Source organism: Dactylosporangium darangshiense (genome assembly GCF_039537565.1).
GTDB lineage: Bacteria > Actinomycetota > Actinomycetes > Mycobacteriales > Micromonosporaceae > Dactylosporangium > Dactylosporangium darangshiense.
The window spans coordinates 55986-111325 of record NZ_BAABAT010000027.1 but is presented as its reverse complement, the minus strand read 5'-3'; the positions used below and the strand labels follow the sequence as shown (position 1 = coordinate 111325).

Annotated in this window: 58 protein-coding genes and 2 pseudogenes (2 of these 60 cut by a window edge); 34 read left to right on the top strand and 26 right to left on the bottom strand. The window is 72.4% G+C overall.

Going from position 1 to position 55340, the window contains the following annotated elements; all coding sequences use genetic code 11:
* The 4 genes in view from ABD901_RS37200 to ABD901_RS37185 are tightly spaced (at most 10 nt apart) and all read left to right on the top strand, a layout consistent with a single transcriptional unit that may run on beyond the window.
* A protein-coding gene (locus tag ABD901_RS37200; RefSeq protein WP_345134449.1) for a DUF6986 family protein crosses the window boundary here: on the top strand, nt 1–285 show its 3' portion. The gene continues 864 nt to the left of window position 1, outside the view; the window shows 285 of its 1149 coding nt (coding positions 865–1149); the start codon falls outside the window, past its left edge; its stop codon occupies nt 283–285.
* Complete coding sequence (allB, locus tag ABD901_RS37195; RefSeq protein ID WP_345134447.1) at nt 282–1589, top strand: allantoinase AllB; 1308 nt, start codon at nt 282–284, stop codon at nt 1587–1589. Before ABD901_RS37200 ends, allB begins: the two co-directional genes overlap by 4 nt.
* Nucleotides 1586–2554 (top strand): allantoicase, encoded by a 969-nt coding sequence (alc, locus tag ABD901_RS37190; RefSeq protein WP_345134445.1) that lies wholly within the window; start codon nt 1586–1588, stop codon nt 2552–2554. Before allB ends, alc begins: the two co-directional genes overlap by 4 nt.
* 10 nt (nt 2555–2564) lie before the next feature.
* Complete coding sequence (locus ABD901_RS37185; RefSeq protein WP_345134443.1) at nt 2565–3080, top strand: flavin reductase family protein; 516 nt, start codon at nt 2565–2567, stop codon at nt 3078–3080.
* Here ABD901_RS37185 and ABD901_RS37180 read toward each other — a convergent pair.
* Genes ABD901_RS37180 through ABD901_RS37170 form a run of 3 tightly spaced genes read right to left on the bottom strand, consistent with a single transcriptional unit; the run spans nt 3053 to nt 5005 of the window.
* The gene (locus ABD901_RS37180; RefSeq protein WP_345134441.1) at nt 3053–3460 is read right to left on the bottom strand and encodes an SgcJ/EcaC family oxidoreductase; all 408 of its coding nucleotides are present in this window, start codon (nt 3458–3460) and stop codon (nt 3053–3055) included. The genes ABD901_RS37185 and ABD901_RS37180 overlap by 28 nt on opposite strands.
* Before the next feature lie 49 nt (nt 3461–3509).
* Nucleotides 3510–4490, bottom strand: a complete 981-nt coding sequence (locus ABD901_RS37175; RefSeq protein ID WP_345134439.1) for a sigma-70 family RNA polymerase sigma factor — start codon at nt 4488–4490, stop codon at nt 3510–3512.
* Nucleotides 4487–5005, bottom strand: coding sequence for a GNAT family N-acetyltransferase (locus ABD901_RS37170; RefSeq protein WP_345134437.1), 519 nt, complete (start codon nt 5003–5005; stop codon nt 4487–4489). The genes ABD901_RS37175 and ABD901_RS37170 overlap by 4 nt, the downstream gene beginning before the upstream one ends.
* A 78-nt stretch (nt 5006–5083) precedes the next feature.
* On the opposite strand from ABD901_RS37170, the gene ABD901_RS37165 reads away from it, so the two are divergent.
* From ABD901_RS37165 to ABD901_RS37150, 4 genes are read left to right on the top strand one after another with little or no spacing between them, the layout of a single operon-like run.
* Nucleotides 5084–5428, top strand: a complete 345-nt coding sequence (locus tag ABD901_RS37165; RefSeq protein ID WP_345134435.1) for a YciI family protein — start codon at nt 5084–5086, stop codon at nt 5426–5428.
* Entirely contained in the window at nt 5425–6696 is a 1272-nt protein-coding gene (locus ABD901_RS37160) for an RNA polymerase sigma factor (RefSeq protein WP_345134433.1), read from the top strand. Before ABD901_RS37165 ends, ABD901_RS37160 begins: the two co-directional genes overlap by 4 nt.
* Before the next feature lie 29 nt (nt 6697–6725).
* Complete coding sequence (locus ABD901_RS37155; RefSeq protein WP_345134431.1) at nt 6726–7112, top strand: SgcJ/EcaC family oxidoreductase; 387 nt, start codon at nt 6726–6728, stop codon at nt 7110–7112.
* Nucleotides 7109–7849 (top strand): SDR family NAD(P)-dependent oxidoreductase, encoded by a 741-nt coding sequence (locus ABD901_RS37150; RefSeq protein ID WP_345134429.1) that lies wholly within the window; start codon nt 7109–7111, stop codon nt 7847–7849. Before ABD901_RS37155 ends, ABD901_RS37150 begins: the two co-directional genes overlap by 4 nt.
* A gap of 23 nt (nt 7850–7872) precedes the next feature.
* On the opposite strand, the pseudogene ABD901_RS37145 reads toward ABD901_RS37150, so the two are convergent.
* From ABD901_RS37145 to secA2, 3 genes and pseudogenes are all read right to left on the bottom strand, one after another.
* A pseudogene (locus ABD901_RS37145) lies at nt 7873–8235 on the bottom strand (ATP-binding cassette domain-containing protein); the annotation flags it as partial.
* A 322-nt stretch (nt 8236–8557) separates the two neighbouring features.
* Nucleotides 8558–9619, bottom strand: a complete 1062-nt coding sequence (locus ABD901_RS37140) for a methyltransferase domain-containing protein (protein ID WP_345134427.1) — start codon at nt 9617–9619, stop codon at nt 8558–8560.
* A 111-nt stretch (nt 9620–9730) separates the two neighbouring features.
* Complete coding sequence (gene secA2 / locus ABD901_RS37135) at nt 9731–12058, bottom strand: accessory Sec system translocase SecA2 (protein WP_345134425.1); 2328 nt, start codon at nt 12056–12058, stop codon at nt 9731–9733.
* A gap of 409 nt (nt 12059–12467) precedes the next feature.
* Between secA2 and ABD901_RS37130 the strand changes: the two genes are divergently transcribed.
* Nucleotides 12468–13298 carry an NAD-dependent protein deacetylase gene (locus ABD901_RS37130; protein ID WP_345134523.1) on the top strand — a complete coding sequence of 277 codons (831 nt, stop codon included), beginning with the start codon at nt 12468–12470 and terminating at the stop codon, nt 13296–13298.
* Here ABD901_RS37130 and ABD901_RS37125 read toward each other — a convergent pair.
* Entirely contained in the window at nt 13290–14057 is a 768-nt protein-coding gene (locus tag ABD901_RS37125) for a 3-keto-5-aminohexanoate cleavage protein (RefSeq protein ID WP_345134423.1), read from the bottom strand. The two genes, ABD901_RS37130 and ABD901_RS37125, sit on opposite strands and share 9 nt — an antisense overlap.
* A 76-nt stretch (nt 14058–14133) precedes the next feature.
* A complete protein-coding gene (locus ABD901_RS37120) occupies nt 14134–14421 on the bottom strand; it encodes a DUF3040 domain-containing protein (protein ID WP_345134521.1) in 288 nt (95 codons plus the stop codon).
* 280 nt (nt 14422–14701) lie between these two features.
* Here ABD901_RS37120 and ABD901_RS37115 point away from each other — a divergent pair, with 280 nt between their 5' ends.
* The 3 genes from ABD901_RS37115 (at nt 14702) to ABD901_RS37105 (ending at nt 17422) form a co-directional block, all read left to right on the top strand.
* Nucleotides 14702–15616: a hypothetical protein gene (locus ABD901_RS37115; RefSeq protein WP_345134421.1), complete on the top strand. Its 915-nt coding sequence runs from the start codon at nt 14702–14704 to the stop codon at nt 15614–15616.
* 69 nt (nt 15617–15685) lie between these two features.
* Complete coding sequence (locus ABD901_RS37110; protein ID WP_345134419.1) at nt 15686–16975, top strand: AI-2E family transporter; 1290 nt, start codon at nt 15686–15688, stop codon at nt 16973–16975.
* Between the two features lie 9 nt (nt 16976–16984).
* The gene (locus tag ABD901_RS37105; protein ID WP_345134416.1) at nt 16985–17422 is read left to right on the top strand and encodes a nitroreductase family deazaflavin-dependent oxidoreductase; all 438 of its coding nucleotides are present in this window, start codon (nt 16985–16987) and stop codon (nt 17420–17422) included.
* A 67-nt stretch (nt 17423–17489) separates the two neighbouring features.
* On the opposite strand, the gene ABD901_RS37100 is transcribed toward ABD901_RS37105, so the two are convergent.
* Nucleotides 17490–17960, bottom strand: a complete 471-nt coding sequence (locus ABD901_RS37100) for a MarR family winged helix-turn-helix transcriptional regulator (RefSeq protein ID WP_345134414.1) — start codon at nt 17958–17960, stop codon at nt 17490–17492.
* Nucleotides 17961–18043: 83 nt separating this feature from the next.
* Between ABD901_RS37100 and ABD901_RS37095 the strand changes: the two genes are divergently transcribed.
* Genes ABD901_RS37095 through ABD901_RS37085 form a run of 3 tightly spaced genes read left to right on the top strand, consistent with a single transcriptional unit; the run spans nt 18044 to nt 19539 of the window.
* Nucleotides 18044–18874, top strand: a complete 831-nt coding sequence (locus ABD901_RS37095) for an NAD(P)H-binding protein (RefSeq protein WP_345134413.1) — start codon at nt 18044–18046, stop codon at nt 18872–18874.
* 1 nt (nt 18875) lies between these two features.
* Complete coding sequence (locus tag ABD901_RS37090; RefSeq protein WP_345134411.1) at nt 18876–19226, top strand: DoxX family protein; 351 nt, start codon at nt 18876–18878, stop codon at nt 19224–19226.
* 31 nt (nt 19227–19257) lie between these two features.
* Nucleotides 19258–19539, top strand: coding sequence for a hypothetical protein (locus tag ABD901_RS37085; protein WP_345134409.1), 282 nt, complete (start codon nt 19258–19260; stop codon nt 19537–19539).
* Nucleotides 19540–19821: 282 nt separating this feature from the next.
* Here ABD901_RS37085 and ABD901_RS37080 read toward each other — a convergent pair whose 3' ends face one another.
* Nucleotides 19822–20058: a hypothetical protein gene (locus tag ABD901_RS37080; RefSeq protein ID WP_345134407.1), complete on the bottom strand. Its 237-nt coding sequence runs from the start codon at nt 20056–20058 to the stop codon at nt 19822–19824.
* 678 nt (nt 20059–20736) lie between these two features.
* Nucleotides 20737–22449, bottom strand: coding sequence for an ABC transporter ATP-binding protein (locus ABD901_RS37075; RefSeq protein WP_380139718.1), 1713 nt, complete (start codon nt 22447–22449; stop codon nt 20737–20739).
* Nucleotides 22450–22604: 155 nt separating this feature from the next.
* Between ABD901_RS37075 and ABD901_RS37070 the strand changes: the two genes are divergently transcribed.
* The 5 genes and pseudogenes from ABD901_RS37070 to ABD901_RS37050 all read left to right on the top strand — a co-directional run bounded on the left by ABD901_RS37070 (nt 22605) and on the right by ABD901_RS37050 (nt 27496).
* The gene (locus ABD901_RS37070) at nt 22605–23024 is read left to right on the top strand and encodes a MarR family winged helix-turn-helix transcriptional regulator (protein WP_345134403.1); all 420 of its coding nucleotides are present in this window, start codon (nt 22605–22607) and stop codon (nt 23022–23024) included.
* Nucleotides 23021–24181, top strand: a pseudogene (locus ABD901_RS37065) (right-handed parallel beta-helix repeat-containing protein); the annotation flags it as partial. The gene ABD901_RS37070 and the pseudogene ABD901_RS37065, both read left to right, overlap by 4 nt.
* A gap of 212 nt (nt 24182–24393) precedes the next feature.
* Nucleotides 24394–25284 (top strand): serine/threonine-protein kinase, encoded by an 891-nt coding sequence (locus ABD901_RS37060; RefSeq protein WP_345134400.1) that lies wholly within the window; start codon nt 24394–24396, stop codon nt 25282–25284.
* 104 nt (nt 25285–25388) lie between these two features.
* A complete protein-coding gene (locus tag ABD901_RS37055) occupies nt 25389–26219 on the top strand; it encodes a class I SAM-dependent methyltransferase (RefSeq protein ID WP_345134399.1) in 831 nt (276 codons plus the stop codon).
* A gap of 14 nt (nt 26220–26233) precedes the next feature.
* The gene (locus tag ABD901_RS37050) at nt 26234–27496 is read left to right on the top strand and encodes an aldehyde dehydrogenase family protein (RefSeq protein WP_345134398.1); all 1263 of its coding nucleotides are present in this window, start codon (nt 26234–26236) and stop codon (nt 27494–27496) included.
* Here ABD901_RS37050 and ABD901_RS37045 read toward each other — a convergent pair.
* On the bottom strand, nt 27493–28878 hold the full coding sequence (locus ABD901_RS37045; RefSeq protein WP_345134396.1) for a short-chain fatty acyl-CoA regulator family protein: 1386 nt from the start codon (nt 28876–28878) through the stop codon (nt 27493–27495). The two genes, ABD901_RS37050 and ABD901_RS37045, sit on opposite strands and share 4 nt — an antisense overlap.
* Before the next feature lie 153 nt (nt 28879–29031).
* Between ABD901_RS37045 and aceA the strand changes: the two genes are divergently transcribed.
* The 4 genes from aceA to ABD901_RS37025 all read left to right on the top strand — a co-directional run bounded on the left by aceA (nt 29032) and on the right by ABD901_RS37025 (nt 32661).
* Nucleotides 29032–30300, top strand: coding sequence for an isocitrate lyase (aceA, locus tag ABD901_RS37040; RefSeq protein ID WP_345134394.1), 1269 nt, complete (start codon nt 29032–29034; stop codon nt 30298–30300).
* On the top strand, nt 30297–31895 hold the full coding sequence (aceB, locus tag ABD901_RS37035; RefSeq protein ID WP_345134393.1) for a malate synthase A: 1599 nt from the start codon (nt 30297–30299) through the stop codon (nt 31893–31895). Before aceA ends, aceB begins: the two co-directional genes overlap by 4 nt.
* A 72-nt stretch (nt 31896–31967) precedes the next feature.
* Nucleotides 31968–32291: an STAS domain-containing protein gene (locus ABD901_RS37030; protein ID WP_345134391.1), complete on the top strand. Its 324-nt coding sequence runs from the start codon at nt 31968–31970 to the stop codon at nt 32289–32291.
* 142 nt (nt 32292–32433) lie between these two features.
* Complete coding sequence (locus ABD901_RS37025; protein WP_345134390.1) at nt 32434–32661, top strand: DivIVA domain-containing protein; 228 nt, start codon at nt 32434–32436, stop codon at nt 32659–32661.
* Nucleotides 32662–32695: 34 nt separating this feature from the next.
* Here ABD901_RS37025 and ABD901_RS37020 read toward each other — a convergent pair whose 3' ends face one another.
* Complete coding sequence (locus ABD901_RS37020) at nt 32696–33112, bottom strand: ester cyclase (RefSeq protein ID WP_345134388.1); 417 nt, start codon at nt 33110–33112, stop codon at nt 32696–32698.
* Nucleotides 33099–33506 carry a hypothetical protein gene (locus tag ABD901_RS37015; RefSeq protein ID WP_345134386.1) on the bottom strand — a complete coding sequence of 136 codons (408 nt, stop codon included), beginning with the start codon at nt 33504–33506 and terminating at the stop codon, nt 33099–33101. Before ABD901_RS37015 ends, ABD901_RS37020 begins: the two co-directional genes overlap by 14 nt.
* 80 nt (nt 33507–33586) lie before the next feature.
* Here ABD901_RS37015 and ABD901_RS37010 point away from each other — a divergent pair, with 80 nt between their 5' ends.
* From ABD901_RS37010 to ABD901_RS37000, 3 genes are all read left to right on the top strand, one after another.
* The gene (locus ABD901_RS37010) at nt 33587–34222 is read left to right on the top strand and encodes a TetR/AcrR family transcriptional regulator (RefSeq protein WP_345134384.1); all 636 of its coding nucleotides are present in this window, start codon (nt 33587–33589) and stop codon (nt 34220–34222) included.
* A gap of 290 nt (nt 34223–34512) precedes the next feature.
* A complete protein-coding gene (locus tag ABD901_RS37005) occupies nt 34513–35340 on the top strand; it encodes a HEAT repeat domain-containing protein (protein ID WP_345134382.1) in 828 nt (275 codons plus the stop codon).
* Nucleotides 35341–35707: 367 nt separating this feature from the next.
* Nucleotides 35708–40294 carry a galactose-binding domain-containing protein gene (locus ABD901_RS37000; protein WP_345134380.1) on the top strand — a complete coding sequence of 1529 codons (4587 nt, stop codon included), beginning with the start codon at nt 35708–35710 and terminating at the stop codon, nt 40292–40294.
* Between the two features lie 74 nt (nt 40295–40368).
* On the opposite strand, the gene ABD901_RS36995 is transcribed toward ABD901_RS37000, so the two are convergent.
* The 8 genes from ABD901_RS36995 to ABD901_RS36960 form a co-directional block, all read right to left on the bottom strand.
* On the bottom strand, nt 40369–40926 hold the full coding sequence (locus ABD901_RS36995; RefSeq protein ID WP_345134520.1) for a DUF1349 domain-containing protein: 558 nt from the start codon (nt 40924–40926) through the stop codon (nt 40369–40371).
* 21 nt (nt 40927–40947) lie between these two features.
* Nucleotides 40948–41619 (bottom strand): FadR/GntR family transcriptional regulator, encoded by a 672-nt coding sequence (locus ABD901_RS36990; protein WP_345134378.1) that lies wholly within the window; start codon nt 41617–41619, stop codon nt 40948–40950.
* The gene (locus tag ABD901_RS36985; RefSeq protein WP_345134518.1) at nt 41619–42485 is read right to left on the bottom strand and encodes an amidohydrolase family protein; all 867 of its coding nucleotides are present in this window, start codon (nt 42483–42485) and stop codon (nt 41619–41621) included. The genes ABD901_RS36990 and ABD901_RS36985 overlap by 1 nt, the downstream gene beginning before the upstream one ends.
* Nucleotides 42485–43408, bottom strand: a complete 924-nt coding sequence (locus tag ABD901_RS36980) for an aldo/keto reductase (RefSeq protein WP_345134376.1) — start codon at nt 43406–43408, stop codon at nt 42485–42487. The genes ABD901_RS36985 and ABD901_RS36980 overlap by 1 nt, the downstream gene beginning before the upstream one ends.
* Nucleotides 43405–44160 (bottom strand): SDR family NAD(P)-dependent oxidoreductase, encoded by a 756-nt coding sequence (locus ABD901_RS36975; RefSeq protein WP_345134374.1) that lies wholly within the window; start codon nt 44158–44160, stop codon nt 43405–43407. Before ABD901_RS36975 ends, ABD901_RS36980 begins: the two co-directional genes overlap by 4 nt.
* A gap of 67 nt (nt 44161–44227) precedes the next feature.
* On the bottom strand, nt 44228–45118 hold the full coding sequence (locus tag ABD901_RS36970; protein ID WP_345134372.1) for a glycosyltransferase 87 family protein: 891 nt from the start codon (nt 45116–45118) through the stop codon (nt 44228–44230).
* Nucleotides 45119–45207: 89 nt separating this feature from the next.
* On the bottom strand, nt 45208–45903 hold the full coding sequence (locus ABD901_RS36965) for a siderophore-interacting protein (RefSeq protein ID WP_345134370.1): 696 nt from the start codon (nt 45901–45903) through the stop codon (nt 45208–45210).
* Between the two features lie 81 nt (nt 45904–45984).
* Nucleotides 45985–46188, bottom strand: coding sequence for a hypothetical protein (locus ABD901_RS36960; protein ID WP_345134368.1), 204 nt, complete (start codon nt 46186–46188; stop codon nt 45985–45987).
* 203 nt (nt 46189–46391) lie between these two features.
* Between ABD901_RS36960 and ABD901_RS36955 the strand changes: the two genes are divergently transcribed.
* The 6 genes from ABD901_RS36955 (at nt 46392) to ABD901_RS36930 (ending at nt 52743) form a co-directional block, all read left to right on the top strand.
* Nucleotides 46392–47246, top strand: coding sequence for an aldo/keto reductase (locus ABD901_RS36955; RefSeq protein ID WP_345134366.1), 855 nt, complete (start codon nt 46392–46394; stop codon nt 47244–47246).
* A gap of 96 nt (nt 47247–47342) precedes the next feature.
* Nucleotides 47343–47711, top strand: coding sequence for a YciI family protein (locus ABD901_RS36950; RefSeq protein ID WP_345134363.1), 369 nt, complete (start codon nt 47343–47345; stop codon nt 47709–47711).
* 61 nt (nt 47712–47772) lie between these two features.
* Nucleotides 47773–49011: an RNA polymerase sigma factor gene (locus tag ABD901_RS36945; RefSeq protein ID WP_425556771.1), complete on the top strand. Its 1239-nt coding sequence runs from the start codon at nt 47773–47775 to the stop codon at nt 49009–49011.
* Nucleotides 49012–49235: 224 nt separating this feature from the next.
* Nucleotides 49236–50147, top strand: coding sequence for a hypothetical protein (locus tag ABD901_RS36940; RefSeq protein ID WP_345134359.1), 912 nt, complete (start codon nt 49236–49238; stop codon nt 50145–50147).
* 26 nt (nt 50148–50173) lie between these two features.
* Nucleotides 50174–50692: a PadR family transcriptional regulator gene (locus tag ABD901_RS36935; protein ID WP_345134357.1), complete on the top strand. Its 519-nt coding sequence runs from the start codon at nt 50174–50176 to the stop codon at nt 50690–50692.
* Nucleotides 50692–52743, top strand: coding sequence for an FtsX-like permease family protein (locus tag ABD901_RS36930; protein ID WP_345134355.1), 2052 nt, complete (start codon nt 50692–50694; stop codon nt 52741–52743). The genes ABD901_RS36935 and ABD901_RS36930 overlap by 1 nt, the downstream gene beginning before the upstream one ends.
* Nucleotides 52744–52774: 31 nt before the next feature.
* Here ABD901_RS36930 and ABD901_RS36925 read toward each other — a convergent pair whose 3' ends face one another.
* The 3 genes from ABD901_RS36925 to ABD901_RS36915 all read right to left on the bottom strand — a co-directional run bounded on the left by ABD901_RS36925 (nt 52775) and on the right by ABD901_RS36915 (nt 54309).
* The gene (locus ABD901_RS36925; RefSeq protein ID WP_345134353.1) at nt 52775–53410 is read right to left on the bottom strand and encodes a hypothetical protein; all 636 of its coding nucleotides are present in this window, start codon (nt 53408–53410) and stop codon (nt 52775–52777) included.
* Complete coding sequence (locus tag ABD901_RS36920; RefSeq protein WP_345134351.1) at nt 53403–53681, bottom strand: PadR family transcriptional regulator; 279 nt, start codon at nt 53679–53681, stop codon at nt 53403–53405. The genes ABD901_RS36925 and ABD901_RS36920 overlap by 8 nt, the downstream gene beginning before the upstream one ends.
* A 91-nt stretch (nt 53682–53772) precedes the next feature.
* Nucleotides 53773–54309, bottom strand: coding sequence for a dihydrofolate reductase family protein (locus ABD901_RS36915; RefSeq protein WP_345134350.1), 537 nt, complete (start codon nt 54307–54309; stop codon nt 53773–53775).
* 79 nt (nt 54310–54388) lie between these two features.
* On the opposite strand from ABD901_RS36915, the gene ABD901_RS36910 reads away from it, so the two are divergent.
* The gene (locus ABD901_RS36910; protein ID WP_345134349.1) at nt 54389–54826 is read left to right on the top strand and encodes a DUF4259 domain-containing protein; all 438 of its coding nucleotides are present in this window, start codon (nt 54389–54391) and stop codon (nt 54824–54826) included.
* On the opposite strand, the gene ABD901_RS36905 is transcribed toward ABD901_RS36910, so the two are convergent.
* Nucleotides 54823–55340: the 3' portion of a TetR/AcrR family transcriptional regulator gene (locus tag ABD901_RS36905; protein ID WP_345134348.1), read on the bottom strand. The gene runs 49 nt beyond the window's last position; 518 of the gene's 567 nt are visible here — the last part of the coding sequence; its start codon lies off the right edge, out of view — the gene reads right to left on this strand; it ends in the stop codon at nt 54823–54825. The two genes, ABD901_RS36910 and ABD901_RS36905, sit on opposite strands and share 4 nt — an antisense overlap.

Genomic DNA, 55340 nt, shown 5'->3' with positions numbered 1-55340 from the left:
GCCCGCCTGGTGCGCCGCAGCCTGGAGCGCGGCATCTACCAGGGCTGGGACCTGCACCCCGGGCACCTGGTGACCCGCTGGGGCGCGACGTTCGAGTTCTACCGCGACGGCGTGGAGGCGGCAACGCTCCGCCTCGGGCACTACCTCGGCCGGCGGGTCCGCGGGCACCTCGACGAGCCGGCCACCGCGCGGGCCATGGCCGCCTTCCTGCTGCGCGGCCTGTACTGCGGCGCGCTGCAGCCCGGCGACGTCCGCCACCCGATCGAGGTCCTGGAGGCGCTGTGACGTTCTCGCTGCGCTCGCGGCAGGTGTACCTGCCCGGCGGCCCGCGCCCCGCGACCGTCACCGTGGACGGCGGCCGCATCGCCGCCGTGTCCGACCACGACGCCCCGGTTGCGGGCCCGGTCACCGACCTCGGACCGCTCAGCCTGCTGCCGGGCCTCGTCGACACGCACGTGCACGTCAACGAGCCCGGTCGTACCGAATGGGAGGGCTTCGCCACGGCCACCCGCGCGGCGGCCGCCGGCGGTGTCACGTCCATTGTGGACATGCCGCTGAACTCGCTTCCCCCGACCACGAGCGTCGCCGCCCTGCGCGAGAAGCAGGCCGCCGCCCGCGGCCAGTGCCACGTCGACGTCGGCTTCTGGGGCGGCGCCGTGCCCGGTAACGCCGCCGAACTACCGGCCCTGCACGAGGCCGGCGTGTTCGGCTTCAAGAGCTTCCTCGTCGACTCCGGCGTGCCCGAGTTCCCGCCCCTGGACCGCGCCGGCCTGGCCGAGGCGTTCGCCGCCGTCGACGCCCTGTTCATCGTCCACGCCGAGGACCCGGCCCGCCTCGGCGCGCTGAGCGCGTCGCGGGCCTACGCCGAGTTCCTGGCCTCCCGCCCGCCCGCCGCCGAGGTGTCGGCCGTCGACACCGCGCTGGCCGTCGCCCGCGAGAGCGGCACCCGCCTGCACATCCTGCACCTGTCGGCCGCCGACGCCCTGCCGGCGTTGCGCCGCGCCCGCGCCGACGGCATGCGCGTCACCGCCGAGACCTGCCCGCATTACCTGGTGCTGGACGCCGCCGCCGTCCCGGACGGCGCGACGGAGTTCAAGTGTTGCCCGCCGATCCGCGACGCCGGCAACCAGGACCGCCTGTGGGGCGGCCTCGCCGACGGCACCATCGCGATCGTCGTGTCCGACCACTCGCCGTCGACCCCGCAGCTCAAGCGCCGCGACATCGGCGACTTCGCTGCCGCCTGGGGCGGCATCGCCTCCCTGCAGCTGGGCCTGCCGGCCGTGTGGACCGCCGCCCGCGAGCGCGGCTTCACCCTCGCCGACGTGGTGCGCTGGATGTCGACGGGCCCGGCCCATCTGGTCGGCCTGCACCGCAAGGGCCGCATCGCCCCCGGCGCCGACGCCGACCTGGTCGCCTTCGCGCCCGACGAAACGTTCGTCGTCGACCCGGCGGCCCTGCACCACCGCCACCCCGTCACCCCGTACGCCGCCCGCGAGCTGTCGGGTGTGGTCCACACCACCTGGTTGCGCGGCACCGTCGTCGCGGACGAGCCGACGGGTGAGCTCCTGCTGCGCGAGGATGTGCTGTGACCTTCACCGACCTGCCGGACCTGGCCTCGCGCGCCCTGGGCGGCGGCGTCGTCGACGCCAACGACGAGTTCTTCGCCGCCCGCGACAACCTCGTCAACCCGGAGCCTTCCCAGTTCGAGACGTGGACCTACGGCCCCAAGGGCAAGGTGTACGACGGATGGGAGACCCGCCGCCGTCGCACGCCCGGCCACGACTGGGCGGTGGTCCGCCTGGGCGCCCCCGGCATCGTGCGCGGCGTGGTCGTCGACACCGCGCACTTCACGGGCAACTACCCGCCGTTCGTCTCCGTCGAGGGGTGCGCGGTCGACGGGCACCCGGACCCGTCGGAGCTCGGCGAGTGGGCCGAACTGGTGCCGAAGTCCGCGGTACAGGGCGACACCCGCACCGCCTTCGAGGTCACCCACCCGTCCCGGGTGACCCACGTGCGGCTGAACATCTTCCCCGACGGCGGCGTCGCCCGCCTGCGCGTGCACGGCACCGTCGCACCCGACCCCGCGCTGCTGTACGGCCTCACGGCGGACCTCGCCGCCATGGAGCTCGGCGCGACGGTGGTCGACTGCAGCGACATGTTCTACGGCTCACCCGGCAACCTCCTCCTGCCCGACCGCGCCCGCCAGATGAGCGAGGGCTGGGAGACGGCGCGCCGCCGCCGGGAGGGCAACGAGTGGGTGCTGATCCGCCTGGCCGCCCCCGGCCGCGTCGTGCTGGCCGAGCTGGACACCACCCACTTCAAGGGCAACGCTCCTGGCGCCGCCTCCCTGCGCGCCACGACCGACGACCCGGCGTCGCCGTCCGCGGCGTGGTTCGACCTGCTCCCGCACACCCGCCTGCAGCCCGACACGCGACACCGCTTCCGCCTGGACTCTCCCGCCGAGGCCGCGTACGTCCGCCTGGACATCTACCCCGACGGCGGCATGTCCCGCCTACGCCTCTTCGGCGAGGCCACCCCGCATACCCGCGGGTAGCGTGGTTCCGGTGACCCTAGCCGCCATAGATTCGGGCCTGTTCCGCCGAGTCCTCCGCCGGCACGCCGCCGCCGTGGTGGTCGTCACCGCACCCGGCCCGGCCGGTTTCACGGCAACGTCGTTCACATCGGTCTCGCTGGACCCGCCGCTGGTCTCCTTCTGCGTCTCCCGCACCGGCTCGGCCTGGCCCGCCGTCAGCGCCGCCCCGCTGGTCGCGGTGCACGTCCTGACGGCAGACCAGGAGCCCGTGGCCCGCATCTTCGCGACCCCGGGCATCGACCGGTTCGCCGCCCATGAGCCGCTGGGCACCTGGCACGAGTCACCCGACGGCGTCCCCCTGCTGGACGGCGCACTGGCGATCCTGATCTGCCGGGTGGAGAACCAGTTCGAGGCCGGCGACCACACGATCGTCGTCGCCTCCCCGATCGACGCGGCCCATCACGACGACGCCGAGGCAACTCCCCTCGTCTACCACGACGGCGAGTACGTGGCCCTGGGTCAGGGCGCCAGCACCGGGCTGTTGTGATAGGCGGCGATCAGCCACCGCCCGTCCCGCTTCTCGAACACCCAGGTCGCGTTGACCTTGCGCCGGTCGTCCGGGACCTCGGTCTCCCCGGCGAACAGGATGGCCGACTCGCTGATGACGATCGCGGCGTCGCGCCCGACGAAGCGGATGCCGAGCTGCTTGTTGTAGGTCGAGCTGCCCTTGAGCGGCCCCTCGAAGCCCAGAGCCATGCTCTGGCGGATCACGTCACGGCTGTCGCGGAGCGAGCCGGTCATGATGGCGGTCGCATCCTCGGTGTAGTCGGCGACCATGCCGTCGGCGTCGCCGGCCTCCCACGCCTTGTAGGAATCGACCAGCACGGCCTGGATCGCGGCCTCGTCCTGCGCACGACTGTGCGACATCGGATCTCCCTTGTGAGCGGCTCGCCGGGGTGTTCCGGCGAGCTCGCCACTACATACCGGCGGCGGGGCCGGAACTCATCGCGGCCGCCAGAGCGAAGTTCGCGAAGACCTCGGCATCCTGGAACACCGAGTTGCGGCTGATGCCCTCGGCCGTGACGGTGAAGATCTGCAGCGTGTGCAGCTCGTACGCGTCACCGACGCGCCGATAGGCGGCGAACCCGGGCTGGCCGCCGTTGGCCGCGACCTGCTCGAGCCGCCAGTCCGTCCCGGCCGCCCCGAAGACCCAGTCCATGAACAGGCCGTAGTTGCCGCGGCCGGCGAACCAGTTGACCATCGGCGGCATCTCCATGATGACGTCCTCGGTGAGCAGCCGCTTGAGGCCCTCGACGTCGGCGAGCTCGAACGCGTTCATGTAGCGCTCGACCCAGGCGCGCTGCTCGGCCGCGGACGGCTCGCTGACCCGATCCTGGCGGACCCCGGCCTCCTGCATGCGGGCGCGCGCCCGCTGCAGGGAACTGTTCACCGACACGACGGTGGTGCCGAGGATCTCCGCCGTCTCGGACGCGGAGAAGCTGAGCACGTCACGCAGGATCAGCGCACCGCGCTGACGCGCCGACAGGTGCTGCAGGGCGGAGACGAACGCCAGGCGCAGGCTGCTGCGGTCGATCACGACCCCGGCCGGGTCGCCCGCGTCCAGCAACGAGTCCGGCAAGGGCTGGAGCCAGGCGTGCTCCGCCCGGACGAGCGGACCGAGCGGATCCGACGCGGCGACCAGCCCCGACGGCAGCGGGCGGCGGCCGCGGACCTCCAGGGCGCTCAGGCAGGCGTTGGCCGCGATCCGGTAGAGCCAGGTGCGCACCGAGCTGCGGGCGTCGTCGTACTGCTCCCGCGCCCGCCACGCCCTCAGGTAGGTCTCCTGGACCAGGTCCTCCGCGTCGTGAGCCGAGCCGAGCATCCGGTAGCAGTACGCCAAAAGCTCCGCGCGGAACGGTTCGAGCAGGCGATCGAAGCCCTCTGCCTTCGTCGTCACACCCCACGCCCCTGCTCCGCGGCCGCCGGCACCGCCAGGTCCATCACCGGTCCGGCGTGCAGCGTGAACCCGAGCCGCTCGTACAGCGGCAGCCCGTCCGAGGAGGCACGCAGCGTGACGCGCGGCACACCTTGCTCGCCGAACCAGCCGAGCAGCGCGGTGAGGCACGCCCTGGAGTAGCCGCGCCGCCGGCAGTCCGGGTCGGTCGCCACGTTGAAAACGTACCCGAAGAGCCCGCCGGGATTGCCCGGCGACCCGAGCCGCTCCTCGACGACGCCGGTCGCGCACGCGGCGAGCCCCGCCCCGCCGGGCCGGTCGACCACGAACGCCGCGATGGCGGCGTCGGGGCCGGTCAGCCGGCGGCGCAGCGACTCGATCGCCCGCTCGGACCACGCCCCGGGCTCCACCGGCGCGCCGTCCATCGCCGCGAGCATCACGATCCGCAGCCGCACCAGCTCCTCGGCGTCGTCCGGTCCGGCCCGCCGCGCCGTCGTGCCTCCGAAGTCGATCGTCACGGCCGCGAACGTACCGGCCGGCCCGGGGATCGGCACGTGGATTTGTCCAAACGCCGCGACCTCGTGCGTCATAGAGATATGGACTACATGCTGCTGCTGTACGCCCCCGAGACCGACGAAGCCGGCGAGCGGGAGCGCTGGGGCGAGATGCCGCTGTGGCTGGAGGTGACGGAGAGCCTCCGCGCCGCCGGGGTGCTGATCGCCAACGGGCCGTTGAGCCCGCCCCGCAGCGCCACCACCCTGCGGGTGCGCGGCGGCGCGGTCGAGCTCACCGACGGGCCGTTCGCCGAGACCCGGGAGCACCTGGCCGGCTACTACCTGCTGCGCTGCGCCGACCTGGACGAGGCCCTGCGCCACGCGGCCCGGCTGCCCATGGCCCGATACGGCGCGATCGAGGTGCGACCCATCGCGGAAGTCCCGTGACCGAGGACGATGCGCGGGGGGCGGTGGCGCGGGCGTTTCGTGAGGAGCGGACGTCGGTGCTCGCCACCCTCATCCGCCAGACCGGCGACTTCGGCCTGGCCGAGGACGCGGTGCAGGACGCGTTCGCCGCCGCGCTCGTCACGTGGCGGCGCGACGGTGTGCCCGACCGGCCCGGCGCCTGGCTGCTCGTCGCCGCCCGCCGCCGCGCGATCGACCTGGCCCGCCGCTCCCGCTCCCAGCACGAGCGCGCCGCCCGCCTGGCCGCCTCCCTCGACCCCGACGCGCCCGCGGAGGAGCCCGACCCGATCGGCGACGACCGGCTGCGGCTCATCTTCACCTGCTGCCACCCCGCGCTGGACCTCCCGGCGCGGGTCGCGCTGACCCTGCGTACCGTCGGCGGGCTCACCACCGGCGAGATTGCGCGCGCATTCCTCGTCGCCGAGCCCACGATGGGCAAGCGCCTGGTGCGGGCGAAGCACAAGATCGCCGAGGCCGGCATCCGGTACCGCGTCCCCGAGGCCGACGAGCTGCCCGCCCGCCTGCGCGGGGTGCTGCGGGTCGTCTACGTCGTCTTCACCGCCGGCTACGCCCCCGCCGACGGCGACCGGGCCGTGCGCGCCGAGCTGTGCGCGGAGGCGATCCGCCTCGGCCGGCTGCTGTGCGAGCTGCTGCCCGCCGAGACCGAGGCGTGGGCGCTGCTGGCCCTGATGCTGCTGCACGACGCCCGCCGCGCCGCCCGGACCGATACCGACGGGCGCTTCGTGCCGCTGGACCGGCAGGACCGCGGCCGCTGGGACCGCACCCGGATCAGCGAGGGCCTGGCGGCGCTGCGCCGCTCCGATCGGCCCGGGCCGTACCAGCTGCAGGCCGCCATCGCCGCGCTCCACCTCGCCGAGCGCACCGACTGGGGCGCGATCGCCGGGCTGTACGACCGGCTGTGCGAGCTCGGGCCGTCCCCGGTCGCCGAGGTCTCCCGCGCCGTCGCCGCCGGGTTCGCCGACGGCCCGGCGACCGGCCTGGCCCTGCTCGAGCCGCTGCTGGCCGCCCCGGCGATGCGGGACTACCAGCCGCTGCACGCCGCGCACGCCGAACTGCTGCGCCGGGCGGGCGACCGCGCCGGTGCCGCGGCGGCGTACCGGCGGGCGATCGAGCTGACCGGCAACGCGGTCGAGCGCGCCGAACTGCTCCGCCGCTACAACGAGGTCCAGAACGATGATGTCCAGAACGATGATGTCCAGAACGGCAGTGCGCCCGCGACGGTTCGGTGAAGGTACTTCCCGTTCGCGAGGAGCAACGCATGTCAGCACCATCACCGGCCGGCCTGGTCGAGGCGGTCGCCAGGGCCTGGTCGGACGGCGACGCCGAGGCGTTCGCCGCACACTACGCGCCGGACGCCACCGCGATCCTGCCCGGCTTCCACCTGCGCGACCGCGCCGGCATCCAATCGGCCATGGGCGAGGCGTTCACCGGGCCGCTGCGCGGGTCCCGCCGCGTGCACGAGATCCTGGCCGAGCGCCGCTACGGCGCCGACACCGTCGTCCTGGTGACCCGCAGCGCCACCGTCGCCGCCGGCGAGGACGAGCCGGCGCCGTCGGCCTGGTCCCTGGCGACGTGGCTGCTGCGCCTGGACGGCGACGGCTGGCTCGTCGCGGCGTACCACGACTGCCCGGAGGCGGCCCGATGAACGGCCTGGCGGGCCGGGTGGCCCTGGTGACCGGCGGCAGCCGCGGCATCGGCGCCGCCGTTGCCCGGCGCCTCGCGCGCGACGGCGCGGCCGTCGCGCTCACCTACGCGACCAACGCGGCGAAGGCGGAGGAGGTGGCCGGGAAGATCCGCGCCGACGGCGGGCACGCCCTCGTCCTGCAGGCCGACAACGCCGACCCGGCCGCGCCCGTCGCGGCGGTCGAGTCCGTCGTCGAGGCCTACGGGCGGATCGACATCCTGGTGAACAACGCCGGGGTGTACCACGGCGGCCCGCTCGACGCCGTCACCCTCGCCGACGTCGAGCGCATCCTCGCCGTCGACGTGCGCGCCGTGTTCCTGGCCGCACAGGCGGCCGCGCGGCACATGGGCGCCGGCGGGCGCATCGTCACCATCGGCAGCGCGCTGACCGAGCGCGTGCCGGCCGAGGGCATGACGGTGTACGCGATGGCGAAGTCGGCCCTCGTCGGGCTCACCCGGGGCCTCGCGCGCGACCTGGGCCCGCGCGGCATCACGGCCACCCTCGTGCACGGCGGCCTGATCGACACCGACATGAACCCGGCCGACGGGCCGGCCGCGGCCACGTTCAGCGCCGTCACGGCGCTGGGCCGCTACGGCACCCCGGACGAGATCGCCGCGGCGGTGTCCTACCTCGCCGGCGACGACGCCCGCTACGTCACGGGCACGGCGCTGACGGTCGACGGCGGCTTCGCCGCGTAACCCGTTGCTGCAGGCGGCCGGCGTCAGGCGGTGTAGCCGGTCGCCTGCAGCTCGAACAGCTCCGCGTAGCCGCCGCCGGAGGCCATGAGCTCGTCGTGGGTGCCGTGCTCGGTGATGTGGCCGTCGCGCAGGACGTAGATGTGGTCGGCGTGGCGTACGTTGGCGAGCCGGTGCGTGATGAGGACGGTGATGCGCTCCGGCGCGCCCGCGCGCAGCGCCGCGAAGAGGGCGTGCTCGGCCCGGGCGTCCAGCGCCGCCGACGGCTCGTCGCAGATGAGCACCGGGGCGTCGCGGTAGAACGCGCGGGCGGCGGCCAGGCGCTGCCACTGCCCGCCGGAGAGGTCCTGGCCGCCGCGGAAGTTGCGCGACAGCAGCGTCTGGTCGCCAGCAGCCCGAAGGCCGTGGCGACGGCGGTGCACATTGAGCACGAGCGCGAAGAGGGTGTCGCGCCGGCTGGCCTGCCAGGCCAGGGCCACGGCCTGCCGGATGATCCGCGGCAGGCGGCGCGCCATCGCGCTGAACCGGACGTTGGCCATCGCGACGCTGTGCGAGTCCCAGCCGGCCGCCTTCAGCTCGGGGAGCTTCGCCATCGACGCCTCCTCGCTTGCTGGGCGAAGCGTAACCCGGCGCCAGTGACGCGAATGGGGGTCGCGTACCCCGTTCGGGGCGGATGTCGCCTTTCTGCTTGCCGGCCCGGCGCCGCCCCCGCTAAGCGGCCGCGAGGCGGTAGAAGCGCCAGAAGTCGTGCTCGATCGGCAGCGTCGCGCACGAGCCGAAGCCGGCCTCGGCCGCCCACCCGTGCACCGTCGGCGCGCGCAGCACCGTGCCGGCCGCGTGCGCCGGGGACTCGGCCATCGTCGCCGGCAGGCAGTGCAGGACGCTGAAGGCGTACTGCAGCCGCTCCTCCACGCCGGTCTCCGTGCCTGCGAACGCGTCGGCCACCTTCTCGTCGGCGACCAGCGGCGCCCCGCCCGGCGCCAGCCGCGCCCGCGCGGCCCGCAGCGCGCCGACCGGGTCGCCCATGTCGTGCAGCGCCTCGAAGATCGTGATGAGGTCGAACGGCCCGTCGGCGGCCGCACCCGCGTCCGCGTGGACGAACGTGACCCGGCCGGCGAGCCCCGCCTCCGCCGCCGCCGAGCGCGCCGCGGCCACCGAAGCCTCGTCGAGGTCGACGCCGAGCACCGCCGCGCGCGGGAACCCGGCCGCCATCGCCAGGGCCGACGCGCCCGCGCCGCAGCCGAGGTCGAGGATCCGCGGCACCGCGGCCGTGCGCAGCCGCTCCACGATGTCGGGCAGCGCCGGCAGCCACTCGGCGACCAGCGCGTGGCGGAAGCCGGGCAGGTTCATCGCGGCGATGCCGTCGCGCGTCAGCGGACCGTAGGCGGCATACGGCACGCCGCCGCCGCTGCGGTACGCCGCCGCCAGCTCCGGCACCGCCTGCGCCACGCCGGCGAACACCGTCACCAGCCCTACCCCGGACGCGGGATGCGCCGGGTCGAGCAGCACGTCGGCGGCGCCCTCCGGCAGCCGGAAGCGGCGCCCGTCCGGGTCGTCGCACACCACGTACCCGGCGGCGGTCTGCTGCTCCAGCCACTCCCGCGCGTAGCGGGGCGCGATGCCCGCCTCGCGCGCCAGGTCGGCCTCGGTGGCGCCCGGGCGCTCGTGCAGGACCCGGTAGAGGCCCAGCTGCAGGCCGACGTGCACGGTGAACAGCTCGAGCCCGGCGGTCAGCTGGCCGAGCAGTCGGGTCGTCAGGTCTTCGTCAGTCATGCGTCCAGCTTGGTCCCCGCGGCGATGTGCTCGGGCGCGTTCGCGCGGGGAGCGCGGCCCGGACATGGAAACGGCCGCCGCGGAGCGCGGCGGCCGTCCTCAGCGAACCGGTCAGCTCTTCTTGACGCCCTTGCCCGAGCGGAACAGCTTCACCATGCCGGCGAAGAACCGCTCCATCTCCGAGCCGAACGGGTTGTCGCTCACCACGTAGGTCCAGGTGGCGCTCGGCCGGACCAGCCCCGCGTCGGCGGGCTCCCAGTCCGGGCCCTCGATCTCCAGCTCCTCGAACTCCTTCACCGTGCGGTTGTCGATCTCGGCCAGCAGGCCGCGGAACGCCGGGATCGCCTCGCGGTGGAACTCGTCGAGCGGGTCCTGAGAGCCGAGCACCCGCAGGTGGATGCCCTCGCGCAGCTCGCTCATGTCGGCCAGGTGCTCCGACCAGGCGGCGTCGGCGTGGAACAGCGCGATCTGCCGCGCGATGCGCAGCACCGTCTCCTCGCCGATTTCCTCGGACAGCTCGTTGTACTCGTCCGGGGCCCGCTCGGCGAGCAGCTCGCCGGCGGCGTCGGTGGTGAGCAGCTCCTCGCGCCGCTTGCCGTGCAGCTGGCGGTGCTGGTCGAGCAGGTAGTTGTACCGCCAGGTGTTGCGGTGGATCTCGAGGTTGACGGTCTCGGCGACCCGCTGCGCGGAACCGATCGCCCACCGCACGTCCTCGTCCTCGATCGCGCCGTCGGCGTCGGCCTTGCCCATCGGCATCGGCTCCGGCCCGTACCGCTCGATCAGCTCGTCCTCGAGGCTCACGAAGAACATCGACTCGCCGGGGTCGCCCTGCCGGCCCGCGCGGCCGCGCAGCTGGTCGTCGATGCGGCGGGAGTCGTTGCGGGCGGTGCCGATGACGAACAGGCCGCCGAGGTCGGCAACGCGCTCGCGCTCCTTCTCGTCGCTGCCGCCGAGGCGGATGTCGACGCCGCGGCCGGTCATCTGCGTGGAGACCGTCACCGCGCCGATCGCGCCGGCCTCGGCGACGATGGCCGCCTCCGCCTCGTCGTTCTTGGCGTTGAGCACCACGCACTCGACGCCCTCCTCGGCGAGGGTGGCGGCGAGGCGCTCCGACTCCGCGACGCTCAGCGTGCCGACCAGCACCGGCCGCCCGGTCGCGTGCATCGAGGCGATCTCGGCGACGACGGCGATGTCGCGCTCCTCGGCGGAGGCGTACACACGGTCGGGCCAGTCCTTGCGGATGTTGGGCAGGTGCGGCGGGATCACCGCGACCTCAAGCTTGTAGAACTCGCGCAGCTGGTCCCCGACCGGCATGGCCGTGCCCGTCATGCCGCAGATCTTCTTGTACTGCGTGAGGAAGGCCTGCACCGTGATGGTCTGCAGCACCGTGCCGCCGCCGCTGCTGCGGATCTTCTCCTTCGCCTCGACCGCGGCCTGCAGCCCGTCGGGCCACCGGCGGCGCTGGGCGACCCGCCCGCGGAACTCGTCGATGAGCTCGACCCGCTCGTCGCGCACGATGTAGTCGACGTCGCGCACCAGCAGCGCCTCGGCGTGCAGCGCCAGGTTGACCGTGGTCAGCGTGTCGACGTGCTCCTCGGCGTAGAGGTCGACGTCCAGCGCCGACTCGACCTTCGCCAGCCCGCGCGTGGTCAGGTGCGCCGTGCGCCCTTCGTCGACCACCTCGTAGTCGTGGTCGCGGTGCAGCCCGCCGATGATCTCGGCGATCGCGATCGGCTCGTCCTCGCCCGCGATGGTCGACCCGGCCAGCACCAGCGGCACGCGCGCCTCGTCGATGAGGATCGAGTCCGCCTCGTCGATGATGACCGTGCCGAACTCGCGGTGCACCCGGTCCGCGGTGTCGGTGACGATCGAGTCGCGCAGCAGGTCGAACCCGGCCTCGCTCACCGACACGTACGTGATGTCCTTCGCGTACGCCTCCCGGCGCTCCTCCGGCGTCGACGACTCGTTGACCCACCCGACCGTCAGGTCGAGCAGCTCGTACACGGGCCGCATCCACTCCGCGTCGCGGCGGGCCAGGTAGTCGTTGACCGTGATGACGTGCACCGGCCCCTGCGCCGCGTATCCGGCGGCGGCGATGGCGGCCGTCAGCGTCTTGCCCTCACCGGTGGCCATCTCGACCACGTGCCCGGCGAGCAGCACCTGCGCGCCGAGCAGCTGCACGTCGTAGGGCCGCTCGTCCAGCGCCCGCTTGGCCGCCTCCCGCCCGAGCGCGCAGGCCTCGACGAAGTCCTTCGGGTCTTCCCGCTGGTGCAGCGCCGTAGCGGCGGCGCGCAGCTCGTCGTCGGTGAGCTCGGACAGCTCGGCCTCGCGCTCCTCGATCTCCGGCAGCAGCGCGCGCATCGGCTCGAGGTCGATCGTGGTGCCCGGCTGCTCCTGCAGCTTGCGGCGCCACGCGTTGAATTTGCTCACCAAACCCATGCCGAACACGATACGTCGCCGCGCGGCCGTGGTGTGCGCCCCGTTACCGCCCACGGTCTCGGTTCATGAACGTTTCACGCCCGCCGCCTCCGTCGATGCCGCGGCTGCCGGTCGCGGCCCGGTTTTCCCGACAAGTCGGGCGCTCCGCGCCACGACTTGTCGGATTTTCCGCTCGTCGGGTTATAAATCGGGCAAAAGTGTGGCATTTTCGCGCGAAAGGTCGCACACCGCCAGGCTCGCGGAACCGCCCCATCCGGACGGAGCCGGCCGCCGGGCCCGTGCCGTCGAACGCTGCGAAACACCTGTGTACGTCATAAAATCGTGATAAGTCCGAAAAGTCCGGTGCCGGAGGCGCCGGACTTTTCGTGCAAGCCACAGCCGGCGGGGGTAGTGGGGAAGGCGAGGCAGGATTGATGGCGTGGAACAGAGTGTCGAGGCGCTGAGCGCGCTCGTCGGCAAGGGCGGGGTGCTGGTGCTCAGCGGCGCGGGCCTCTCCACCGAGTCCGGCATCCCGGACTACCGCGGGCCGAGCGGGACGCAGCGCAATGCGCAGCCCATGACGTACCAGACCTTCACGCGCGACCCGATCGCCCGGCGGCGCTACTGGGCGCGCAGCCACCTCGGCTGGCGGACCATCGCCCGCGCCGCGCCCAACGCCGGGCACGCGGCCGTCGGGCGGCTGCAGGAGCGCGGGCTGCTCACCGGCATCATCACGCAGAACGTCGATGGGCTGCACCAGGCCGGCGGGGCCGGCGGCGTCGTCGAGCTGCACGGGGCCCTCGACCGGGTCGTGTGCCTCGACTGCGGCGAGCTGTCGGCCCGCGTCGAGCTCGACCGCCGGCTCGCCGCCGCCAACGCCGGCTACGACGCCGAGGCGGGCGGGGTCAACCCGGACGGGGACGTCGACCTCACCGACGAGCAGGCGGCCGGCTTCGTGGTCGTGGACTGCACCGGCTGCGGCGGGATGCTCAAGCCCGACGTGGTGTTCTTCGGCGAGAACGTCCCGGCCCCGCGCGTACAACACTGCTTCGACCTCGTCGCGCGCTCCGCCGCCCTGGTGGTGCTCGGCTCGTCGCTCACCGTCATGTCGGGCCGGCGGTTCGTGGTGCGCGCCGCGAAGCTCGGCCTGCCGATCGCGATCGTCAACCAGGGGCCCACGCGCGGCGACGCGCTCGCCGCGATCCTGCTGGACGCGCCGCTCGGGTCGGTGCTCTCGGCGGTGGCCTGGAACCTACGCTGACGCGGCGGCCGACCACACCGACAGGGCCAGGCGGACCAGCGAGGCGTTGTCGGCGACCGGCTCGCCGTCGGGGCCGGTCAGCGTGTCCTCGAGCCCGATGCGGGTCGGCAGCCCCAGCCGGCCGGCGAGTGCGACCATCGGCCAGCACAGCGGGCCCTCGCCGTGCAGCAGCCGCGCGCCGGGCACGCCGGCCGAGTCGAGGCGGGCCAGGATCGCCAGGGGATCCTCGTCCGGCGTCATGATCTCGATGAGCAGCCGGGGCAGGCCGGCGGCCATCGATAGTGCGCCCGCGTCGGCGACGCTCCACACCCCGGCCTCGACGGCGACGCCGAACTCGCCCAGGGCCTCGAGCACGCCGGTGAAGCCCGGCTCGGAGACGTTCACCGAGGCGAAATCCGGCATGTGGTACGGCGAAAGCCCACCCCAGCCGCCCACCGCCCGACGCCGGGCCTCGACGTCCCGCCCGGTGATCCACAGGCCGGTGGTGACGCCGATCGGCGTGGCGGGGCAGGCCTCGCGCACCGCGGCGACCGCCGCACCGACGTCGCCGGCGTCCAGCGACTCGGCCCCGGACGCCGCGCGCGGATGCAGGTGCACGGCCTCGGCCCCGGCGGCGACGGCGGCCCGTGCGGCGCCGGCCAGCTCGGCGGGCGTGCACGGCAGCGCGGGGTGCGCGCCCCGGTGCCGCCCACCGTTGAGCGCAACCTTGATCCGGGCGATCGGCGCCAGCACTCCACAACTGTTGCGCGCGAACGGCACGGGAACAAGATCGGGCCCGCGAAAGAGCGGTTCCCCGGCTCCGGGGGTACGGTGCCGGGGAACGCGGAGGCGCAGCTCAGGGGTTGTCGTGCTGGACCGGCGGTTCGGGGTTGGCCGTTCGGTACGTCCAGACGCCGCCGGCGACGCCCAGCCCGCAGATCGCCAGCACCGTCGCGAAGACGCTGCCGGCGGCCAGAGCGACGATGGCCCCGACGATCGCCGCTATGGCAATGATCACCGAGGTCACGCGGCGGGGCGTGATTCTTCGGGTCATGGCCCTGTTGAATCCGTTGACGAAGCGCGTGTCGTTACGCAGTGCGGCTTCGATGTCCGCGAGCCGCTTCTGCTCGCTCTCGCTGAGCATGACGCCCAACCTCCTCCGACGGGCCTGCCCGGTGCGCGATGGGTACCCGCTGCGATCGATCGTCACACACAAAGTCCCCGAGTGGGTCGGCCAGTTTGGCGTCAACTGGAATCAGCAGTTCAACGCCCGGGTGTTTCGCGGCTTTTGTCGGATCGCGCAACCTGCGAAGAATCTCGGCGTATGCCATTCTCAACGGCGAATGGCGCGGATCGACCGCGTGAACGTTGAGAGGCATCTTGTCGCCGCGCGCCCGGACCGGCGGCATGGGGGAGGATGGAACGTGGACCCGAGCAGGCAGTGGCAGCAGCCCGATCCCAGCGGTGGCTACGGCCAGACGCCGCCCGGCGGGTATCCGCCCCAGCCGCCGTACGGTCAGCCGCAACAGCCTCAGTATCCGCCGCAGTACCCTCAGCAACCCCAGCCGCAGTATCCGCAGCAGCCGGCGCAGCCGCAGTATCCGCAGCAGTACCCGCCGCAGCAGCAATATCCGCCGCAGCAGCCCGTCCCGCAGCAGTACTCGGCCGTGCCGTACGCGACCCCCTACAGCGCGCCACCGGCCCCGGCGTACCAGGCGCCCCAGTCCGGCCCGCCGGCACCGGTCGGCCCGCCCGAGGCGCCGGGCCGGCGCAACCGCTGGCTCGCGCCGCTCATCGTGAGCGCCGCGGTGCTCGTCGTGCTCGTGGTCGCGATCGTCGTCGTCGCGCTCAACCGCGGCTCCGACACCCCGCAGACCCAGGCGTCGCAGGGCCCGGTCGACACGTGCCTCGTCGGCAAGTGGAAGCAGACCGGCTACCAGCACATCGTCGACCTCACCACCACCGACGTCGGCACGCGCGAGAAGCTCGGCAAGATCAAGTTCTCCGGCGGCGGCAAGATCTGGGAGATCCGCGAGGACGGCAGCGCGGTCGAGGACGACACCAAGACGGTGTACACGGGCAAGACCGACGACGGCCGTAGCGTCGACGCCAGCTGGGAAGGCCGCACCGAGTGGAAGATCACGACGAAGGACGGCATCATGTCCTTCGCCGGCGGCGAGGCCACCACGGTCGTCACCATCAGCGTCGACGGCGCCGCCAAGGGCCGCATCGAGCTGCAGCCCAACCTCGACCCGATGCCCTACACCTGCAACGGCGACATCTGGCGCACCTCCAAGAAGGACTCCGCCGACGACTTCGCCCGCTACGACCGGGAGTAAGAAGAGCCGGACCCGGCATCGGTACCCCTGATCGGTTGGCATCGCCCGATCGGGGGTACTGGCCATGGCATGACGAGGTGGTTCACGCAGGTCGGCGAGCGCGCCCGGACGCGGCTGAGCACCGCGCGCGCCGCGCCGCTGTTCCCCGGACCGGTCGAGGTGCGCCCGGCGTCCACAGTGGATGACGGCATCCCGCCCGGTGTCAAGGTCGCGGGCGCCTGGGCCTGGCGCATCGTGCTGTTCATCCTCGCCGGGTACCTGCTGCTGCGCGTCATCGCCGCGCTGCACCTGATGGTCATCCCGGTCGTGGTCGCGATCCTGCTCGCCGCGCTGCTCGAGCCGGTCGCCGGCGCGCTGCGCAACCGCGGTGTGCACCGTTCCCTGGCGGCCGCGATCGTCCTGGTGGGCGGCCTCGTCGTGGTGTTCGGCGGCCTCGGCCTCATCGTGTACGCCTTCATCGCGCAGTTCAACAACCTGGCCGGGCAGGTCCGCGGCGGCCTGAACGAGATCCGCCACTGGCTCGCCCGCGGCCCGCTGCACATCTCCGAGCGCCAGCTCAACAACGCCATCGACTCCCTGCAGCACCAGATCACCGCCAACCGCGGCGCCCTGACCTCCGGCGCACTCACCACCGCCGGCACGCTCGCCGAGGTGCTCACCGGCTTCTTCCTGGTGCTCTTCACACTGTTCTTCTTCCTGCGCGACGGCGGGCAGATCTGGGCGTTCCTGTGCCGGCTGCTACCCGCGCAGGCCGAGCTGCCGGTGTTCCGGGCCGGGTACTACTCATGGGTCACCCTCGTGTCATACGTGCGGGCGACGGTGCTGGTCGCGTTGGTGGACGCGCTCGGCATCGGCATAGGTCTGGTGGTACTGCGGGTGCCGCTCGCCCTTCAGCTGGGCGCCCTGGTGTTCCTCGGCGCGTTCATCCCCGTCGTCGGCGCGACCCTGTCCGGCACCGTGGCGGTCCTCGTCGCGCTCGTCACCAACGGCCCGATCAGCGCTCTGCTCGTGCTCGCGGTCGTCATCGCGGTACAGCAGCTGGAGGGCCATGTCCTGCAACCGCTCATCATGGGCCGTGCCGTCTCCCTGCACCCGCTCGCCGTCATCCTCGCCATCGCCACCGGCGTCGTGGCCGCGGGCATCATCGGCGCTCTCGTCGCCGTGCCGCTGCTCGCGATGGGGAACACGGCCGTGCGGTACCTGGCCGAGCACCCCCGCGGCGAGCCCGCCGAGGGCCACGAGCCGCCCGGGACCGAGCCGACCGACGAGGACGAGCGGGAGCGGGAGGAGGCCGAAGCGGATTCGCGACGGCCGGGGGAGGGTAGCGTCGAAGGGGAGATCAAGGGACAACAGCCGTAAGGAGCAGCTATGCCGTTGACCGGTGAGTACGAGCCGAGCCCGACCGACTGGTCGCGGGAGCAGGTCGAGCTCTTCGAGCGCACCAGCGGCGCCGAGGGCAACACCATGCGGGGCCGGCCGATCATCGTGCTGACGTCGAAGGGCGCCAAGAGCGGAAAACTGCGCAAGACGCCGCTCATGCGGGTCGAGCACGACGGGGAGTACGCCGTGGTGGCCTCGCTCGGCGGCGCCCCGAAGCACCCCGTGTGGTACTACAACCTCGTCGCCAACCCGCACGTCGAGCTGCAGGACGGCCCGGTCAAGCGCGACTACGACGCGCACGAGGCGACCGGCGAGGAGAAGGACCTGTGGTGGAAGCGCGCCACGGCGACCTGGCCCGACTACGACGCGTACCAGACCAAGACCGAGCGGAGCATCCCGCTCTTCGTGCTCACGCCGCGCGCCTGACCACGGCCCCCGACCCGGGCCCCTGAGCCCGGTCGCCTAGTCATGTCCACAGGGGATGGTGCGGGTCTCAGCCGTCGGTGAGGTCGTCGGCCGAGATCCGCCCCGCCTCGGTGACCCGGTCGAGGAAGCCGGCCAGCAGCTGCAGCTGCGCCTCGTCGTACCCGGCGCACAGGTCGTCCATGCGCCCGTTCATCCCCGAGAACAGGTGGTACACCTCGGCGGCGCGGTCGCGCAGCGCCCGGACCACCACCGCCCGCCGGTCCGACGGATCGCGCTCGCGGGCGACCCACCCGCCCCGCTCGAGCCGGTCGAGGATCCCGGTCATCGTCGCCGGATGCAGCCCCGCGCGCCGCGCCAGGGCACTGGGGCTCAACGGCCCGAACCGGTTGACCAGGTCGAGGCAGTCGAAGTCCACGTCCTTGAGCTCGAGCTGCGCCCCCACCTGATGGTTGAGCAGCGACAGCTGCGTACTGAGCGCCCGCAGCGACTCCTTGATCGCGTTGGTGGTGCGCCGCCGCGAAGGTGATACGGAACTCATATCGTCTCGATCCCTGACCCGTATATTATGGAACTCGTAAGATATCGCTGCCGAACCCCACAATACCCGGGAAAGGGATGGTCATGATCCTCGTTACAGGCGCCACCGGCACCATAGGCCGCCACCTGGTCGCCACCCTGAACGCCGAGGGCGCCGCGGTCCGCGCCATCAGCCGCACCGCCGGCGCCGTGGACGGCGTCTCCGTGCACCCCGATGTCGAGGGCGTGCTGCGCTCCGCGGCGCCCGGCGAGATCGACGCCCTCTTCCTGCACCCGCGGGTCGCGGGGGAGCGGGCACCCGAGATCCTCGCCCTGGCCGCCGAGCGCGGCGTGCGCCGCGCGGTCGTGCTGTCCGCCATGAACGTCGACGACCCGCTCGAGGAGCAGCCGTCCCGCCTGGCCGGCGACCGCAACCGCGAACTGGACCGCGCCGCCGCCGCGAGCGGCCTGGAGTGGGCCAGCCTGCGCGCCAGCTCCTTCGCCAGCAACACGATCCGAGCTTTCGCCCCGCAGCTGCGTTTCGGCGAGGTCGTGCGGTACCCCTTCCGCGGTTTCGAAGAATCCCTGATCGACGAGCGCGACGTGGCCGAGGTGGCCGCGCGGGCCCTGCTCGGCGAGGCCGACGGCATCCTGGAGCTGACGGGCCCGCAGTCCCTGACCCACGGCGAGCAGGTGGCAACGCTGGCCGCGGTCCTGTCCCGCCCGCTGCGCTTCGAGGAGGTCCCGCCCGAGGCGGCGGCGGCCCAGATGACGCAGCGGGGGATGCCGGCCGCGTTCGTGGAGGCGCTGATGGCGCGGTACCGCCGCCACCTGGCCGGCCCGCAACACCCGCCGACAACGGTCGTCGAGGAGATCCTGAAGCGCCCCGCAAGGCCCTTCGCCCGCTTCGTCGCCGAACACCGCGAGCGTTTCTGACATGCACCCCGCACTCACGACGCTGACCCTGCTCACCGCCGCCGCAAACCTCTTCTCCGGCACCTGCGCGGTGTTCCACCTGCGCGCGATCCTGCCCGGCATGTCGAAGGCCGGCGTCCCGGAGTCCTGGCTGACGTTCCCGATCGGCACCCTGAAACTGGCCGGCGCGTTCGGCCTCCTGGCCGGCCTGTGGCTCCCGGCCCTGTCAACCGCCGCGTCGTTCGGCCTGGTCCTGTTCTTCGTCTGCGCCCTGTACACGCACATCCGCGTGTCGGACTACACCCCGCAGTTCTTCCTCGCCTGCACATTCCTAGCTCTGGCATCGGCCACGCTGGCGCTGTCCGTCAGCTAGCCCCACCACTGCATATGGTTGGCTGTCCCTCGTGACATCTGCGGAACTGCTGCTGGTCGCCTTGGTCGACCTGGTACCGGGCGAGGCGGAGGCGGGCGCACGCTACGAGGACGAGGTCCTGGCACTGCTGCCCAGGCACGGCGGCACACTGGACCGCCGCCTAACAACGGGCGACACGGAGGTCCAGCTCATCAGCTTCAAGACCCGCGCGGGCTACGAGTCCTTCATGTCCGACCCCGACCGCCTGGCCATCCGGGCCCGCTACGGCGCGGCGGCCCCGACGGCCCGCGTCCTCGAGGTCACCGAACGCTGACCACAGCCCCCCGCCCCCGGCGAGTCCACGGCACGGGGTGCCGCGAGGGCGCACTTCCCCATCGCGGCACGGTCGCCGCGATGGCACCGTCACGCCAGCCAGGGCCACTCCCTTGCGGCGCGGCGGGGCACGTCACCGCGGCGACGGGATCCGCACGACCCGGACCGCGGCGCCCGGGGCCCAGCGTCGCGCCTCAGCGCCGGGGACAGCGTCGCGCCTCAGTGCCGGGGCGCACTGTCGCCGCTCAGCGTCGGGGGCTGAGCGCTGTGATCGACGCTGCGATCAGCGGTTACGCTGCCGCCACGTCGACATCGCGGCCTCGATACGGTTCTGGTTACGGGTGCTGCCGAGGCTGCGCTTCGCCCGCCCGTAGAGCCAGATGGCCCCACCGACGACGAGGGCACCGACGATCAGGTAAAAGATGCTGCCAAGCAGCGCGTGGAACAGCCAACTGGCGATCGCACCGACCACGAACAGGCCGACAACGACCGCGATGGCACCTACCAGGAAACGACCCATGCATCCAGCATGCTCCCGCCGCGCCACCCCCGGCATCAGGGCTTTCCCGGACCCACACCTCCAGGGTGATCGACCACCACGCCCCCTGCTCACCCAAGCCCTCGGCGCCTGACACCCACCACAACTCGAGCCCGCCGCCCCCAAAGGATCGCCGCGCCCTCATCTGGCACGGCCGATGTTCTTTCCAGCGACCTCAGCCCTCCGCCCGGCATTTCTTTCCGCGATCATGCATTTCCGGCCCGCCGGAGCCCGCTTTTTCATCAACGCGGAAACAAAACGTACAAGGAGGTACATTATGTTTCCGCGATCATGGCAAACCCCTCGCAGGCCGCCCAGGTGGCCTAACTGGCAGACGGCCATGGATGGCGGCGGGGCGCCGCGGCCGGCCAACCGCGGACGGCGACGATCCGCCAACCGCGAATCGCGGGATGCAGTGCGCGGCCGACAAACCGCGGACCGTAGCGAGAGACAACCCGCGGACGGCGACGATCGGCCAACCGCGAATCGCGGGATGCAGTGCGCGGCCGACAAACCGCGGACCATGGCCACCGACGACCCACGGACGGACGATGGAGCGCGGTACGAGGTCAACAAACCGCGGACAGCGGGCTGGGGTGCCCACGGCCCCCGGCCCCGGGGGCGGGGCCCCTACAGCGCCCGCGACAGCCCGCGACCGGCCTACGAGGCCAGAGCGGCGTAGGTCCCGGCGGCCGACAGCAGCGCCGAGTGCGTCCCGCGCTCGACAACCCGCCCATGGTCGATCACCGCGATCTGATCGGCGTCGCGGACCGTCGAGAGGCGGTGCGCGATCGTGATGGTGGTGCGGCCGCGGGCCAGGTCGTCGAAGGCGCGCTGGACCAGTCGCTCGGTCTCGGTGTCCAGGGCGCTCGTGGCCTCGTCCAGGACCAGGATGCGCGGGTTGCGCAGCAGGGTGCGGGCGATGGCGATGCGCTGCTGCTCGCCGCCGGAGAAGCGGTGGCCGCGGGAGCCGACGACCGTGTCGTAGCCGTCGGGCAGCGATGCGATGAGGTCGTGGATCTGGGCGGCGCGGGCCGCGGACTCGAGCTCGGCGTCGGTGGCGCCGGGCTTCGCGTAGCGGAGGTTCTCGCGGACCGTGGTGTGCAGCAGGTAGGTCTCCTGGCTCACGACGCCGACCACGGAGGCCAGGTCGTCGAGGCGCAGGTCGCGCAGGTCGACGCCGTCGATGGTGATGCGGCCCGCGGTCGGGTCGTGCAGGCGGGCGATCAGCGCGGCGATCGTGCTCTTGCCCGAGCCGGTCTCGCCGACCAGGGCCAGGGAGGTGCCGGCCGGCACGTCCAGGGAGACGCCCGCCACCGCCGCCGCGTCGCTGCCGGGATAGGTGAAGGTGACGTCCTCCAGGCGCAGGTGGCCCTGCGCGTCGCGCAGCCGCACGGGGTGTGCCGGCTCGGCGACCTCGATCGGCAGGTCGAGGTACTCGAAGATGCGCGCGAACAACGCCAGCGAACTGGTCAGCGCCACGCCGACGCCGAGCAGGCCCATCAGCGGGCGGAACAGGCCGGCCTGCAGCGAGGTGAAGGCGACCAGCGTGCCGATGCTCAGCGAACCGGCGGTCATGGGCAGGCCGGCGCTGAGGTAGATGATCGCCGGGATCGCGGCGAAGATGATGCTCATCGACGCCATGCGCCAGCGGCCGGCCAGCTCGGAGCGCAGCTCCAGGTCGATCAGGCGCTCCGACGAGGCGGTGAAGCGGGCGACGAGGGCGTCGCCGGCGCCCATGGTCTTGCTCAGGCGCACGCCCGAGATCGACAGACCCTCCTCGATCGTCACGTTGAGGTCGGCCAGCTCGCGCTGGCGCTGGGCGGTGATCTCGCGGCGCATGCTCGCGACCTTGCGGGTCAGGTAGATCGCGGGCGGGAGCACGACCAGGGAGACCAGCGAGAGCCGCCAGGACAGCGCCGCCATGGCGACGGCGGTCGCGACCGCGGTGGTCAGGTTGGAGGCGATGGACGTGGCGGTGTTGGTGACGACCGCCTCCATCCCGCCGATGTCGTTGGTGATGCGGGACTGCACCTCGCCGGTGCGGGTGCGGGTGAAGAAGCCGATCGACTGGCGCTGCAGGTGCGTGAACACGTCGGTGCGCAGCCGGTGCATGACCAGCTGGCCGACCTTCGTCGACATCCAGGTCTGCACGACGCCGAGCGCCGAGGTGACGGCGGCCACGGCGACCATGCCGAGCACGAGCCAGACGAGCAGCCGCACGTCGCGGGCGGGCAGCGCGCGGTCGATGACCTCGCGGAGCAGGAACGGCGACGCCATCGACAGCACCGACGACGCCACGATGATGAGCACGACGGTCGCGAGGGGGCCGCGGTGCTCGGTGAACAGCCGGCCGATGCGGGCCAGCGACACCTGCTTGGCCTGCGCCTTCTCGGCGGCGCTGACCTTTCGGGACCCGCGTGCGCGGGTGGGGTGGTTGGGCTCCAAGGGGAACACCTTTCTGTTGGGTACATGATGAGGTTACCTCACTATGAGGGTCCAACACCAACCCCTGCTACTGTGTTCCCGTGGAGGACGAGAGCCTCTCGGAGCTCTTCTGGAGCGTGGCGCGCCGGCTGCGCCACCAGTCGCACGAGACCCTGCAGCCCTTGGGGATCACGCCGGGGCAGGCGCGCGCCCTGAGCGTGCTGGCCCGGCACGGCACCATGCGCCCGAGCGAGCTCTCCGAGCACCTCAAGATCGCGCCGCGCTCGACGACCGAGGTGGTCGACGGGCTGGAGGAGCGCGGGCTGGTCGAGCGCCTCCCCGACCCCGCCGACCGCCGGGCGACGCTGGTGGAGCTGACGGACACTGGAAGTACCGTCGCGGAGAAGATCCGTGCCGAGCGAGGCGCTCAGGGCGAGCGCTTCTTCGCGGCCCTGTCGCCGGGGGACCGGGCCGAACTGGCCCGCATACTCGCAGAGCTGCGGGTATCTGAAGGGCCGTGATCAACGCACGCGAGCACGGCCTCGCCGGCGACGGGGTCACCAACGACCAGCCGGCCCTGCAGCGGCTCGTCGACGCTTGCCCGCCCGGCCAGGTGATCTACTGCCCCGCCGGCGTGTATTCGATCCGCGACGCCGCCACCGTCTGGCGCTCCGGCGTGTCGCTCATCGGCGACGGGCCCTCGGCCACGCGGTTCGTGCTGGCCAACCCGGGCGCGCCCGCCAGCCCCGTACCGCTGGCGTTCTGGACGGCGCTGCAGCACGGCGCCTCCACCGCCCGCGCGATCGCCGACGTGACCTTCGCCGGGTTCGAGATCGACGGCTCGCAGATGACGCTGCCGGGGTACGACGTGCTGGCCAAGGGCCTCGGCCTGCAGTACGTGCTGCGCGGGACGTTTCGCGACCTGTACATCCACGACACCCCCGCCACCGGCTTCGGCTGCGACTTCCTGCAGGACTGCACCGTGGAGCGGGTCGTCGCGGTGCACTGCGGCCGGCTCGACTCGGGCTGGGAGAAGGGCGGCGCCGGCATCGGCATCGGCGTCGGCGGCTGGGGCGCCGTCGAGCGGCTCACCGTCAGCGACTGCGTGACCCTGCGCAACGGCACCAACGGCATCTTCGTCGAGCTGCAGGACGCCTCGTGGACCCCGCCGCGCGGCATCCGGATCATGGGCTGCCACGCCGAGGCGAACAAGTACGGGATCTCCGACTGGGGCGCCGACGGCCTGCTCGTCTCGGGCTGCACGATGATCGGCAACCACACCGCGGGCTTCGACGTCTCCGGCCAGGGCACCACCCACGTCGCCGGCCGCTACGGCGTCGTCACGGGCTGCGTCGTCGACGACAACCCCGGCGACGGCGTCAGCATCGGCAACACTCCCGGCGGGTACACGGTCAGCGCGACCCGCATCAGCCGCAACGGCGGCCACGGCTACCGCCAGCACAACCTGCCCGGCGCGATCCGCATCCCGGCCGCCGACATGGTCCTCGACGGCAACGACATCTGGGACAACGCCGGCGACGGCATCCGCATCGACGGCGCATTGATCGACCCGTTTCTCATCAACAACAGAATCCGCGGCAATGGTACTTCCCTGACCCCGGCCGCCGGCATCTCCGTCAACGCCAGGGTCATCTCGGCGACGATCCGCAACCAGCGGATCTGGGACCGCCACACGCCGCCCACGCAGATCGCGCGACTGTCGGTGACCGCACACGGCGAGCTGGCCGACTCGGTGTACGTCGACATCGAGCCGAGCGCGGACCTGTCCGCCCTGTCCTGAAAACTCCGCCCACGCCGCACGATTGCTCAGGCGACCGGCGCGATCGGATTGACGGAGTGAACCACCCTCCCGGTGGGAAAGAGGACTCCGTGCGGTTGTTCGGCGGAAGGTACCGGTTGCAGCGCAAGCTCGGGCAGGGCGGCATGGCCAGCGTCTGGCGCGCCTACGACGAGGTGCTGGACCGTGCCGTTGCGGTGAAGCTGCTGACGGCCGAGCACACCGCGGACCCGGGTGCGTTCGACCGGGCCCGCAACGAGGCCCGCTGCGGCGCCCGCTTCGCGCACCCCAACGTGGTCGCGGTCTATGACTTCGGTACCTCCCGCCGCGCCGCTCGCGGCACCGCGTACCTGGTCATGGAGCTGGTGGAGGGCCAGCTCCTCGACGCCGCGATGGCGGGCGGACCGCTCGACTGGCGCGTCGCCGGCCGGATCTGCGCCGAGGTCGGCGCCGGCCTCGCCGCAGCGCACGGCCACGGCGTCGTGCACCGCGACATCAAGCCGGGCAACGTGGTGCTGACCTCGGCCGGCGCGAAGATCCTCGACTTCGGCGTGGCCGCGCGGGCCGGGCAGCCCGACCGGATGCCCGACGGTTCGCTGCTGGGCACGCCCGCATACCTGGCGCCGGAGCGCCTCGACCCGGGCGCGGCGGCGCCGCCGATCGACGTCTACGCCGTCGGGGTGCTGCTGTACAAGTGCCTGACCGGCCGGCTTCCGTGGCCGGCCGACACCGACGAGCAGGTGCTGCGCTCGCACCGGTACGCCCCGCCGGCGCCGCTGCCGCGCATCGACGGGCTGCCCGCGGAGGTTGCCGAGGTGTGCGAGGCGAGCCTGGACAAGCTGCCGGAGGCCCGCCCGACCAGCGTGGCGCTGGCGCTGATCCTCTCCGCCGCGGTCGACGTGCCGGTCCACGTCCCGCCCGTTCTGCTGCCGGCGCCGACCCGCAGCGCGTTGCACGCGCCGACGGAAGCGATATCCGCTTGACCGGCATGTGATGGTCGTGTGAGCGGTCCGGCGCGAAGCGGCGGGGCCGTTCACCATGTACACAGCCGGAGAAGCCGGCACCGGAGCGAAGCGGAGGCGACGGCGTGAGCGACTACCTCCGCCTGAACCGCGCGCAGTGGGACGAGCGCGCGCCGGCGCACGCCGCCTCGCCGGACTACGGCGTGGCGCGGTTCGTCGACGACCCGGAGTTCCTGAGCGACGTCGTGCGCTTCGACCGGCCGCGCCTCGGCGACGTGCGCGGGCTGCGCACCGTGCACCTGCAGTGCCACATCGGCACCGACACGCTGTCGCTGCACCGCCTCGGCGCCGACGTCACCGGCCTGGACTTCTCGCCGGCGTCCCTCGCGCAGGCCCGCGCCCTGGCCGGGCGGGCCGGCGCCGACATCGACTACGTGGAGTCCGACGTCTACGGCGCCCTCGACGCGCTCGAGCCCGGCTCGTTCGACCTCGTCTACACCGGCGTCGGCGCGCTGTGCTGGCTGCCCGACATCCGCCGCTGGGCCGCCGTCGTGTCCGGCCTGCTGCGCCCGGGCGGCCGGTTGTTCATCCGCGAGGGGCACCCGATGCTGTGGACGATCGACGAGACCCGCGGCGACGGGGTGCTCGCGGTGCAGTTCGCGTACTTCGAGCAGCCCGACCCCCTCGTGTGGGACGACGCCACCACCTACGTGGCGACCGACGTCGCATTCACGCACAACGTCACGCACAGCTGGAACCACGGCCTCGGCGAGATCGTCACCGCGCTGCTCGGCGAGGGCATGGAGCTCACGATGCTGCAGGAGCACGACAGCGTCCCGTGGGATCCGCTGCCGGGGTTCATGCTCGGCGACGAGCAGGGGGAGTACCGGCTGGCCGAACGAGGCGACCGGCTGCCGCTTACATACACTCTTCAGGCACGCAAGCGTTCGAACTGAGGGGGAGCCGGGCCATGGCCGCTGCCGGATCGCAGGACGTCAACGAGATCGTCGCCTCCGCGGCCCGCGCCGCGCGCGCCGCGTCCGGCTCGCTCGCCGCCGCGCCGGCCAAGACGATCGACGAGGCGCTGCGCGGCATGGCCCGGCGCCTCGCCACCACCCCGGAGACGGTCCTGGAGGCCAACCGCGCCGACGTCGCCGCCGCCGAGGCGGGCGGCATGAGCGGCGGCCTGCTCGACCGGCTCCGCCTCGACGAGGCCCGCCTCGCCGCCATGGCCGAGCAGATCGACATCCTCGCCGACGTCGAGCCCGAGCCGGCCCGGCGCACCGTGCGCGAGCTCGGCGGCGGCCTGGTGCTGCAGGAGTGGCGCCGCCCGGTCGGCGTCATCGGCGCCAACTACGAGGCCCGCCCCAACGTCACCGTCGACGTCGCCTCCCAGCTGGTGAAGTCGCAGAACGGCGGCGTGCTGCGCACCGGCTCGGCGGCCCTGGCCTCCGCGACCGCGCTCATGGACGAGATCGTCGCGCCGGCGCTGGCCGAGGCCGGCCTCGACCCGGCGGCGATCCAGCTCATCCGGGCCCGCGGCCGTGGTTCCGCCGACGCGCTGGTCGCCCAGCCCGGCCTGATCCCGCTGGTCATCCTGCGCGGCAGCGGCGAGAGCACCCGCACCCTGGCCGAGAAGGCCGCCCTGCAGGGCGTGCGGACCCTCGCGCACGCCGACGGCGGCGGGGTGCTCTACATCGACGCCGCCGCCGACCTCGACAAGGCGTTCGCCCTCGTCGCCGCCGGCCTGGACCGCCTCGGCGTGTGCAACCGCCTCAACCTGCTGCTCATCCACCGCGACCACTTCGACGCGCTCCTGCCGCGGGTCGAGGCGGCGGTGGCCCCGCGCATCGCGCTGTCCCTGCCGCCGCACGAGCACGCGCTGGGCTACGAGTGGGCGCTGGACTCCGACCGGGAGGCCACGATCACGCTCGCCCCGGTCGACGGCCCGCTGCACGCCGCCCGCCTTGCCAACGACGAGACCTCGGGCCTGGCCGCCGGGATCGTCACCGAGGACGCCGCCGCCGCGCGCGAGTTCCTGTCCGCCTACGCCGGCACGGGCGCCTTCTGGAACGCCACGACCCGGCTGCTGGACGGCTTCAAGCTGCTCAACGTGCCCGAGACCGGCATCAACATCGACCGCGTGCCCGGACCGCGCGGCCCGGTGACCTTCCGCGACCTCTCCCTGCGGCAGTACGCGGTCGTGCCCGCCGACCGCCTCGCCGATCTCTAGCCCTGCAGCGGGTAGGGGATGAACGAGCTGCGGTTCTCGTCCAGGTCGAGCCGGCGGCTGATCGGCGCCGCGGCCCGCTGCGGGCAGTTGGCCCGCTCGCAGGTCTTGCAGCCCGGCCCGATCGGCATCGCGGCCGCGGCGTCGTGCAGGTCCATGCCGGTGGAGTAGACCAGGCGGGCGGCGTGGCGGATCTCGCAGCCCAGGCCGATCGCGTAGACCTTGCCGGGCTGGCCGTAGCCGCCGTGGTGGCGGGTGACGGTGCGCGCGATCCACAGGTACCGCTGCCCGTCCGGCATCGCCGCGACCTGCGTGACCGGCCGGCCGGGTGAGCTGAACGCCTCGTAGACGTTCCACAGCGGACAGGTCCCGCCGGTGCGCGAGAACGGGAACCCGGTCGCCGACTGCCGCTTCGACATGTTGCCGGCCCGGTCGACCCGCACGAACGAGAACGGCACCCCGCGGGCCCGCGGCCGCTGCAGCGTGCTCAGCCGGTGGCACACCGTCTCCCAGCCCATCGCGAAGTGCTCGGTCAGCAGGTCGATGTCGTAGCGGCGGACCTCCGCGGCGGTCAGGAACTCCTGGTAGGGCAGGATCAGCGCGGCGGCGAAGTAGTTGGCCAGGCCCACCCGGGTCAGGATCTGCGTCTGCACGTCGTCGAAGCGCTCCTCCTCGACGATCTCGTCGATCACGTCGGCGTACTCCAGCAGCGCCAGCTGCGCCGCCATCCGCATCGCCTCCTGCCCCGCGCGCAGCGACGTGGACAGGTGCAGGGTTTTCGTGTGCGGGCTGTAGCGGTGCAGGTCGCCGCCGAGCGCCTGGGCGTCGTCGTGGCGGACCTGCACGGCGTGCCGCTCGGCCAGCCGCCCCTGCAGCCCGGCCCGGACCGCGCCGCGGCGCAGCCGCATGCGCCCGGACAGCGCCTCGGCCGCCTCGTCGAGGTGCGGCACGTAGTTCTGCCGCCGGTAGAAGAACTCGGTCACCTGGTCGTGCGGGCTGCGCCCGAGCGGGCCGCGGTCCCCGACGAGCTCGGTGAGCTGGTCGGCGACCAGGCGGTAGCGGCGGTGCAGGTCGATCACGGCCTCGGCCAGCTCCGGCAGCCGGGAGGCGAGCTCGGCGAGGTCCGCGGAGCCGCCGGAGCCGCCGAGGGCCTCGCGCAGCCCGGCGACCAGCTGCGGGGTGTCGTGCGGCGCGAAGACGGCGGGGTCGACGCCGAAGAGGTCGGTGACCCGGATGAGCACCTGGGCGGTGAGCGGCCGCACGTCGTGCTCGATCTGGTTGAGGTAGCTCGGCGAGATGCTCAGGTGGCGGGCGAGGTCGGTCTGGCTCAGCCCGCGCTCCTCGCGCAGCCGCCGCAGCCGCGCGCCGGAGAATATCTTCGCCATCGGACGACTGTATAGCACGATTGTCAATTGGTGTTTTCGCAAGTTAGCAAAATGGCTGGAAAACTTCGCAGGAATTGGCTTTTTCCGTACCTCGACCGCCCGTTGCCGCACGTGTGACCGTGGGCGGAGGCACAGCGATCAAGGGAGCCAGTGATGCGGGACGCAGTCGAGCTTTTGCGGCAGGAATGGGACACCGACCCCCGTTGGCACGGTGTGCGGCGCGACTACACGCCGCAGGACGTCGTGCGGCTGCGGGGCGTGGTGCAGGAGGAGCACACCCTGGCGCGCCTGGGTGCGCAGCGGCTGTGGCGGCTGCTGCACGAGGAGGACTACGTCCACGCCCTCGGCGCGCTCACCGGCAACCAGGCCGTGCAGATGGTCCGGGCCGGGCTCAAGGCCATCTACCTGTCCGGCTGGCAGGTCGCCGCCGACGCCAACCTCGCCGGCCACACGTACCCCGACCAGAGCCTCTACCCGGCCAACTCGGTGCCGGCGGTCGTGCGGCGGATCAACAACGCCCTGCTGCGCGCCGGGCAGATCACCACGGCCGAGGGCGCGGCGGCACCGCACTGGCTCGCCCCGATCGTCGCCGACGCCGAGGCCGGCTTCGGCGGCGTGCTCAACGCCTACGAGCTGATGACCGGCATGATCACGGCCGGCGCCGCCGGGGTGCACTGGGAGGACCAGCTCGCCTCGGAGAAGAAGTGCGGCCACCTCGGCGGCAAGGTGCTCATCCCGACCGGCCAGCACGTGCGCACCCTGCAGGCGGCGCGCCTGGCCGCCGACGTCGCCGGCGTGCCGTCGCTCATCGTCGCGCGCACCGACGCGCAGGCCGCGACGCTGCTCACCACCGACGTCGACGAGCGCGACCGGCCGTTCGTCACCGGTGAGCGCACCGCCGAGGGCTTCTACCGCTTCGGCAACGGCGTGGACGCGTGCATCGCCCGGGGCCTGGCCTACGCGCCCTACGCCGACCTGCTGTGGATGGAGACGAGCACCCCGGACCTCGAGGTCGCCCGCCGGTTCGCCGACGCGGTCAGGGCGCAGTACCCGGACCAGATGCTCGCCTATAACTGCTCGCCGTCGTTCAACTGGCGCAAGCACCTCGACGAGGCGACGATCGCGAAGTTCCAGCGGGAGCTGGGGCACATGGGGTACAAGTTCCAGTTCATCACCCTGGCCGGCTTCCACGCGCTGAACTACTCGATGTTCGACCTGGCCCGCGGCTACGCCGCCGAGGGCATGCCCGCCTACGTCGCGCTTCAGGAGCGGGAGTTCGCCGCCGAGGCCGACGGCTACACCGCGGTCAAGCACCAGCGCGAGGTCGGCACCGGCTACTTCGACCTCATCAGCACGGTGCTCAACCCGGCCGGCGAGACCACCGCGCTGCGCGGCTCCACGGAGACGGAGCAGTTCGCATGAGGTACAAGATCATCGGCGAGATGCTCGAGCGCTTCGACGAGGTCCTCACCCCCGAGGCGCTGGACTTCCTGGTCGCGCTCGACGACCGCTTCGCCGCCCAGCGGGTCGCGTTGCTGGACACCCGCCGCGCGCGCCGCGCCCGCTTCGCCACCGGCCAGTTCCCGGACTTCCGCCCGGAGACCGCGCACATCCGGGCCGACCCGAGCTGGCGGGTGGCCGAGCCCGTGCCCGCGCTGACCGACCGGCGGGTCGAGATCACCGGCCCGCCCGAGCGGCGCATGACCGTCAACGCGCTCAACTCCGGCGCCCGGGTGTGGATGGCCGACTTCGAGGACGCCACCGCCCCGACCTGGGCCAACGTCATCGGCGGGCAGCTCAACCTCATCGACGCGCACGAGCGGCGCATCGACTTCACCGACGAGCGCGGCAAGCGCTACGCCGTCGGCGAGGACGCGGCCACGATCGTCGTGCGCCCGCGCGGCTGGCACCTGGTCGAGAAGTGGATCGCCGTGGACGGCCGCCCGATCGCGGCGAGCTTCGTCGACTTCGGGCTGTACCTGTTCCACAACGCGCGCCGCACCCCGTACTTCTACCTGCCGAAGCTCGAGGACCACCGCGAGGCGCGGCTGTGGAACGACGTGTTCGTCTTCGCGCAGCAGTACCTCGGCCTGCCGCAGGGCACCATCCGCGCCACGGTGCTCATCGAGACGATCACCGCCGCGTTCGAGATGGAGGAGATCCTCTACGAGCTGCGCGAGCACTCGGCCGGGCTGAACGCGGGCCGGTGGGACTACATCTTCAGCATCATCAAGAACTTCGGCCAGTGGTCGGACTTCGTCCTGCCCGACCGCGCCGAGGTCACGATGACGGTGCCCTTCATGCGCGCCTACACCGAGCTGCTGGTGTCGACCTGCCACCGCCGCGGTGCGCACGCGATCGGCGGCATGGCCGCGTTCATCCCCAGCCGCTCGCCGGACGTCAACGCCGCGGCCGCCGAGAAGGTCCTCGCCGACAAGCGCCGCGAGGCCGGCGACGGCTTCGACGGCTCCTGGGTCGCGCACCCCGGCCTGGTGCGGACCTGCCGCGACGCGTTCGACCCGGTGCTGGGGGAGCGCCCCAACCAGCTCGACCGCCTGCGCGACGACGTCGAGGTCAACGCCACCGACCTGCTCGCCGTGGACAAGACCCCCGGCCAGGTCACGGCCGAGGGCCTGCGCGCCAATGTCGGTGTGGCGCTGCGGTACGTCGACGCCTGGCTCGGCGGCACCGGCGCGGTCGCGCTGTCCAACCTCATGGAGGACGCGGCGACCGCCGAGATCGCCCGCTGCCAGGTGTGGCAGTGGCTGCACCACCGCACCCCGCTCGCCGGCGGCGGCTGCGTCACCAGGGACCTCGTCCGCTCCCTGCTGGCCGAGGAGCTCGCGGCGCTGCTCACCGGCCGCGACCCGCAGGAGCGCGCCCGCGCCGTGGCCGCCGCGGACATCGTGGAGCGCACCGCCCTTGCGGAGGACCTGCCGGCGTTCTTCACCACGGAGGCGTACGCCCTCCACCTGGCGCCCTCCGGCACTTCCAGCCCATCGGGTTCCCCCGCCTGACGGACCGGTCGGGCCGTCTGTCCGATTCCGGACTCGCCGGCCCGGCCGTTAGGGTCACTCACGGTGATGGGAATGTTGGTGGGTGAGCTGGAGATCACGACCGTGACGCGACCGGCGGTGGCGCACGTGGTGCGCGTCAGCGTGGCCGGGGACCTCGATGCGGCGACGGTACCGCGGCTGCGCGCCGCCCTCGCCGACGTCGTGGCCCGCCGGCCGGCCCGCCTGGAGCTCGACCTCGCGAGGGTCACGTTCTGCTCCAGCGGCGCCATCGCGGAGCTACGCACCGCCGAACGCGCGATGCCCGGCCGCCTCGTGATCACCGACGCCCGGCGGCCCGTCCGGCGCCTGCTGGAGCTGTGCAACCTCACCGAGTCCTTCGGCCTCGCGGTGTCATAGCTCGCTTTGCTCGCGGTGGCGGGAGCTTCGCTCCACCACACCCCCTCAGGATCTGCGGCGGCGCGCCCGGGCGACCAGAGGTTCTCATCGCCGATCGGGCAGCGTGAGTGCATTTTGCTCAGGGAGGCGCACACTCGCAGGTATGACACACTTCACGACCGAGTTCCATGGCTACGATCGGGCCGAGGTCGACAAGTTCGTCCAGACGGCCAATGACGCCATTGAGTCCAACGAGCCGAGCCGGCGGGCCAGGGCCCAGGCCGACGCCCAGGCGGTCAGCTTCCGGGTGGCCCTGCGCGGGTACAACCGCCGGGAGGTCGACCACTACCTGCGCCGTATCGCCAAGGGCCGCCCCGACGACCGGACCTGAAATCCCGGCGACGCAGCCAGGGCGACGGAAGCGCTCAGGAGATGTGGCCGAGCTGACGCAGCGCGCCCAGGTCGTCACGGCATGCCCAGTGCTCGGCGATGAGGTCGCCGTCGAACCGGACGATGTGGATCTGCTGGACGCTGAAGCTGCGGCCCGACGGCGGGAAGCCGAAGAGCTCGCCCGTCTGGGTCGCGGACATGGTGGCTCGATATGCGAGCCGGTCGCCGTCATGGATGACGTCATCGATCTCGTACCGGATGTCGGCCATCACCGAGTGCAGGTAGCTCACGACCGCCCGCAGCTGGCCAGGTCCTGCCGGGACCGGCACTGGCACTGGAGGTGCGGCGTGGTCGATGAACCCGGCCGTGACGACCCGCTCGGCGAGCGCGACGTCACCGGACTCGAACATGGTGCGGTAGAGGCCGCGAATGAGCTGCTCACGCTGGGACACGGTCGCCTGCCCGCGTGGTGCGCAGGAAGAACAGGGCAACGACGGCGGCACCCGCCATCAGTGGCACGTGGAAGAGGTACTCGATCTGGGCCAGCCCCGCGAAATCGGCGTGGCCGAGCACGCGGTGCAGGTTGTCGTGCGGCCACCAGCTGAGCAGCATGAACGAGATGCTCACGTACGCGGCCCGGGTCAGCCCGACACCAGCGCCGAAGCGCCGCAGCGGAGCCAGGCCGAAGAACACGAACGCCAGGCCGGCGCCGAACACCAGCGCCTCGAGCACGGACAGCACGATGAAGAGCGGCAACAGGTCCTGCGGCGGGGTGGCAGCACCGGCCGGATCGGGCCAGATCACGTGGCCGAACGTGAACGCAGCGATCGCCCCGAGCAGGGTCACGGCCGCCACCGCTATCTTTCTTCGAGACATCAGATCCCCCCAAAGTAGAACGTCGATCTACTGACTGGAACGATATTAAGATGAACCCCCCGGACGAGCAAGGCCGCGCCGCGACCAATCGACGACAGTTGCAGGCGGCGCAGACCCGCCGCGACATCATCCTGGCGGCGACCAGGCTCTTCACTCGCCAGGGATATGCGCACACGTCGGTCACCGACATCGCCCGCGAGGCCGGCGTCGCGGTGCAGACCATCTACTCCAGCGTCGGTTCGAAGGCACGGCTCGTCACCGCGATGCTCGACGAGGTGGACGCCATCTCCGGCGTCCCGCAGCTCGGCGCCGAGATCATGCGCTCGACGGACGCGAGCCAGATCATCGACCTCCAGACACGGCTGACCAGGCAGCTCAACGAACGCTGCTGGGACATCCTGGCCGGGCTGCGCTCTGCGGCACAGATCGACCAGACCATCGCGGCGGCGTACGCGGACGGACAGGCCCGCCACGCCGACGGCGCCCGGCGCGGCGCCGAGCGGATCGCCAAGCTCGGCGCGCTACGCCCCGGAACCGACGCCGACACCGCGGCGACCACGATTGCCGTGCTCCTGTCGATCGACACCTGGGTACAGTTGATCAACGAACACGGCTGGTCGTTCGACCGGGCCGAGAAGTGGCTGTCCTCGTCACTGCGGACGCTTCTGCTCGTCGAGGCCGCCTAGAACGGCGCGCCGACAACCACCTCGGCGACTGCTCAAGCGCAAGCAGGCGGCGAACGCCTCGGTCGACCTGGCTCGCCAGGGTGGCTGGGATGCGACCGTGGCGGTGGCCGAACGACTTCGGCCCCATTTGCAACGGCGTCGGCCGGAGCGCTGGATGGGCGCACGCGACGCGAGTATGAGCGGGCTGAAGTGGGCGGACGGCCTCGCCGTATGATGCCGTTCATGACGGTTGCTGACGACAGCGCTGCCGAGCAGGTGGCGTGTCAGCTCGCCGGCCGGGCACGGACGCTGTGACGAACACCGACCTCGACGGCCTGCGCCTCGGGGATCTCGACACTCGCGAGGCCCACCTCTATCGGCTGCTCGACCGGGCCCACGACTTCGGCGACCCGGCGGCGATCGCAGCGCTGCACGCCCTCGTCCGCGACTATCCCGACTATCACCGCTCGCTCTACACCCGGGCGATGAATCAGGCCGACGCGTTCGCCGCGCACACCCCGCCGGGCGCCCTGCGCGAGCCGCTCCTCGCAGCGCTCGCGGACACCCGGTACAACTGCCAGGCCTGGGCCGCGATGGGCTGCGCCGCGATGGATGTCCGGGAGGCGGTACCGAAGCTGGTCTCCCTGCTCGACCATCCGCAATGGATGGTGGTGGACGAGGCGGTCAAGGCCCTCGGCAGGCTCGGCGACGCGTCCGTCGTGCCGGCGTTGCGCTCGTTGCTCGCCGACGACGTCGACTGGGTGCGCCTGCGCGCGGCGGAGGCCCTGGCCAGCATCGGCGGTCCGGAGGCGCTGGACGCGCTGTGGCACGAGTTCGAGCATCGCCGTTTCGCGCGGATCGGTCACATCGCCAGCGGCCTGGCCATGTTTGCTCCCGAGGTCATCCCGCGGCTGGTTGCGGCCGCCGCCGATCCCGACCCGAACCGCCGCTACTGGGCCGCGGTCGCCCTCGGCTCGACCGGTGACGAGCAGGTCGCCCCGACGCTGGAGCGCCTCCAGGCCGAGGACCGCGGCGTGACCGTCTTCGACGGTGAGGTCCGGGTGGCCGCGAAGAAGGCCCTGCGCACGCTGCGCCGCATCCAGGCCGCCATCGCCGCCCGCGAGCAGCGCCCCGGCTGAGCGGCAGCGCCGACCAGGCGCCACGCCGGCGGCTCGAACACCCGCCGCCGCCTCAACTGTGCTACCCGGCTGCCGTCGAGGCCGGGCCAACGCCGCGGCAATCCGTGCCGGAACAAACGCCTGCTACCTGCCGCAATGCCGACGTCCTACTGATGTCGGTCGAACTGTTGACGTCTTCGTAGCAGATCGGTAACGTTTGGCCCTCCAGCGCTGCAAGATTACGACAAAGCTGTGTCTGATTTCGTCTTTGCACTGCAAGTTCCGGTCGTCCGCCATCACGACCGGCTCTCGTTCTGCTCCGCCACGCCGCCCCGTGGCCGCTTCGGCTCCGTGTCGGCGCCCGCCCCTGAGCGACAAGGACTGACACATGAGACGAACGAACCTGATCAAGGTGGTGGCGACAGCGGTCGCGACCGTCGTGATCGCGACGATGGGGTGGGTGGTCGTCGCGAACGCGGCCGGCGGACCCAACCTCGCCAGTGGTAGACCGGCCTCCGCCAGCAGCAGTAACGCGGGATTCGTGGCCGGCAACCTCAACGACGGCAACCAGGCCACCTACTGGGAGAGCAGCGGCGCCCTGCCGCAGTGGGGCCAGGTCGACCTCGGCGGCAGCGTCAGCGTCGACCAGGTCGTGCTCAAGCTCCCCGCCGGCTGGGGCGCCCGCACGCAGACCCTTTCCGTGCAGGGCAGCCTCGACGGCCAGAGCTACTTCAACCTCGTCGCATCCGGTGACCGCGCGTTCAGCCCGGCCAGCAGCAACGTGGTCACCCTCAACTTCACCGCCACCAGCACCCGGTTCGTGCGGGTCAACATCTCGGCGAACACCGGCTGGCCGGCCGCGCAGCTGTCCGAGCTCGAGGTCTACGGCAGCGCCAGCGCGTCGACCAACCTCGCGGCCGGACGGCCGACGTTCGAGAGCGGGCACGCCGACGTCTACCCCTCGGGCAACGTCGTCGACGGCAACCAGGGCACCTACTGGGAGAGCACCAACAACGCGTTCCCGCAGTGGGCGACGGTCGACCTCGGCGCGACGCTGAACATCAACAAGGTCGTGCTGAAGACCCCGTCGACCTGGGGCGCCCGCAACCAGACCCTTTCCGTGCAGGGCAGCGTCAACAACACGAGCTTCACGGACATCGTCGCCTCGGCCACGTATGCCTTCAGCGGCACGAACACGGTGACGATCACGTTCACCACCGCCAGCACGCGGTACGTGCGGATCCTGATCACGGCGAACAGCGCGTGGCCGGCGGCCCAGCTCTCCGAGCTCGAGGTCTACGGTCCCGCCGGCTCGACCGACACGATCGCGCCGAGCGTTCCCGGCACGCTGTCGTTCACGCAGTCCGGCACGTCGATCAATCTCAGCTGGGGCGCGTCCACGGACACCGGCGGCAGCGGCCTGGCCGGCTACGACGTCTACCGCAACGGCACGCTCGCCGGCAGCGTCGGCTCCGGCACCACGACGTTCACCGACACCCAGCCGGCCACGGCGACCGTGTCGTACTTCGTCCGCGCCCGCGACGGCGCCGGCAACCAGTCGGCCAACAGCAACACCGTGACCCGCACCGGCACGTCGCCGGACACGACCGCGCCGACCGTTCCGGGCACGCTGTCGTTCACGCAGTCCGGCACCACGATCACGCTGAACTGGGGCGCGTCGACGGACACCGGCGGCAGCGGGCTGGCCGGCTACAACGTGTACCGCGACGGCGCGCTCGCCGCGACCCTCGGCACGGTCCTGACGTTCAACGACACGCAGCCGGCCACGGCGACCGTGTCGTACTTCGTCCGGGCCCGCGACGGCGCCGGCAACCTGTCCGGCAACAGCAACACGGTGACCCGCACCGGCACCACGCCGGACACGACCGCGCCGACGGTCCCGGGCACGCTGTCGTTCACGCAGTCCGGCACGTCGATCAATCTCAGCTGGGGCGCGTCCACGGACACCGGCGGCAGCGGCCTGGCCGGCTACAACGTGTACCGCGACGGCGCGCTCGCCGCGACCCTCGGCACAGTGTTGACGTTCACGGACACGCAGCCGACCACGGCGACGGTGTCGTACTTCGTCCGGGCCCGCGACGGCGCCGGGAACCTGTCCGGCAACAGCAACACGGTGACCCGCACCGGCACCACCCCGCCGGGCTGCACCAACGTCGCGCTGGGCAAGGCGATGACGGCGACCGGCTCCACGTTCACCTTCACCCCGGAGAAGGCCAACGACGGGCTGCTCACCACCTACTGGGAAGGCGCGGCGGGCTTCCCGCAGAGCCTGACCGTCGCGCTGGGCGCGAATTACATCCTCACCGGCATCAACGTCAAGCTCAACCCGGACCCGGCCTGGGGCACGCGGAAGCAGAACATCCAGATCCTGGGCCGCGACCAGGCGGCGACGACCTACACGAGCCTCGTGCCCGCAACGGACTACCAGTTCGTCCAGAACAACAACGCGGTGAGCATCCCGTTCAACGCGACCACGGCCGACGTGCAGCTGCGCTTCAACTCCAACGACGGCGCGCCGTCCGGTCAGGTGGCCGAGCTCGAGGTGTGCGGCACGCCGGCGCCCAACCCGGATCTGGTGGTCAGCTCGGTGAGCTGGACGCCCGCGTCGCCGAACGAGACGTCGGCGATCACGCTGTCGGCGACGGTCCAGAACATCGGGACCGCGCCCGCCGGTGCGACGACGGTCAACTTCAACCTGGGTGGCGCGCTCGCCGGCACCGTGCCGGTCGGCGGCCTCGCCGCCGGTGCCTCGACGACCGTGTCGTTCAACGCCGGGCAGCGGCCGATGGGCAGCTACGCGGTCTCGGCCGTGGTCGACCCGACCAACACGATCATCGAGCAGAACAACGCCAACAACACCTTCACGGCGACCTCGCAGCTGGTGGTCGCGCAGGCGCCCGGACCGGACCTGCAGGTCCTGGGGATCGCGTCCAACCCGGCGAACCCGGCGATCGGCGCGGCGGTCACGTTCATCGTCGCGGTGAACAACCGGGGCACCACCGGCGTGGCCGCGAACACGGTCACCCGGGTGCAGGTGGGCACTGCCACGCTGAACACCAACTCGCCGGCGATCGGCGCCGGCCAGACGGTCAACGTTTCCATCACCGGCAGCTGGACCGCCACGAGCGGCGGGGCCACCATCGTCGCCACCGCCGACGCGACCAACATCGTCGATGAGACCAACGAGAACAACAACACGCTGTCGCAGGCGATCGTCGTCGGGCGGGGCGCCGCGGTGCCGTACGTCGAGTACGAGGCCGAGGCCGCCAACTACCAGGGCGCGCTGCTGACCCCCGACCCGCTGCGGACCTTCGGGCACACCAACTTCGCCACCGAGTCCTCGGGGCGGCAGTCGGTGCGGCTGAACACGACGGGCCAGTTCGTCGAGTTCACCTCGACCAACCAGTCCAACTCCATCGTGGTCCGCAACTCCGTCCCCGACTCGGCGGGCGGCGGCGGGCAGGACTACAGCCTCAGCCTGTACATCAACGGCAGCTTCGCCCAGAAGCTGACCCTGTCGTCACGCAACAGCTGGCTCTACGGCACCACCGACGACACCGAGTCGCTGTCGAACACGCCCTCGGCCGACGCCCGCCGGCTGTTCGACGAGTCGCACGCGCTGCTGACGCAGTCGTACCCGCCCGGCACCAAGTTCAAGCTGCAGCGGGACGCGGCCGACAACGCATCGTTCTACATCATCGACTTCATCGACCTGGAGCAGGTGGCACCGGCGGCGAGCCAGCCGGCCGGCTGCACCTCGATCACCGCCTACGGTGCGGTGGCCAACGATGGGATCGACGACACCGCCGCGATCCAGCGGGCCGTGATGGACGATCAGAACGGCGTCATCAGCTGCGTCTGGATCCCGTCCGGGCAGTGGCGGCAGGAGCAGAAGATCCTCACGCCGGACCCGACCCGCGGGCAGTACAACCAGAAGGGCATCCGCGACGTCACGATCCGCGGCGCGGGCATGTGGTACTCGCAGCTGTACACGAACACTGAGCCGCAGAACGTGGTGGGCAACATCAACCACCCGGACGAGGGCAACGTCGGCTTCGACATCGACGACAACACGCAGATCTCCGACATCGCCATCTTCGGCATGACGACCAACCGCAAGAACCGCGGGCACGGGTTGAACGGCCGGTTCGGCAAGAACACGAAGATCAGCAACGTCTGGATCGAGCACGTCAACGTCGGTGCCTGGGTGGGTCGCGACTACTCGGACACGCCCGCCTACTGGAACCCGGGCGACGGGCTCGAGTTCACCGGCATGCGCATCCGCGACACCTACGCCGACGGCATCAACTTCAGCAACGGCACGCGCAACTCGAAGGTGTTCAACTCGTCCTTCCGCAGCACCGGCGACGACTCGCTGGCGGTCTGGGCCAACCCGCGCGTGAAGGACACCGCGGTGGACGTCGAGCATGACAACCACTTCACCAACAACACCGTCCAGCTGCCCTGGCGCGCGAACGGCATCGCGATCTACGGCGGCTACGGCAACGCGATCGAGAACAACCTGATCTCCGACACGATGAACTACCCCGGCATCATGCTCGCGACCGACCACAGCCCGCTGCCGTTCTCCGGCACGACGACGGTCAGCAACAACGGGCTGTACCGCTGCGGTGGCGTCTTCTGGAACGAGGCCCAGGAGTTCGGCGCGATCACGTTGTTCCCGTCGACGTCGGACATCGTCGGCGTCACCATCCGCGACACCGACATCTACGACTCGACCTACGACGGCATCCAGTTCAAGAACGGCGGCGGCAACATGCCGAACGTCGCCATCACCAACGTGAAGATCGACAAGTCCAACAACGGCGCGGGCATCCTGGCGATGAGCGGCGCCCGCGGCAACGCGAACCTCACGAACGTGACCATCACCAACTCCAACGACGGCAACATCTTCATCCAGCCGGGATCCCAGTTCGTGATCACCGGAGGCTAGCCGCCCTGGTAGCGATCGGCCGGCCGTGCGGCGTGCTCCCAGCACGCCGCACGGCCGTTCGGGGGCGTGGCCGGCTACTCGAGGCCGTCGCGGGGGATCGGCGGGCCGAGGCGGAAGTCGCGGAAGGTGGCCTCCAGGCCGGCGCGCTCCGGTGAGCAGCACATGACGCCGACCTCCACCGTCGCGGGGAGGTCGAGGTGGGCGAGGCGCAGGAGCTGCCACGGGGCGTCGCCGCTGCGGCAGTGCACGGTCAGCGCCGAACCGAAGCGGGTCACGCGCATCGACACCTCGGACGGCGAGCCGGTGACCGGTGTCATCGACACGTCCGAGAACTCCCGGGTGACGACCGTGCTGACCTGGACGGCGCCGGACGTCACCTCCAGGCCGCTCTTGAGCCAGTGGCGCTCGCCGGCGCGGACCATCATGCCGGCCTGGTCGAAGCGTGTCGTGTGCTTCGCGGACACGACGGCCTCTGCGGTGAAGTCGCCGGTTGCCGGGGCATGGAGGAAGTGGCCGTTGTCGGTGGTCCAGCCGTAGAACGTCTGGCGCCAGAAGTCGGTCCGCAACTCGGTGACCGCGCGGAGGACGCCGCCGGCCAGGGACCAGTCAGCCGGTTCGTTCAACCACGACATGGTCTCGAACACGGCCCGAGCCTACAGGGCGCGGCGCAGCCACTCCTCGACGCCGGCCACGTGGATCGATGCCCACGAGCGGGCGAGGTCGGGCTGGCGGGTCGAGATGGCGTCGACGATGGCCTGGTGCTGTTCCCGCGTGCGCACCGCGGCGCCCTCCTGGGTCAGGCCGCGCCAGATCCGGGCGCGCGTCGTCGGGCCCGACAGGCCGTCGATGAGCGAGCACAGCACGGCGTTGCCCGAGCCCGCGGCGATCAGGCGGTGGAACTCCAGGTCGTTGGCGACCAGGGACTCGATCGTCGGGTCGTCGCCGAGCTGGTCCAGGACCGACTGCAGCTTGACCACGTCCGCGTCGGTCATGCGCTGGGTCGCCAGGGCCGTTGCGGCCGGCTCGAGGATGCGGCGGACCTCCAGGAACTCCAGGACGGTGTCGTCGCGGTGGAAGTCGACGACGAAGCTCAGGGCGTCCAGCAGGAGGTTGGGCTCCAGGCTGGTGACGTAGGTGCCGTCGCCCTGGCGGACGTCCAGGACGCGGATCATCGACAGCGCCTTGACCGCCTCGCGCAGGGAGTTGCGCGACAGGCCCAGGCGCTCGGCCAGGTCGGCCTCCTTGGGCAGGCGGTCCCCGGGGCCCAGCTCACCCGAGGTGATCATGCCCTTGATCTTGTCGATTGCCTCGTCGGTCAGTGCCATCAATGCCTCCGCGGCGACTGTACGCCGTTGCCGCCGCCGACCAGCCGGTAGACCTCGACGGCGGTGCTGCCGAACACTCTTGCGCGCTCGGCGGGGGTGGTCAGGGAAGAAACGAGGTCCTGGGTCACGGACAGGACCTGTGAATAGTCCGCCGCCAGGCGGCAGACCGGCCAGTCGGAGCCCCACATCAGCCGCTCCGGGCCGAACAGCTCCAGGGCCGCCTCGACGTACGGGCGCAGGTCCTGCGGCTCCCAGTGTTCCCAGTCGGCCTCCGTGACGAGGCCGGACAGCTTCGCGGCGACGTTCGGCCGTGCGGCCAGGTCCGCTACGGCCGCTCGCCAGGGCTCGAACAGACCGGCGCGGATGCGCGGCTTGCCCAGGTGGTCCAGGACGAAGCGTACGTCGGGCAGCGCCGCGGCGGCACGGGCCGCCGCGGGGAGCTGGTCGGCGCGGACGACCAGGTCGAAGGCCAGGCCGGCGGCGCCGAAGCGGTGCAGGCCGGCCTGCACGTCGGGGCGGTCGAGATACCCGGCGTCCTCGGCCTGGACCTGGGCGCGCAGGCCCACCAGGCGGTCGGCCCCGGCCAGGTCGCGGTACGCCGTGAACACCGGCGCGGCGGGGTCGTCCCAGGCCACGACGCCGGCGATCTCGGGTGTTTCGGCGGCGTGCGCCAGCAGCAGCGCGGCCTCGCCGGCGTCGCAGCGGCCGCCCTCGACGAGGACCGTGTGGGACACGCCGGCCGCGGCCAGCTCGCTGCGCAGGTCCGCGGGAGCGAAGGTGCGCCGGATCGGGGCCAGCTCGGGCGCGTCGAGCCAGTCGTAGCCGGCGTCGACGTCCCAAAGGTGATGGTGGGCGTCGACGAGCATCACAGGAGCCCCCGCTGTACCAAATCCGGCCAGAGCGAATCCGGGGGCGGTGCGGCGAAGAGGGCCGCGTTGCGGCGCACCTGCTCGGCGGAGTCGGCGCCGACGACGACCGCGGCCACCGCTGGGTGACGGGCCGGGAAGGCGATCGCGGCGGCCGGCAGGGTGGTGCCGTGCGCGGCGCAGGCCTCGGCGAGCTGGGCGGCGCGGCGCAGCAGCTGGGAGGGTGCGGCGCCGTACTCGTACGGCAGCCCGTCGCGCGGCACCTCCTCGGCGAGCAGGCCGCTGTTGAAGACCCCGACGGCGAGGACACCGACGCCGGCCGCGGCGCAGGCGGGCAGGAGCTCGGCGGCGGCCGGCTGCTCGAGCAGGGTGTACCGGCCGGCGACCATCACCACGTCGGGAGTGCACTCGGCGACGACGCGGGTGAGCATGCCGGCATCCTTGGAGCCCGAGCCGACGGCGCCGACGATGCCCTCGGCGCGCAGCTCCAGCAGGGCCGGGAAGCCCTCCCGCAGCGCCTGCTCGGGTAGGTGCTCCGGGTCGTGCAGCAGCGCGATGTCGATGCGGTCGAGGCCCAGGCGGGTCAGGCTCTCCTCGATCGAGCGGCGCACCCCGTCGCGGCTGAAGTCCCAGACGCGGCGGTGGGTGCGTGGCACGGCGAAGCCGTCGGCGAGGTCGAGGCCGCCCTCGTCGGTCGGCTCGAGCAGACGTCCGACCTTCGTGCTGACGGTGTAGTCCGCGCGGGGGCGGCCCGCGAGGGCCACGCCGAGGCGGCGCTCGGACAGGCCGAGGCCGTAGTGCGGTGCGGTGTCGAAGTAGCGGATGCCGGCGTCCCAGGCGGCGTCGACGATCGCGAGGGACTCGTCGTCGGTGCGCTCCTCGTAGAGGTTGCCCAGCTGCGCGCAGCCCAGGCCGAGGCTCACGGCCGGGCCCGCAGCCGCAGGCCGTGCATGCCGCCGTCGACGGAGAGCACGGTGCCGGTGGTGGCGCTGGCCAGGGGGCTGGCGAGGTAGGCGATCGCGTGCGCGACCTCCTCGGCGCTGACCAGGCGGCCGGTCGGCTGGCGGGCCTGCAGCGCGGCGAACTCCGCTTCGGGGTCGGCGGCCTGGTCGAGCAGGCGGCGCACCCACGGGGTGTCGGCGGTGCCGGGGTTGACGCAGCAGACGCGGATGCCCTCGCGCACGTGGTCGGCGGCCATCGCGGCGGTCAGCGCCTGCACGGCGCCCTTGGTCGCGCTGTACAGGGCCCGGTCGGGCAGGCCGGCGTGTGCGGCGATGGAGCAGGTGTTGACGATCGCGGCGTGCCCGGAGCGGCGCAGGTACGGCAGCGCCGCCCGGCTGACCCGCACGAGCCCGACGACGTTGACGTCGTACACCCGGTGCCACTCCTCGTCGGAGTTGGCCTCCACGGTGCCGACGGCGCCGATGCCGGCGTTGTTGACGAGGATGTCGATGCCGCCGAGGCGCTCGGCGGCCGCCGCGACGGCGGCGCGCACGGCGGCGTCGTCGGTGACGTCGGCGGCGAACCCTTCGATGCCCTCGGGCAGCCCGTCGGCGCGCAGGTCGAGGCTCGCGACCCGGGCGCCGCGGGCGGCGAGGTGCTGCGCGGTGGCCAGGCCGATCCCGGACGCGCCGCCGGTCACGACGGCGGCGAGGCCGTCGAACTCACCATTCACAAAAGTCCTCCCATACATCGGAGGACTGCTGTCTATCAGGCCCGAACATCCGGGCGCAAGGGTCCGGTCACGTCGAAACATCCGATGTTCGTTCCCGCGGTACCGCGGCGAGCAGGACCAGACCGATCAGCGTCAGGACGCTGAGGGCCGGCACCAGCCAGACGAGGCCCAGCGCCATCACGGCGAGCACGGCCGCGGCGAGCCACCGGCGCCGGTCGAGCAGCGTGAGGACGGCCGGCAGCTCCCAGACGAGGCTGTACACCCACGTGACGGGGCTGATCAGGCACATCGCGACGCCGGTGAGCGCGAACCCGGCCCAGTCGCCGGACGGCTGCAGGCGGGTGGTCCAGAACAGCACGACGGCGAGGGCGAGCAGCGGCCACACCGCGTCCGGGGCCTGCAGGCGTTGCAGCGCGCCGGCGAGGGACTGGTCGCCCGGGTCACCGGCCCCGCCGACGCGGGTGACCCGTTCGAGCAGGCCGCCCCAGTACCGCCCGGACTCCGCCGGCGCGACCAGCCAGCCGAGGCCCGTGGCGACCGCGGCGACCCCGCCGGCGACGGCGGCCTCGCGGTAGCGGCGGGCGATGACGAGGTACGCGATGAAGAGGGCCGGCGTCAGCCCGAGCGCGGCGGCCAGGCCGACGAGCGGGCCGCGGCGCAGCACCAGCAGGTCGAGCCCGACGAGCGCGACGAGCGCGACGTCGATGCGGCCGAGGCTCAGCGCGTCGCGCCACGGCTCGGCGGCGGCGAGCACCGCGATGCCGGCGACGACGGGCAGCGGGCGGCGGAACCACAGCCACAGCAGCGCCGCCGTGCCCGCCACCGACAGGGCGGCGACGAGCGCGACGGCGGCCGGCCGGGGCAGCAGCTGCAGGGGATCGAGCGCGGTCGCGGCGATCGGCGGGGGCGCGAACCCGCCGTCGGAGCGGCGGTGCATCGTGCCGCGCGCGGACAGCACGGCGAGGGCCGCGGCGCCCGCGCACAGCGCGGCGAGCCCGGCCCAGGCCAGACGCTTGTCCCCCGCATCGACGTTCGTGGGTGGTGACGTTACTCCATGCCGCGCTTGCCGGGCGTCCAGAAGGGCTTGGTGAGCACGCAGCGGCGCGGCCAGCCCCGCTCGCGCACCAGGTGCTGCCGCACGGCCTGCACGGTGCGGGCCTCACCGGCGACGTAGGCCCGGCCGGGCTCGGCGGGCAGGTCGAGCCCCTCGACCGCGGCGACGAGCGACGGCGAGGGGGAGACGGTGTCGCCGCGGCGCTCGACCCAGGTGACGTCGCCGTCCAGCGGGAGCCGGTCGCCGGGCCCGGCGATCTCGACGACGGCACGGCTGGCCTTGCGCTCGGCCTGGGGCAGCGCGCGCAGCATCGCCCCGAAGGCGACGGAGGCGGTCTCCTCGCCGACGAACAGGTGGTAGGCGGCGGTCCGGGTCACGAAGTCGCCCTTGGGCCTGCTGATGAGCACCTCGTCGCCGACGGCCGCGGCGCCCATCCAGCGCGCGCCGGGCCCGTCGCCGTGCAGCAGCGCCTGCAGCTCGACGGTGTCGTCGGCGCGGTCCCACACGGAGTACGTGCGCAGCAGGGGCCCCATCGCGCCCTTCGGGCCGACGTCGACCCGCACCTGCTGGCCGGCGACGAACGCCGCGCCGCGCAGCGCGGGCGCGCGCAGGCGGATGCGCCGGAAACGCCCGGCGACCTCGGCCTCGGCGACGGTCGCCCGGACGAAGAGCATCTCCCAGAGCCTCATGCCCGGGACGGTACAACTATCGGCGATATATCGGAACCCGCGCTGGGTGCATTGCAGCAATGCACCCGGCGCACCCGTGCGTCAGATGTCCTCGTCGAGCTGCGTGCCGCGGCGCGGGTCGCGGATGCTGCGGCCGGTCGAGTCGACCGCGCCCTCGTCGACAAGGCCGCCGCGGGCCTGCTGGTGCTCGAGGCTCTGCCGCCGCTCGGCCTCGCGGCGCGCCGCCTCCTTGGCCCGCGCCTCGTCGCTGTTCGGGTCGATACCGGTCGGGTCCAGCGCGTTCATGCTGCTCACTCCCTGGGTTGGCGGCGGGCGGGTCCGCGCCACGATACCCACGGCGATCTGCGCTAATCCATAGCTCGAACCCCGGCAGATTTTTTCACAAGTAGGGCCGAGGCGACGTACCGGATGAAACACACCACGCCATGCCCTCGCGCGCGGCTAGATTCGGTTGAGAGCTTTCTCGAACCGCGAAGGAGACCTGACGCATGTCAGAGCAGAGCAGCGCGCGGAATGCCGGAACCATCGACGTCGGCGGCGACCTGACCGTCAACCGGCTCGGCTTCGGCGCGATGCGCATCACCGGCGAGGGGATCTGGGGCGACCCGCGCGACCGCGGGCAGGCCAAGGAGGTCCTGCGCCGCGCCGTCGAGCTCGGGGTGAACTTCATCGACACCGCCGACTCGTACGGGCCCGACGTCAGCGAGGAGCTGATCGCCGAGGCGCTGCACCCCTACCCCGAGGACCTCGTCATCGCCACCAAGGGCGGCCTGGTGCGCCCCGGCGCCAACCAGTGGGAGGCCGACGGTCGCCCCGAGCACCTGCGCGCGGCCCTCGAGGGCAGCCTGCGCAAGCTGAAGCTGGAGCAGATCCCGCTGTACCAGTTCCACCGCCCCGACCCGCGGGTGCCCCTGGAGGACTCGATCGGCACGCTGGTCGAGCTCAAGGCCCAGGGCAAGATCCGCCACATCGGCGTGTCGAACTTCAACGAGGCCCAGCTGCGCACCGCGCAGGCGCTCACCCCGGTCGTGTCCATCCAGAACCGGTACAACGTCGACGACCGCGGCTCCGAGTCCCTCGTCGACCTGTGCGAGCAGGAGCAGATCGTGTTCCTGCCGTGGGCGCCGATCCAGAACCTCGACGGCAACGCCACGATCGAGGCGATCGCCAAGAAGTACGAGGCGTCGGCCCGGCAGATCGTGCTCGCCTGGCTGCTGGCCCGCTCGCCGGTGATCCTGCCGATCCCGGGGACCGGCTCGGCCGGGCACCTGGAGGACAACATCGCCGCCGCCGGCATCGACCTGACCCCGGCGGAGGTCGCCGACATCACCCGCAACGCGTAGCGGCAAGATTTCTCCGGGCCGCGTGTCGGATCCGGCCCGCCCCGTTCGAGGACGGGATGAAGCCGGGAAACGCCCGGACACGCGAAGGAGACGACGATGCGCTACGTGATGCTGCTCGAGGCCGCCCAGCCCGCGACGCCGCCGCCCGCCGAGCTCATGGCCGCGATCATGAAGCTCGGCGAGGAGGCGACCGCGGCGGGCGCGCTGCTGGACAACGCCGGCCTGGCACCCAGCGCGGCCGGCGCGCGGATCACCGTCACCGGGGGCGGGCTGAGCGTGACCGACGGCCCGTTCGCGGAGACCAAGGAGCTGATCAGCTACGCCCTCTACGAGACCCGCACCAAGGAGGAGGCCATCGAGTGGGCTTCGCGGTTCATGAAGCTGCACCGCGACCTCTGGGCGGGCTGGGAGGGCGACTGCCGGCTGCTCAAGATCATGGGTCCTGAGGACTTCCAGCGGTCCTGATCGCGGGATGCGAGGATCGGTGGTCATGACGGCCACCGATCCAAGACCCGCGCCTGCGGGCGTGAACCGGGTAGTCGAGGCGGTGTACCGCATCGAGTCCGCCCGGATCATCGCCGCGCTCGCGCGGATGGTCCGCGACGTCGGGCTCGCCGAGGAGCTGGCCCAGGACGCCCTCGTCGCCGCCCTGGAGCAGTGGCCGCAGCGCGGCGTCCCCGACGACCCCGGCCCGTGGCTCATGGCCACGGCGAAGCACCGCGCGATCGACCACCTGCGCCGGGCCGAGAACTACCGGCGCAAGCTCGCCGTGGTGGGCCGCGACGTCGAGCTCGCCGAGCAGGCCTCGGCCGAGCCGGAGATCGTCGACGCACTCGACGACCACATCGGCGACGACCTGCTGCGGCTCATCTTCACCGCCTGCCACCCGTCCCTCACCACCGAGTCGCAGGTGGCGCTGACGCTGCGGATGCTCGGCGGCCTGCGTACCGACGAGATCGCCCGCGCCTTCCTCACCACCGAGGCGACCGTCTCCCAGCGCATCCTGCGCGCGAAGAAGACGTTGGCCAAGGAGGGCGTGCGCTTCGAGCTCCCGCCGCCGTCGGAGGTCCCGGCGCGGCTGGCCGCCGTCCTCGGCACCGTGTACCTGATCTTCAACGAGGGGTACAGCGCGACGGCCGGCGACGACTGGTCCCGCCCGCAGCTGTGCGAGGAGGCGAGGCGCCTCGGCCGCGTCCTGTGCGGCCTGCTGCCCGACGAGGCCGAGGTGCACGGCCTGACGGCGCTCATGGAGCTGCAGGCGTCGCGGATGGGCGCCCGCACCGACGCCGCCGGCCGCCCGGTGCTGCTGCTGGACCAGGACCGGCGCCGGTGGGACCGGCTGCTGATCCGCCGCGGCCTGGCCGCCCTGACCCGGGCCGAGCAGATCGGCACCCTGGGCCCCTACGGGCTGCAGGCCGCGATCGCCGCCTGCCACGCCCGCGCCCTGACCGCCGCGGAGACGGACTGGGCGCGCATCGCCGCGCTGTACCGCCTGCTCTCGCACGTGGCGCCGTCGGCGGTGGTCGAGCTCAACCGCGCGGTGGCCGTCGGCCTCGCCGAGGGGCCCGCGGCGGGCCTGGCGATCGTCGACGAGCTGATCGGGCGCGGGGAGCTGCCGGGGTACCCGCACCTGCCCGCCGCCCGCGGCGAGCTGCTCGAGCGCCTCGGCCGCGCCGAAGAGGCCCGGGCGGAGTTCGCCCGCGCCGCCGAGCTCACGCGCAACGAGACGGAGCGCGAACTGTTCACCCGCCGCGCCCACGGCTAGCGGCGCTATGGCCCGGGTGGTATGCCCGGAGGACGCGTCGCTGCAGACCTCGTTCGTCATCGACGACACGGCCCTGCAGGTCGGCTGAGCACCCGCACGCCGGCCGGCGCCGCCATGCCGGCCGCCGGCCGGCCCTGCGGGTGTTGCCCGGCGACGCCGATCGACGTAGCGTGGCCGGTTGCCGATGGCGGGCGTCGGCGCGCGGCGGCAAGGATCGGGCAAATATGCAGCGTAAAAGGTTCGGTCGCAGCGTCGTGGCGGCCCTGTTCGGCCTCCTCGTCGCCGTGCTCATCGCCGCGCCGGCCGCGGTCGTCACGGTTGCGTCGCCGGCCTTCGCCGCGGGCCAAGGATGCTGTGACGTCGGCATCGACGACCTGCCAACGCAGTTCGCCGCCGGAGGCGGCCCGGCGCCCTTCACCGTGCGCCTGGTCAACCAGTCCCAGGAGACCCTCCGCTACGTCGACGTGTCCTTCGTGCTCCAGGCGAACGGCCTCGTCGGCGACCTGGTGGACCTGCAGCGCCAGCGGATGTCCGGCGGACCGCACGACGTGGGCACGTTCACCCAGCGCGGCGTGCGCAGCGGTGCCGTCACGGCCACCGAACAGGTCGACCTCGGTGCGCTCGCACTGCCGCCCGGCGGCGGGGCGAGCATCACCTACGGGCTGTCGTTCAGCAGGAAGCTGCCGAGCACCGCATTGACGCTGTCGGTACAGGTGCAGCCCAGGCGGGACCCCAAGGGCGTCAGCTCGGCCGGCCCGTACCAGTCCGCGATCGTGGCGGCGGGACAGCCGATCCAGACGCAACCGGCGGCGACGCCGACTCTGTCACCGGCCGGCGATGCCCCGGCATCGGCCGCCGGCGCGGCTCCGATCGACCGGTCGCCGGCGGCCGCTGCCGGCGCGTCGGGCGGCGGTGGCTCGCTGAGCTGGCTGGCGTACACGATCGGCGCGCTGCTGTTGCTCGGCGGGATGGGCGCGATCGGCACGCTGGTGTGGCGGCGCCGGCCTCACCCGCACGCGCCCGTCCAGATCACCGCCTACGACGTGCCGGGGCAGGCCGGTGGCCCCGGCGTACACGGCCTGCACACCGCGCCGACCGCGCAGTACCCGATCGCGCAACAGCGGCTTGAGCAATAGGTAGCGGGTACGTATTCTCGCTATCTATGAAGGAGGTCGTACTGGCCCTGCTCCATGACGGCGGCGCGCACGGGTACGAGCTGAAGCAGACCTTGGACGGGAAGTTCGGGGACCTGCTGCCCGCGCTGAACACGGGGCAGATCTACACGACCCTCGCTCGGCTGACCCGCGATGAGCTGGTGACCAGCGAGGCCGTCGACGGGGACGCCCGCGGGAAGCGGATGTACCAGCTCACCGCGGCGGGCCGGGCGACGCTGGAGGAGTGGGTCAACCGGCCGGTCTCCGGTATGCGGCTCAAGAGCGAGTTCCTGATGAAGCTCGTGGCGGTGGCGGCGGCACGGCTCGCGGAGCCGGGCCGGCTGATCGAGGACCAGCGGCACGAGTACCTGCAGTCGTTGCGTGACCTCGATGGGCTGCTGCACTCGGGCCGGCACGGTCCGACCGCGCAGCTGCTCGTCGAGGGGTCGATCCTGCACCTGCGGGCCGACCTGGAGTGGCTCGATCTGATCGAGGCACGGCTCGTGGACGAAGGGAGGATCGCGTGATGCCGGTGCTGGAAGCGCGCTCGCTGGTCAGGACGTACCGGTCCGGTGAGACGCCGGTGCGCGCCCTCGACGGGGTCGACCTGGCGGTCGAGCAGGGCGAGTTCGTCGCGATCATGGGGCCCAGCGGGTGCGGCAAGTCCACGCTGCTCAATCTTCTGGCGGGGTTCGACCGCCCGTCGGCCGGGGAGGGTGGTCCGGCTCCGGGACGGGCGGATCGTCGCAGACGGCCGCATGGAGCCGGCCCGGGCGGTACCGGACCTGCTCGACCTCGGCGGCGACCAATGACGCTCACGCTGCTGCGGCTCGCGCTCGCCGGTATCCGTTCCAGGCTGCTCGCGACCACGCTCACGATCCTGATCACCGCTGCCGCCGCCGCGACGCTGGTCATCGCGCTGGAGGTGCGGGCCAGCGGGGTCGATCCGTGGCAGCGGACGTTCCAAGCCGCGCACGGCGCGCACGTGCTCGCGATCGTCCCCTCGCTCGACGACGCGCACACGGTCGCCGCACTGCCCGGCGTCGCCGAGCGGGACGACCCGGTGCCCAGCGCGGTCGGGGCCGCCAGCATCGGTGGCCACAGCGAACGCCTGGAGTTCGCCGGGCTGGACGGCCGGCCCGCCATCAACGCTCCGGTCCGGATCGAGGGCGCGTCGCAGCCGGGCTCCGGGATCGTGCTCGAACGCAGTTTCGCCGATGCCCTGCATATCGCGGTCGGCGCCACGATCGGGGTACCAACGCCCACCGGGGTCCTGAGCCTGACGGTCGTCGGCACCGCCGTCTCACCCAGCCAGCCGCGATACCCCCGGCACAACCCCGGCCTCGGCTGGGTCAGCCGGGACACCCTCGCGCGGGTCCAGCCCGACCAGAGCCGGTGGGTGTGGACGCAACCGGTCCGGCTGAGCGACCCCGCGGCGGCGCCGGGCTTCGCCGATGCCGCGGCGGCCGCGCTTCCCTCGGCCGAGGCCCAGGCCGGTGGGAATGCCATGATCTCGTGGCAGGAGCAGCGCGACGAGGCTCTGCTGGACAGCCAGCCCCTCACCGTCATCCTGGGGATGTTCACCATCCTGCTGCTGGCGGTCGGCTTCGCCGTCACCGGAATCCTCACCGCGGCACGGGTCAGCGCCCAGTACCGGGAAATAGGGCTGCTCAAGGCCGTCGGGCTCACACCCCGTCAGGTCAGCACCGTATTCCTGGTCGAGACGGCCGCGCTCGGGCTCGCCGCGGTCGCCGTCGGGTTCCCGGTGGGCGCCGCTCTGGCGCCACGCCTGGCCGCGCCCAGCGCGCAGACCCTCATCGGCTCGCCGAGCCTTGCGATCCAGCCGTGGCACGCGCTGCTGGCCGGAGCCGTGGTGCTCCCGGTCCTGCTGCTCAGCGCCTTCCTGGCCGCCCGGCGCGCGACCCGGTCCACCACCCTCGCCGCCATCCGAGCCGGCTCCCCCGCACCCACCCCGACCGGACGGCTCGCCCGCGCTGTCGCGCGCGCCGGCCTGCCACTGCCGGCGACCCTGGGCCTGAAGGATCTGATCGCCCGCCGCAGGCGCACCTTCTGGACGGCGACCGCGGTCGCGGTGACCGGCGCGGTCGTCGTGGCCACACTGCAGATGCGGGCCGCGGTCCGCATCCCCATTGTCGGCACCGTCAGCGATGTACCCACCGAACTGTCCGTGCTCGTCTACAGCCTCGACGCCGTCCTCATGCTCATCGCCGCGACGACGCTGGTGGCGGTGATGCTGCTGACGGTCCGCGAACAGATCCGCGACTTCGGTGTGCTCAAGGCCATCGGGCTGACGCCCGCACAGGTCACCGCCGGCCTCGTCAGCGCCCAGGCACTGATGGCGGTCTTCGCGGCGCTGCTGTCCATACCGCTGGGAATCGGGCTCTACCTGGCGGTCGTGAGCATCACCGGCGGCTCCGACAACGGCACGGTCTTCGCACCGTGGTGGTATCTCGCGCTGGTCCCGGTCGTGGTCCCGGCGGCGGTGGCCGTCACCACCAGCGCGCCGGCCCGGCTCGCCGCCCAGATCCCCGTCGCCGAGGCCGTCCGCTACGAGTGACGGGCCGCCGACCGCCAAAACACGACGCCGCTCAGAGGCGGCGGGTGTGTGACAGGCCGCCGGCGCGGCTCAGCAGGGCGCCGAACCCGGCCAGCACCGCGGTCAGGAACAAGGCGGCGCCGATCAGGCCCTGGTTGATGTACGTGCGCATCGACGACGCGCCGCTCTGCGCGAAGCCGTCGATCTTGGTTTGCTGGCGGGAGACGATGTCGAGCCAGACGTTGTCGACCACCGCGAACGTGGCGACCGTCGCCGCGCCGATCACGGCGCCGGCGATCACGCCGGCCAGCACCTGGCTGCGGGCGTTCGCGCCATGCCGGGCCGACAGGCGGCCGACCAGGAAGAATGCCGCGAAGATGCACGCGTAGGAGACCAGGATGGGGATGGTGTCGTCGTCGGTCTTCGCCGGGAAGACGACGTTGGACAGGACGATCTCGGCGGAGATGCCGAGCCAGACGATGGCGGCGGCCGACAGGGCCACGCGCATGGCATGGGCGTTCATGGTCCGTACCTCCCGCAGGTGGAGTGTCGCTGCCGAGCGGATCAGGTCGAAGGCGAGCGCGGTGCGCGACGTGCCGGGGCGAAGGTCCGTGACCAGCTGCGCGAGCTCGTCGCCGTAGCGGGCGCGCCAGGCACGCGGATAGAGGCGGATCAGGCGCTCAGGCATGGGCGGGCCCGAGGCGGCGCAGGCCGGCGGTGGCCACCGTCCGGACGTGTTCCAAGTAGGTGCGGGCGGCCTCGGCGCCGGCCGCAGTGATGCGGTACGGCCGGCGGCGGTCCTCCGCGGGCAGCGGCTCGACCAGGCCCTGCGCCTCGAGCCGGCCCAGCGCGCCGTAGAGCGTCCCGGGCCCGAGCGTGGTCCCGGCGATCTCCTCGATGTCCTTGATCAGCGCGTAGCCGTGCTTCGGGCCGGCCGCCAGGCTGGCGAGGATCAGCATGCCGGGCTCCAAGGAGCGCCTCCTACATCCCGCGTTATATCGCGCGACGTAATAGTAGCCCCGACGGCGACTTTCTCAAGTGCCGGACGCGTCAGGCCGGCGCGTAGGTCAGGTGGACCACGCCCGTCGGGTACGTCTCGGAGCCGGCCAGCCGCAGCGGCACCCGCCCGCCGTCGGCCTCGAACAGCCGCCTGCCGCCGCCGACCACTACCGGGCAGACCATGAGGTGCAGCTCGTCGACGAGCCCGGCGCGCACCAGCGAGCGGACCAGGGTGGCGCTGCCGGTGATCGTGATGTTGCCGCCGTCGTCCTGCTTGAGCCTCGCCAGCGCCGTCTCGACGTCGCCGTCGACGAGCTCGGCGCCGCCCCACTCGACCGAGGTGAGGGTGGTGGAGGCGACGAGTTTCGGGGTGTTGTTCATGAAGTCGGCGATCTCCCCGGTCTGCCCGGGCCAGATTCCCGCGAACGCCTGGTAGGTGTTCCGCCCGAGCAGCAGGGTCTCGGTCGCGTCGCGTCGCGCCTTGATCGACTGCCCGACCTCGTCGCAGTGGTAGTCGAAGCTCCACCGCTCCGGCGCCTCGATGACGCCGTCCAGCGACAGGTGCAGCCCGGCCACGATCTTCCGCATGATGCGCTCCCTGGGTTGTGGTGTCCTCTGCCCATGCGTCGAACTCGGGTCGCCGGTTTCGACACCTAGACTCGGAAACATGGGTTCCTGGGGTGTCGGGCCCTTCGACGAGGACACGGCGGCCGACTTCGCCGACGGGCTCGACGATGTGGCCCTCGAGGAGCGCGAGCCGATCGTGCGCGGCGCGCTCGAGCGGGCCGTGCGCGCCGTCGGGCCGCTCGGCTACTCCGCCGCCTCCGAAGCCCTCGCCGCCGCGGCGATCGTCGTGGCGCAGTGCCCGGGCGGGGCTCCGGTGCCGGCGAACTACGGCCCTCGGGAGCCGATCCCGCAGCTGCCGTACGAGCTGCGGGGCCTGGCCCTGGTCGCGATCGACCGTGTCCTCGATCCCGCTTCCGAGCTGGCCGAGGCGTGGGACGAGACCGAGCACGCCCGGCGGTGGCGGCAGGGGGTCGGGCGGCTGCGCGATGTCCTCGACCCGCCCGTCTCGGCCGGCCAGGGGTCCCTCTTCGAGCTCTAGAGGGTGCGCAGGCCGCGTTCGAGCAGGTCGAGGGCGCGGCGCAGGCGGGAGCGCGGGTCCTCCGGCGAGTCGGGGGACAGCAGCGTGCCGACCAGGGCGCCGACGAGGGCGCCGGACGCGGCGCCGGACAGGGTGTCGTCCAGGCGGTCGGGGTAGGAGCGGCGCAGCCAGCCCGCGATGAGCCGCTGCGCGGCGATCAGGCGCTGCAGGGCCTGCGCCTGCAGCTCCGGGCGGGTCAGCATGATCGCCAGGCGGTCGGGCCCGGCGAAGTCGTCGGAGGCGGACATCACCCGCTCGAGGATGCTCGGCACCACATCCAGGGGGTTTGCGGGCCCCGCCGCGGCGAACGCCTCCTCCATCGCGCGCAGCCGTTCGTCGGTGCCCGCGAAGAGCACGTCCTCCTTGGCGCGGAAGTACGAGAAGAAGGTGCGCGTCGAGACGTTCGCGGCGGCGGCGATGTCCGCCACCGTCGTGCCGTCGTAGCCGCGCTCGGCGAACAGGCGCGCCGCGGCCT

Excerpts from the sequence above, each read along its gene's own strand:
- ABD901_RS37180 (WP_345134441.1), bottom strand. The coding sequence starts at position 3,460 with ATGTCGCACAGTCGTGCGCAGGACGAGGCCGCGATCCAGGCCGTGCTG.
- ABD901_RS37165 (WP_345134435.1), top strand. The coding sequence starts at position 5,084 with ATGGACTACATGCTGCTGCTGTACGCCCCCGAGACCGACGAAGCCGGC.
- ABD901_RS37155 (WP_345134431.1), top strand. The coding sequence starts at position 6,726 with ATGTCAGCACCATCACCGGCCGGCCTGGTCGAGGCGGTCGCCAGGGCC.
- ABD901_RS37150 (WP_345134429.1), top strand. The coding sequence starts at position 7,109 with ATGAACGGCCTGGCGGGCCGGGTGGCCCTGGTGACCGGCGGCAGCCGC.
- ABD901_RS37140 (WP_345134427.1), bottom strand. The coding sequence starts at position 9,619 with ATGACTGACGAAGACCTGACGACCCGACTGCTCGGCCAGCTGACCGCC.
- secA2 (WP_345134425.1), bottom strand. The coding sequence starts at position 12,058 with ATGGGTTTGGTGAGCAAATTCAACGCGTGGCGCCGCAAGCTGCAGGAG.
- ABD901_RS37120 (WP_345134521.1), bottom strand. The coding sequence starts at position 14,421 with ATGCTCAGCGAGAGCGAGCAGAAGCGGCTCGCGGACATCGAAGCCGCA.
- ABD901_RS37110 (WP_345134419.1), top strand. The coding sequence starts at position 15,686 with ATGACGAGGTGGTTCACGCAGGTCGGCGAGCGCGCCCGGACGCGGCTG.
- ABD901_RS37105 (WP_345134416.1), top strand. The coding sequence starts at position 16,985 with ATGCCGTTGACCGGTGAGTACGAGCCGAGCCCGACCGACTGGTCGCGG.
- ABD901_RS37100 (WP_345134414.1), bottom strand. The coding sequence starts at position 17,960 with ATGAGTTCCGTATCACCTTCGCGGCGGCGCACCACCAACGCGATCAAG.
- ABD901_RS37095 (WP_345134413.1), top strand. The coding sequence starts at position 18,044 with ATGATCCTCGTTACAGGCGCCACCGGCACCATAGGCCGCCACCTGGTC.
- ABD901_RS37090 (WP_345134411.1), top strand. The coding sequence starts at position 18,876 with ATGCACCCCGCACTCACGACGCTGACCCTGCTCACCGCCGCCGCAAAC.
- ABD901_RS37080 (WP_345134407.1), bottom strand. The coding sequence starts at position 20,058 with ATGGGTCGTTTCCTGGTAGGTGCCATCGCGGTCGTTGTCGGCCTGTTC.
- ABD901_RS37050 (WP_345134398.1), top strand. The coding sequence starts at position 26,234 with ATGGCCGCTGCCGGATCGCAGGACGTCAACGAGATCGTCGCCTCCGCG.
- ABD901_RS37045 (WP_345134396.1), bottom strand. The coding sequence starts at position 28,878 with ATGGCGAAGATATTCTCCGGCGCGCGGCTGCGGCGGCTGCGCGAGGAG.
- aceA (WP_345134394.1), top strand. The coding sequence starts at position 29,032 with ATGCGGGACGCAGTCGAGCTTTTGCGGCAGGAATGGGACACCGACCCC.
- aceB (WP_345134393.1), top strand. The coding sequence starts at position 30,297 with ATGAGGTACAAGATCATCGGCGAGATGCTCGAGCGCTTCGACGAGGTC.
- ABD901_RS37030 (WP_345134391.1), top strand. The coding sequence starts at position 31,968 with ATGTTGGTGGGTGAGCTGGAGATCACGACCGTGACGCGACCGGCGGTG.
- ABD901_RS37025 (WP_345134390.1), top strand. The coding sequence starts at position 32,434 with ATGACACACTTCACGACCGAGTTCCATGGCTACGATCGGGCCGAGGTC.
- ABD901_RS37010 (WP_345134384.1), top strand. The coding sequence starts at position 33,587 with ATGAACCCCCCGGACGAGCAAGGCCGCGCCGCGACCAATCGACGACAG.
- ABD901_RS37000 (WP_345134380.1), top strand. The coding sequence starts at position 35,708 with ATGAGACGAACGAACCTGATCAAGGTGGTGGCGACAGCGGTCGCGACC.
- ABD901_RS36995 (WP_345134520.1), bottom strand. The coding sequence starts at position 40,926 with ATGTCGTGGTTGAACGAACCGGCTGACTGGTCCCTGGCCGGCGGCGTC.
- ABD901_RS36990 (WP_345134378.1), bottom strand. The coding sequence starts at position 41,619 with ATGGCACTGACCGACGAGGCAATCGACAAGATCAAGGGCATGATCACC.
- ABD901_RS36985 (WP_345134518.1), bottom strand. The coding sequence starts at position 42,485 with ATGCTCGTCGACGCCCACCATCACCTTTGGGACGTCGACGCCGGCTAC.
- ABD901_RS36965 (WP_345134370.1), bottom strand. The coding sequence starts at position 45,903 with ATGAGGCTCTGGGAGATGCTCTTCGTCCGGGCGACCGTCGCCGAGGCC.
- ABD901_RS36960 (WP_345134368.1), bottom strand. The coding sequence starts at position 46,188 with ATGAACGCGCTGGACCCGACCGGTATCGACCCGAACAGCGACGAGGCG.
- ABD901_RS36955 (WP_345134366.1), top strand. The coding sequence starts at position 46,392 with ATGTCAGAGCAGAGCAGCGCGCGGAATGCCGGAACCATCGACGTCGGC.
- ABD901_RS36950 (WP_345134363.1), top strand. The coding sequence starts at position 47,343 with ATGCGCTACGTGATGCTGCTCGAGGCCGCCCAGCCCGCGACGCCGCCG.
- ABD901_RS36940 (WP_345134359.1), top strand. The coding sequence starts at position 49,236 with ATGCAGCGTAAAAGGTTCGGTCGCAGCGTCGTGGCGGCCCTGTTCGGC.
- ABD901_RS36935 (WP_345134357.1), top strand. The coding sequence starts at position 50,174 with ATGAAGGAGGTCGTACTGGCCCTGCTCCATGACGGCGGCGCGCACGGG.
- ABD901_RS36930 (WP_345134355.1), top strand. The coding sequence starts at position 50,692 with ATGCCGGTGCTGGAAGCGCGCTCGCTGGTCAGGACGTACCGGTCCGGT.
- ABD901_RS36925 (WP_345134353.1), bottom strand. The coding sequence starts at position 53,410 with ATGCCTGAGCGCCTGATCCGCCTCTATCCGCGTGCCTGGCGCGCCCGC.
- ABD901_RS36920 (WP_345134351.1), bottom strand. The coding sequence starts at position 53,681 with ATGCTGATCCTCGCCAGCCTGGCGGCCGGCCCGAAGCACGGCTACGCG.
- ABD901_RS36915 (WP_345134350.1), bottom strand. The coding sequence starts at position 54,309 with ATGCGGAAGATCGTGGCCGGGCTGCACCTGTCGCTGGACGGCGTCATC.
- ABD901_RS36910 (WP_345134349.1), top strand. The coding sequence starts at position 54,389 with ATGGGTTCCTGGGGTGTCGGGCCCTTCGACGAGGACACGGCGGCCGAC.